The sequence below is a fragment of the Aeromonas sp. s9 genome, assembly GCF_040907765.1.
In the GTDB taxonomy this organism is placed as follows: Bacteria; Pseudomonadota; Gammaproteobacteria; order Enterobacterales; family Aeromonadaceae; genus Aeromonas; species Aeromonas caviae.
The window spans coordinates 1-52,151 of sequence record NZ_JBFOCK010000096.1; the positions used below are offsets into that span (position 1 = coordinate 1).

Genomic DNA, 52,151 nt, shown 5'->3' on the forward strand with positions numbered 1-52,151 from the left:
GTAATGCCAGTCAGTTAAGCCTGACTGGCATTGTTTTTACTAGGTTTTCTCGTCGCATACTTCTGTGGTTTGGCTTTGATGCACCTTGGGTAACTTCGTTCTCGGCGGGCGGGTAACTTGAACTGCTCTGCCTGTTTGTCCAACTCAGCGACACGCCCTGGAACCATGCCCGGTGACACAAACGGCAGGCAACTGAGTTCATGCAGCAGATACACCGATGCCATGTGAAAGCTCAACTGGCTGGCCGTATAGCCCTTTAAGCTCGCCGCCATCCTAACCATCTGATATCTCAGTAGGTTATAGGCCAATACCAAGCCCCATAGCTCCTGCCTTACTCCATCGGGTTTCTTGCTGCGCAGCGTCAGCCGGTGCTGTTGCAGGCTATGTTTCATCTCCCGATAGCCCAGCTCGATTTCCCAGCGATTCTGGTATAGCTCCATCAACTCGCTGGCCGGGAAGCGCAGCGGGTCGGTGAGCGAGGTCAGCACCTGCCGCTCCTTGCCGTTTACCGTCCGGGTCAGCAGCCGGGCTTCGAACTGCTCCGGCAACTCGCTCCACTTCTTCTTGGCCTGCGGACTGGCTCTGAGGCGTACCAGCACATCCTGCCGCCCCAGCTTGCGGATGACCTCGTATTGAGCCCCCTTTTTCAGCGGAATAAGCCAGTGACGCGCTACGCCCTGGCGTTGCCAGGCATGGAGTAACCCCAGTGAGTAGAAGCCCTTATCGAACAGGGTCAGGCTATTATCGGGTGTTTTTTCAATCAGTTGCTCTGCCAACACCATCTCGTTTACCGCACAGGAGTCCATCACTGTCTGGGTCAGCAGATGACTGGTCAGCTCCATCTGACACAACATGCGGACCTGGGGATATTGCGTCTCCCCCTGGACGGTTTTCGACTTGGCAAAGGCGCCGGCATTGTCCGGAGTATCGGGCGTGCGCCAGACCACCCCGTCCACGGCCAGCAGCTGCAAGCCGGCCCAGGTGGGGTGCTGACACAGCTGATGCCAGAGTGTGGCGGTCTGCTGGAACACCTGTCGAACGGCTTGGTCAGCCAGTTTTTGGCGCGCCTGGATGAAGGCGCTGGGGACGACAAACGGCCGGTCGCCGGGTAACAGGATATCGAGCTGGTTGGCCAGCTGGGCCATAGGGACATGACGAAACAAGGACATCCCGATAATGGCCCATAGCACCCGCTCCATGGGCATGCGCCGTCGGCGCAAGGAGACGGAGCCCGTCTCGGCCAAGCAAGCCTGCACCAGTTCAGGTGACAGCAGGTCAGACAGGGACTCAAACTTTCCGGGAGGACAGGCGTGAATGAAGTCGAGAGCTTGGTCGATACGCATAAAAAAATCCGAAACCCAACAAGGAGTTTCGGATTCTTACACAGCCTGAGGATCGGTCAATGGATCCTTAACTGATCGGCATTACGACCCAGGGTCGCGCTTTTTTATTGCCCCGCCAACGGGGCGCCTTGGGCTCAGAGGGCGTTGCGAGCGGCCACGGCGTCCGCCAGGTTGCGCAGCAGCACCTCGGTATCGGCCCAGCCGATGCAGGCGTCGGTGATGCTCTGGCCGAAGGTGAGCTCGCACCCGTCCACCAGATCCTGACGCCCTTCCACCAGGTGACTCTCCACCATGACGCCGAACACCGCCTTGCTGCCGGCACGCAGCTGACCGGCCACGTCCTCGGCCACCAGCATCTGGTTCTTGAACTGCTTGCTGCTGTTGGCGTGGCTGAAGTCGATCATCACTTTCTGGGGCAGACCCGCCTTGTCCAGACCACTCACCACCTCATCCACGTGACGGGCGCTGTAGTTGGGCTCGCGGCCACCGCGCAGGATGATGTGACAGTCCGGGTTGCCAGCGGTCGAGACGATGGCGGAGTGGCCGTACTTGGTCACCGACAGGAAGTGATGCGGGGCGCTGGCGGCGCCGATGGCGTCGATGGCCACCTTGATGGTGCCGTCGGTGCCGTTCTTGAAGCCCACCGGGCAGGAGAGACCGGAGGCCAGCTCGCGGTGTACCTGGGATTCGGTGGTACGGGCACCGATGGCACCCCAGCTCATCAGATCCGCCACGTATTGCGGGGTGATCATGTCGAGGAACTCGGAGGCGGTCGGCAGCCCCATGTCGTTGAGATCCAGCAAGAGCTTGCGACCCAGGCGCAGACCGTCATTGATCTGGCAGCTGTTGTCGAGGTAGGGATCGTTGATCAGCCCCTTCCAGCCCACTGTGGTACGGGGTTTTTCGAAGTAGACCCGCATCACGATCTCCAGCTGATCTTTCAGCTCGTCGCGCAGCACCTTGAGGCGTTTGCCGTATTCCAGGGCGGCGACCGGATCGTGGATGGAGCAGGGGCCGATCACCACCAGCAGGCGATCATCGTCGCCGGCCAGGATGTTGTGGATGGCCTGACGGGATTCAAACACGGTGGCCGAGGCGGTGTCGGTCGCCGGAAACTTCTCAAGCACCGCAACCGGGGGCAATAACTCTTTGATTTCACTGATACGAACGTCGTCGGTTTGATGCTGCATGACCAAGTTTCCTGCTAGATGACTGCGATAAAGAGATCTCAATCTAGCCCTGTGCCGGGTCGGTGTAAATAGAAAATTACATTCTTCGACAAGGAATTTTATTATCGCACCTTGCAAGTTTGCATAATGCTGCTAGGAGGCATGAAAAAAGCGGGGGCAGAGATGAAAAGGCCCGCACGAAGCGGGCCGAAAGGGCTCAGGCCTGACTGACGCTGGCCAGCTTGTCGAAGTAGTCCGGGAAGGTCTTGGAGGTGCAACCCGGATCATTGATGGTGACCGGCGTATCGGAGAGTGCCACCAGGGAGAAGCACATGGCGATGCGGTGATCGTTGTAGGTGTCGATGGCCGCGTGTTTGAGCTGTGCGGGCGGGATCACGGTGATGAAGTCGTGCCCCTCCTCCACTTCCACGCCCAGCTTGCGCAGCTCGGTCGCCATGGCGTGCAGGCGGTCGGTCTCCTTCACCCGCCAGTTGTAGATGTTGCGGATAGTGGTGGTGCCCTCAGCAAACAGCGCCGTGGTGGCGATGGTCATGGCCGCATCCGGGATGTGGTTCATGTCCATGTCGATGCCGTGCAACGGCCCCTGCTCGGCCTCGATGAAGTCATCGCCCCAGGTGATGCGGGCCCCCATCTTCTCCAGTACGTCGGCGAAGTGGATGTCCCCCTGGATGCTGTGCTTGCCGATGCCGGTAACCCGCACCTTGCCCTTGATGGCGCCCGCCGCGAGGAAGTAGGAGGCGCTGGAGGCATCCCCTTCCACCAGGAAGTCCCCCGGGCTGACATAGGTCTGGTTGCCCTTGATGTAGAACACCTTGTAGTCGTCGTGCTCGATGACCACCCCGAACTGCTTCATGATGTGCAGGGTGATGTCGATGTAGGGCTTGGAGACCAGCTCCCCCTTGATGTGGATGCGGGTGTCGCCGGCCGCCATGGGGGCCGCCATCAAAAACGCCGTCAGGAACTGGCTGGAGACGGAGCCGTCGATGTGGACATCGCCACCCCAGAGCCCCTTGGCATCCACCACCAGAGGCGGATAGCCATCTTTCTTCAGGTACTGGATGTGGGCACCCGCTTCGCGCAGGGAATCCACCAGGTGGCCGATGGGGCGCTCTTCCATGCGCGGCTCGCCGCCCAGGGTGTACTCGCCGGAGCCCAGGCACAGGGCGGCGCACAGGGGGCGCATGGCAGTACCGGCATTGCCGAGGAACAGGTTGACCGGTGCCGAGACCGCGAAGCTGCGACCCAGACCGTGCACGGTGCACTCGGTCTTGTCGGCGGAGAGCTTGTACTTGACGCCGAGCTGGGTCAGCGCCGCCAGCATGTGGCGGATGTCATCGCTGTCGAGCAGGTTGGTCAGCCGGGTGGTGCCCCGGGCCAGGGCCGCCAGCAGCAGGGCCCGGTTAGAGACACTCTTGGAGCCGGGCAGATTGACCACCCCGGCCACGCTAGAAATGGGTTCCAAACGCAACGAATTCATAGACTTCCTGTTCGATCTCAATTAAATCACCTGACCGGACGTTAACAGCCCGCGTCCCCCGCGGCAAGTTCGACAGTGGCACGACCGCGGGAGAGGGCGGCCTGGGTCAGGATGGGTCTGAAAAACAGACGCCGGGGAGTCCCCGGCGTCTGGCAATGGGGAGACACGCCTCAACCGTGGCGTTTGGCAAAGTCATCCATAAAGCTGACCAGGGCCTTGACCCCTTCCAGGGGCATGGCGTTGTAGAGGCTGGCGCGCATGCCACCGACGATGCGGTGTCCCTTGAGGGCCAGCAGACCGGCCGCTTCCGACTCCGCCAGGAACAGCTTGTCCAGGGCCTCGTTCTTCAGCTGGAAGGGCACGTTCATGCGGGAGCGGCAGGCCACATCCACCTTGTTGCCATAGAAGTTCGACTGATCGAGGTAGCCGTAGAGGAAGTCGGCCTTCTCCTTGTTGCGTGCTTCCATCGCCGCCAGGCCACCCTGCTCCTTGAGCCACTCGAACACCAGACCGGCCAGATACCAGGCGTAGGTGGGGGGCGTGTTGAACATGGAGTCGTTCTTGGCGGTGAGCTGGTAGTCGAAGATAGACGGCACATCGGCGCGGGCCTGGTTCAGCAGGTCGTCGCGCACGATGGCGATGGCCAGACCAGAGGGGCCGATGTTCTTCTGGGCACCGGCGTAGAGGATGCCGAAGCGGCTCACGTCGAGGGGACGGGAGAGGATGGTGGAGGAGAGATCCGCCACCAGGGGCACATCGCCGGTGGCCGGGATGTCGAACATCTCGATGCCATCGATGGTTTCGTTCGGGCAGTAGTGCACATAGGCGGCATCGGCGCGAAACGCCGGCGTCGGCAGCAGGTGGGAGACCCCCTGCTCGTTCTTGGCCACCCCCTGGAAGGTCTGGATGTCACCGTATTTCTGGGCTTCATCCACGGCGCTCTGGGCCCAGACGCCGGTCACCAGGTAATCCGCCTTCTTGTTGGCGCCACCCAGCAGGTTCATGGGCACGGCGGAGAACTGGCCGCGGCCACCGCCGTGCATGAAGAGCACCTTGTAGTTGTCCGGCACCGCCAGCAGGTCGCGCAGGTCCGCTTCGGCCTTCTCGGCGACCGCCATATAGGGCTTGCCGCGATGGGAAAGCTCCATGACCGAGGCTCCCAGCCCCTGGAAATTACAAAATTCGCGCTGGGCGCGCTCCATGACTTCAACCGGCAACATGGCAGGGCCGGCGCAGAAGTTGTAAATCTGTTTGCTCATGACGCTTTCCGTGAATGGATGTGTGTGATCGGTGACTCGAACGTTTTTACACGACAGCCCCCCGTGGGGGCAAAGGCTTTTTGGGATCCAGCGCAACCTTTTGCCCCGGCGCCACCGGGCACCCATCAGACAAAAGCCCTGAACGGGCCAGGGCTTGCAGAGAATATGCATGGAAACGGGGGCGAGACAGCACGGACGGCTTTGTTCGCCCCTTTGTGGCAAATTTACAGCTTGGCGGTGAGCTCCGGCAGCAGGGTGAAGAGATCCCCCACCAGACCGTAGTCCGCCACCTGGAAGATGGGGGCCTCCGCGTCCTTGTTGATGGCGACGATCACCTTGGACTCCTTCATCCCCGCCAGATGCTGGATGGCCCCCGAGATGCCCACCGCGATGTAGAGCTCGGGGGCCACCACCTTGCCGGTCTGCCCCACCTGCAGGTCGTTGGAGACATAACCCGCATCCACGGCGGCCCGCGATGCCCCGACGGCAGCCCCCAGCTTGTCCGCCAGGGCGTCGATGAGGGCAAAGTGCTCTTTCGAGCCGAGTGCCCGCCCGCCGGAGACCACCACCCGGGCCGCCCCGAGCTCGGGTCTGGCGGAGCGCACCGCACGCCGCTCGATGAGCCGGGTACGGCAGCGCACCTCGGCCACCGGCAGCGATTCCATCACGGCACGCTCCTCCCCGGACCCGGCCTTGGCGAACGCGGTAGGCCGCACGGTGAGCACCTTGACGGGGGCGCTGCTCGCCACCCGGGCGATGGCGTTGCCCGCATAGATGGGACGCAGGAAAGTGTCGGGCCCCTCGATGCCGGTCACCTCGGCGATCATCTCCACCCCGAGCCTGGCCGCCACTCGCGGCAGCAGATCCTTGCCCTGGCTGCTGGCCGCCATCAGGCAGTGCTGGTAGTCCCTGGCCACCTCGGCGAGCAGTCTGTCGACCCCGTCGTTGAGCCCCTCCGCCAGCATGGGATGTTCTGCCAGCAGCACCCGGTTTACCCCCGTGAGGGCGGCGGCCTGCTTCCCCGCCTCCGTCAGCCCCTGCCCCAGCAGCAAGAGGTGCACCTCGCCCCCCAGGCGCCCCGCCGCCGTGACCAGCTGGGCCAGGTTGTCGGCGATCCGCCCCTGATGATGTTCCGCAATCACAAGTACGCTCATGGCAGCACCTTCATGTCATCCATTGATCCCTTGCTCCCCGGGGCCGCTGCCCCATGCATGGCGCTCACGCCTGCGGGAGGCATCCCTCTCATGCCCCTGCCCATCAGAGCACCTGGGCTTCGTGCTTGAGCTTGTCCAGCAGCTCGTCCACCGAGCCCACCCTGATGCCGGCGCTGCGCACCGGCGGCGCCATCACCCCGAGCTGCCGTGTCTGGTCGGCCGGCACCACCCCGAGGGCGGCGAACGGCTGGCTCTCCAGCGGCTTGCGCTTGGCCTTCATGATGTTGGGGAGGGAGGCGAAGCGCGGCTCGTTGAGGCGCAAGTCCACGGTCACCACGGCGGGCAGCGCCATGCCGAGGGTCTCGAGGCCACCGTCTATCTCGCGGGTCACCTGCAATTCCCCCTCCACCAGCCTGATGGCGGAGGCGAAGGTGGCAAGCGGCCAGTCATTGAGGGCGGCGAGCATCTGCCCCACCTGGTTGTTGTCGGAATCGATGGACTGTTTGCCGAGCAGCACCAGATCGGGCTGCTCCTGCCCGCACACCGTTTGCAGGGCCCGGGCCACGGTGAGCGGAGTCAGGGTCTCGTCGGTAACATAGTGCAGCGCCCGATCCGCCCCCAGCGCCAGGGCATGGCGCAACTGCTCGGCCGCCGCCTCGGGGCCGAAGGTCACCACCACCAGCTCGGATGCCACGCCGGCTTCCCGCAGCCTGACCCCCTCCTCCACCGCGATTTCACAAAACGGGTTGATGCCCATCTTCACATTGGCGAGCTCCACATCGGAGCCATCCCCCTTGACCCGGATCCTGACGTTGTAATCAACGACCCGTTTGACTGCGACCAGCAGCTTCATGGCGGTCATCCCTCATACCTGTTGTGTGGGTCCACCTTGTCGTCACTCACTTTTCTGCTGACAAAGTGGTTTACGTTTACGTAAACTACCAGCACTACCCTAGGCCAAGTCGAGCACAGAGGCAAGATGGAACGCGAAGCAATGGAATTTGATGTCGTCATCGTGGGTGGCGGCCCGGCAGGCCTGAGCGCCGCCATCGCATTGAAGCAGCAGGCCCCGGCCCTCTCGGTCTGCCTGCTGGAGAAGGGGGCCGAGATCGGCGCCCACCTGATCTCCGGCGCCCTGCTCGATCCCGTCGCCCTCAGGGAGCTGCTGCCAGAGAGCTGGCAGGAGGCCCCCCTCGGCGTGCCGGTGACGGATGATCAGGTCCATCTGCTGCAAAACGACAGCCGCTCCCTGCAGCTGCCCCACTGGGCGGTGCCACCCCGCATGCACAACGACGGCAGCCACATCATCAGCCTCGGCACCCTCTGCCGCTGGCTCGGCAAGCAGGCCGAGGCCCTCGGTGTCGAGATCTACCCGGGCTTTGCTGCCAGCACCCTCATCGTGGAGGAGGGCCGGGTGCGCGGGGTGGTGACCGGTGATCTTGGTCTCGACAAGGAGGGCAACCCCAAGCCGGATCACGTGCCCGGCATGGCCCTGTATGGGCGCTATACCCTGTTTGCCGAAGGGGCGCGCGGCCACCTCGGCAAACAGCTGATCGCCCGATTCCATCTGGAAAATACCGCCCAGCCGCAGCATTACGCCATCGGCTTCAAGGAGGTGTGGCAGGTGCCAGCGGGACAATCCCATCCTGGGCGGGTGCTCCATGGCAGCGGCTGGCCCCTTGGGGAGGGAAAGGGCAACAAGAGTCAGGGGGGCTTCTATCTCTATCATCTGGCCCAGGATCAGGTGGCGGTCGGCCTTATCGTCGATCTCAACTACCAGAATCCCTGGCTCAGCCCCTTTGACGAATTCCAGCGTCTCAAGCACCACCCCCTCATCGCGGCAACGTTGCAGGGGGGCGAGCGCATCAGCTACGGCGCGCGGGCCATCACCAAGGGGGGCTGGCACTCATTGCCGCGCATGCACTTTCCCGGCGGTCTGCTCATCGGTTGTGACGCGGGCACCCTGGACTTCTCCCGCATCAAGGGGATCCACACTGCCATGAAGTCCGGCATGGTGGCGGCCGCGACGGTCGCCATGGCACTGCGAGGAGGGGATGAAGGGGGACGGGATCTGGCCGAGTTTCAGGACGCGCTGCTGCAAAGCTGGCTGACCCGGGAACTGAAGAGGGCCCGCAACGTCGGGGCCGCCCTGCACCGCTTCGGCCCCTGGCTCGGCGGCGCCTTCAACTGGCTGGAGCAGCGACTCTTTGCCTTGACCTCTCCTTTTACTCTGCTGGACAAGGAGCCGGATTACCGCCAGCTGCGCCTGGCCAGCCGTTGCCAGCCCATCGACTACCCCAAACCCGACGGCAAGCTCAGCTTCGACAAGCTCTCTTCCGTCTATCTGGCCAGCACCAGCCACGACGAGGATCAACCCTGTCACCTGACCCTTCAGGACGCGCGCATTCCGGTCGAGGTCAACCTGCCCACCTGGGCCGAACCCGCCCAGCGCTACTGCCCGGCGGGGGTGTTCGAGATCCTTGATGGGGATACCCGGCCAAGGCTGCAGATCAACGCCGCCAACTGCATTCACTGCAAAACCTGCGACATCAAGGATCCCAGCCAGAATATCGTCTGGACGCCGCCCCAGGGCGGCTCGGGCCCCAACTATCCCAATCTGTAACAGGCTTGCCCACGCACACCAGAGCAGATAACAAGGAGACGCAGCCCCGGAACACCGCCCGGAGACCGTTTCCTGCGCTTGGCCGGGGGCTGTCGCAGGGCGACCAGCAACCCGCCATTCCCGCCGGTGAGCCCGGGCCCTCCCCCACACCAGGGCGAACAAAGAAGGCGACGCCGGGATCGCCCGCATCGGGGTCGCCACGGCTGATCCGACCTCGCCGATTTTTTGAGCGAACAGGCTGAACCCCTGATGAATAGGCCCTGACAAGCGGGTCCCGCCCCTGTATAGTTCGCCGCATTCAGGTTGTCCATCGGCCTCGTTATGCTATTTCATGGGATCGCTTTCCGTGCGATCTAAGGCCGCATGAACCTGTGCAACCATCCCTGATTACCCATGACTTCTTAAGGGGGGACAGATGATCACCGCCTACATTCTCAACAACAAGGTGCTGGACATAGTCACGCTCGGGCCGGATGACATCGTTCCCGACAACACCGTCTGGCTGGATGCCTACAAGCCGGACACAGCGGAGCGAGAATGGTTGACGGGCCTGTTCCTGGAGGAGGTGCCGGACAAGGAGGAGCTCGATGACATCGAGGCATCCGCCCGCTTCTACTGGGACACCGACGGTCTGCACATCCACTCCCTGTTTCCCCAGCGCATCGGTCGCGACACCAAGGGTGTGCACGTCTCTTTTACCTTGCGCAACAACCTGCTGATCAGCATCCGCGAGGATGACATCGGCCTGGTGCGTTTGCTGCGCCACTACATGCGTCAGGACAGACTGGAGGTCGAAGATGCCCTCGACATCCTGCTGGAGGTGCAGAACCTCAAGGTGGAGTACCTCTCAGACCTGATCGAGGATGGGTACAAGACCCTGGAGAACACCGCCGATCAGATCTTCGAGCCGGACCAGATCAACCCCATGCTCAAGGAGCTGATGGCCCAGGAAGAGGCCAACGGCCAGATCCGTCTCTCCCTGCACGATACCCGCCGCGCCCTGCGCTTCCTCAAACGCAGTCTGCGCCAGCGCATGACGGGAGAGCAGAACAAGTGGATCGACGAGATGCTGCACGACGTGGAATCCCTGCTGCCCCATACCCAGTTTCTGTTCGACAAGATCAACTTCCAGCTGGAGGCCTCCATGGGGGTGACCAATCTGGAGCAGAACAAGGTGATCAAGATTTTCTCGGTAGCCGCGGTGATCTTCCTGCCGCCGACGCTTATCGCCAGCATCTACGGCATGAACTTCGGCCGCATGCCGGAGCTCGCTTGGGAATACGGCTACCCCCTCTCCCTGGTGCTGATGGTGATGTCATCGCTGGGCACCGGTCTCTTCTTCAAGCGAAAAGGCTGGCTGTGACGCCGGAACCCGGCAACTAAAGACTGCGGATTGGGGGGCCTGGCCCCCCGATTAATTCCCGGCCGTTGCCGGCCTTGCAATGGCCTGCCCTGTGCCCCATATCCCCTTCATCACTCGCACTGCATGAATGGATACCGGTCCACCATGACCCTCTACCCCGAACACCGTTACGACGATCACGGCCAATTGCGCCCCCCGCTCTGGTTCTGGCCCATCGCCCTCTTGCTGACCCGCTCGGTCTGGCTGTTTCTGATGGCGGGGGTCACCCGGGAGAGTGGCAGCGCCATCCTGACCCTCTTCTACCCGGACAAGCTCACCCTCTATATCAGCCTGCTGACGGACGTGCCCGCCATGCTGGCGCTGCTCGCCTGCGGCGGCACCCATCGCCAGACCCACAGTGCCAGAGCCTGGCTCAGACGCCACAGCCGCGCTCTGCTGCTTTGCTCCACCGCGAGCGGCCTAGTGATGCAACTGCACAGCCTCAATCTGCAGCAGTGGTCGTTCAACTGGCCCACCGCCCTGGTGCTCATCGCCAGCCTCTGGGCGCTCTGGTATCTGCTAAGAAGCCGCCAGTTGCGGGATTACGCTCTGGATCAGCCCCACTGACAGGCTGGTTCACTGGCGCGTGACCCGGATCTGCAGAGTCTGGCGTTCGCTGCCGCTGGCCCCGCCCATGCCTGATGGATTGGCGATCGCGGCCTCCCGGCTGCCTTGGGTTGTGGAAAGCTCCCCCACCGTCAGCCACTGGCCCGGGGCGCCGCTCACCTCGGTGGCACTCTGGCCGGTGTGTATGTTGCCTCGCTCCACTCTTGCCTGTTCACTGCTGAGGGCCACCTGCACCCTGTCCCCTATCAGGGTCGCGGTGGCGTAGAGACCGTTCATCAGCGGCATCATGCCCACCACCCTTCCCCCCTGCCACTGGTAAAAGGTCACCGGCTGATAGGACCCCATCTGCAACAACACGGGCCGTCCGGAGAGGCCACGCACCTGCCAGTTGTCACTCTGGCTGCGTTCATAGTGCCGGGCATCCCCCTCCAGCAGCCACTGCCGTTTGGCATCCAGGCCCAGCCCCACTCCGGCCTGCTGACTGCTGGAGGCGCCATCCACCCGCCACTCGATGAGCAGGCTTTGGGGCGGCTGGTTCACTTGCGCCAGGGTACGCTCGGCCTCCTGCAACTGGGCGGGGGTTCCGCTCAGTACCAGCTGGTTGCCCATGGCGCTCACCCCAAGATCCGGGTAGATCTCCTTGAGCGTCTGCACCGCGGCATCCGCTTCGAATACCGGTATGACCTTCACTTCGGCCCTCAGGGGCAATGCCAGCAACAGGCAGCACCCCAGCCCCCAATACCCTGATCCAGTGCGCATCTTCTCCTCCCGGCGTTCACCGCCACCCTCTCGCTTCCTGCCATCATGGTCCATGGCGCCCCGATTGCAACGGGCCTAGTATGCAACCCCACACAGAGGCACCTGATAAAGACTCGTTAAGATACCAATCAATACAAATAAAAATGGTTATCATTTGTTGTCACAACAAAAACCCTCGGATACAATTCGGACTCATTTTTTCGAGTCAGCCTCTGATGAAGCCAGAATCCGTCGCATCCACCCCTGCCGCCATCCACCTGGCGCTGCTCATCAACATGCTCTCCATGGGCTGCATGATGATGGTGATGCCCCTTGGCCCGGAACTGGTAACCCGTCTGGGGATGCTGCCGGAGCAGACAGGTTACTTCAGCGGCGGCGCCACCCTGGGAGCCGCCCTGCTGGGCCTCCTGGCCGCCCCCTGGCTCGATCGGGTCAACCGCAAACCCGCCCTGCTGGTACTGCTGGTCCTGCGCTTCCTGCTCTTGATGGCTTGCACCCTGGCCGAGGATAGCCAGACCCTGCTGCTGCTCTTTATCCTGTCCGGCTGCGTGGCCGGCCCCCTTGGGGCCATCCTGATGGCGGCGGTGCTGGATCTGGTACCGCCCGCCGAGCGGGGCCGCCGTCTCGCCTACGTGGGCATGGCGTTTTCCCTGGCCGCCATTCTGATCGTGCCCGCAGCCCTCGTGCTGGCCCAGTGGTCTGGCTGGCAGAGCCCCTTCCTCTTGTTTGGTGCTGGCGGCCTGCTGCTGGCCCTACTGTGTGCCATCTGGCTGCCGTCCCTGCCGGTCAACCGGGCCCCGGCAGGCCAGGGGATGCGCCAGTTGCTGGGGTCACCGCTCTGCCTGGGAGCCCTTTTCATCCTCTGCCTGCAGATGTTCGGCCACTTCCTGCTCATTCCGCACTTTGCCAACTACTTCCAGTTCAACCTGGGTTTCCCGCGCGAGCAGATCGCCAGCCTCTATCTGTGCGGCGGCCTTGCCAGCATGGCCACCATGCGCCTGTGCGGCGGCTGGATCGATCAGGGCCGCGCCCAGGGCGCCACCCTGCTCACCAGCCTGGCCCTGGCCCTGATCACCCTGGTGGGCTTTGCCTTGCCGGCAGGCCTGCCTCTCTATCTGCTGTTTACCCTCTTCATGGCCCTGAGCTCCGCCCGTGCCAGCACCACCCTCGCGGTCACGGCGGCCATTCCGGCCCCCCATCAGCGCGCCGCCTTCATGTCTTTCCAGGGCTCGGTCACCAATGTGGCGGCGGGCCTAGGCAGCCTGCTCTCTGCCAGATATCTGGTCTCCGACGAGGGGGGCGCCCTGCACGGTTTCCCCACCCTGGCCTGGATCAACATTGCGTGCACCCTGGTGGCCTGCGCCGGTGTCTGGTTCCTCATCCGGGGCCTGAAGCGCACAAGAGATAACAATAATCCTGCCTCTGGCACCGCCAGACAAGGAAGTCAGTGAGCACCGGATCAGAAGAATCCGGACCCCATAACCTCAGTTATATCCATGGAGTTTTTGACAATGCAGTTGCAGCACGGCCTCTTTAAACTGAACCCCATTCTGCTCTCCCTTGGTCTGCTGGCCGTACCGGGCCTGGCCCAGGCCGAGTCCGTCAAGGCCAACGAGACGGTGGTGGTCACCGCCACCCAGACCAAGCACACCGAGCTGACCGCCCCGGCCAGCGTCTCCGTGGTCACCCGCGCCGATCTGGACAAGATGAACGTCAACAACATCGGCGATGCCCTCAAGCACGTGCCCGGTGTCAACATCATCGGCACCAACCCCACGGGTCGCAACGAGATCAAGATCCGCGGCATGGGCGGTGACTACACCCTGCTGCTGGTCAACGGCAAGCGGGTCAACGCCCGCGAGACCCTGGGCAGCTCCTTTGGCAACGACTTCGACTTAAGCTCCATCCCCATGGCCGCCATCGAGCGCATCGAGGTGATCCGCGGTCCCGTCTCCTCCCTGTACGGGGCCGATGCCCTCGGCGGCGTGGTCAACGTGATCCTGCGCCAGGCCAAGGAGAACACCGAAGCGGCCGTCGGCTACACCCACACCATGCCCACCAAGGGGGATGGCGGGGATGCCAACCAGGGTAGCGCCTTCGTCTCCGGCGCCCTGATCGACAACAAGCTGCTGGGCAGCGTGGTGGTGGAAGGCTATCAGCGGGATCGCTGGAAGAGCGATCAGTCCAACAACCCGGATGCCGACGCCCTGGAGAAACGGGAAGTGGTCAACGTGCTCTCCAGCCTGAAGTGGCTGGTGGCCGACAACCAGGACATCGACTTCGATCTGGGTTACAACCAGAACGACATGGACAGCTACTTCAACAACGTGCCCCGTGCCCCGACCGCACCGGCCACTCCCCACAACGTGCAGAAACTCGATCGCCTGAGCCTGGGGCTGACCCACAACGGCCGTTGGGAACACTTCGACAGCCGCGCTCGTTACTACTTCGAGCAGACCGATCTGATGGATGACTCCCAGCTCAACGGTGGCGCCGCCGACATCACCCAGACCAACAACACGGTGGATGGCCAGTTGAGCGGCTACCTCGGGGATCACCTGCTGACCTCGGGTGCAGAGTTCCGCAAGACCGAGCTGGAGCACAGCCGCAGCATCCAGAACGGCAGCGTGGATGCGAGCCAGAGCGCTCTCTACCTGCAAGACGAGTTCGGCTTTGGGGATCTGGCCCTGACGCTCTCCGGCCGTCTGGATCACCACGAGACCTATGGCAACGAGTTCAGCCCCCGTGCCTACGCCCTCTACTCCCTGAGTGACGAGTGGGTGATCAAGGGGGGCGCCGGCAAGGCGTTCAAGGCCCCGACCCTGGCCCAGTCCAGCGAAGGGTTCGCCACCACCGCCTGCCGCGGCGCCTGCAAGGTGATAGGCAACCCGGATCTGAAGCCGGAAACCTCCGTCAGCTACGAGCTTGGCACCGCCTACAACGCCGATCGCTTCGGCGCAGGCGTGACCGGCTTCCACAACGAGATCGAGGATCTGATCCAGAGCGATCAGTGGGGCCCGGGCTACCGTCCGACCGTCATGACCTACCTCAACGTCAAGAAGGCCCGCATCAAGGGGCTGGAGCTGACCGGCTGGTTCGACGTGCTGGACAACGTGCAGCTGACCGGCAACCTGACCCTGCTGGACTCCGAAGACAAGAGCACGGGTGACGATCTGGCCAAGACCCCGGATCACACCGGCAACATCGGCCTGGACTGGAAGGCGAGCGACGTGGTCAGCGCCAACCTGGCCTGGCAGTATGTCGGCAGCCAGGTGATCAAGGTGCCGGCTCGCAACGCCCAGGCATTCACCTCCAAGCACTACCAGACCCTGGACGTGAACACCAAGTGGACCGTCACGCCGGCCCTGGACTTCAAACTCGGCATCACCAACCTCACCAACACCCAGCGTGACGAGGTGGCGACCGACGCCGACTTCATCCTGGAAGGTCGTACCGTCTACGCAGGGGTCGATTACAAGCTGTAATCCATCCTGTATGCGGGAGCCCCGGTCGCGGGGCTCCCTTTTTGCGTTTCTGCCTCCCCGAATTCAAGGAGTCATTGAGTGCTCAGATACCAAGCTCGGCTGTTCTGGCTCGGCGTGCTGCTCCTCTTCCTGCTGATTTGTCTGTCACTGGCCACTGGGGCCGGTGTCTATGGTGGCCGCGAGGTCGCCGGTTTCCTGATGGGCGATCCCGCCTTCGTGGCCGATGAAAAGCTCGCCATGATAGTCCATACCCTGCGCCTGCCACGCACCCTGGCAGCCCTGGTGGTGGGGGCGTCACTCTCCCTGGCGGCTTCCATGCTGCAAAGTGCCACCCGCAACCCTCTGGCCGAACCCGGCCTGCTCGGGGTCAATGCCGGCGCCGTCTTTGCTCTGGTGATCGGCCTCACCTGGTTTGGCGTCGAATCCGCCTACGGGTATCTGCTCTGGTCCGGCATGGGGGCCCTGCTCGGCAACCTCATCGTGCTGGGCCTCGGCCTCATGGTGGGGCGCTCCAACCCCCTCAAGCTCATCCTGGTAGGGGTCGCCCTCTCCGCCACCTTCGGCGGTCTTTCCAACTTCCTGCTGCTCTCCAACCGGGTGGTGCTGGAGCAGTTCCGCTTCTGGAACTTAGGGTCCCTTGCCGCCTCCAGTCTGGAAGCGGTACTCACCGTGGTCCCCTTTGCCCTGGCCGCCCTGCTGCTGACCCTGGCGCTCTGTCGCCCTCTCACCCTGATGCAGATGGGGGATCACCAGTCCAGGGCCCTCGGCATCCGCCCCACCCGGGTGCGGGTCGGCGTGCTCTTGGCCGCAACGCTCTTCACCGCCTGCGCCATCGCCATCGCCGGTCCCATCGGCTTTGTCGGCTTCCTCGCCGCCTACTGCGCCCGCCTGGTGGAGCCGGTTCGCCTCGCCATCCAGGTGCGCTTCTCCGCCCTGTTCGGGGTGCTCTTTCTGCTCGGTGCCGATGTGCTGGCCCGCTGGCTTATCCAGCCCTACGAGCTGCCCAACGGCGTCATTCTGGCGCTCATCGGGGCGCCCGTGCTCATCCTGGTGGTGCGCAGCGGCGGCTTCCGCTCCCTGCTGGCCGTCAAATAAGGTGCCACGCCCATGAAGAACTCTCTCTCACTCCCGAGCGGCACCCTCTGCCTTCGCCTTGGCAGCCACACCCTGTTGCTGCACCGCCGCGCCTGGCTCATCACCCTGGGGCTCCTGGTCGCCCTCACCCTGCTCTCCCTGCTGGCCCTCACCCTGGGGTCCGGCAAGATCACCATGATGGGGGTGATCCAGACCCTGCTCGGGGAGGGAAGCCGACTCGATCAGGTAACCGTCTTCAAGATCCGACTGCCGCGCCTGTTGGCGGTGCTGGTGGCCGGCGCCGCCATGGGACTCTCGGGCTGCCTGGTGCAGACCCTGGTGCGCAACCGCCTCGCCACCCCGGACATGATCGGGGTCAACGAGGGGGCATCCCTGGCCATCATCATCTTCTCTCTCTATCTGACCCTGGGCACCTGGCCCTGGTGGGCCGCCCCCTTCGGCGCCCTGTTTGCCGCCGCCGTGCTCTATGCCCTGTGCAACAAGCCGGGGGAGCAGGGCTACCTGTTCGTGGTGATCGGCATCGGGGTCTCGGAGCTGATGAACGCCCTCGGCCAGTTCGTCATGTCCACCCAGTCCCTGGTGCACCTCACCAGCCTCTATCTGTGGAACATGGGCAACTTCGTCGGTCAGGGCTATGGCACCCTGCTGCCGGTAAGCCTGCTGCTACTGCTCATCTGCCCCTGGACTGTCTGTCTCTCCCGCTCCCTCGGCGTGCTGCGCCTGGGACCGATCACCGCCCGTACTCTCGGGGTCAACGTGAACCGGGTCCAGCTCGGGGTGCTGGCCCAGGCCATCATAGTCGCAGCCCTTGGCACCGCCATCGGCGGCCCCGTGGTCTTCATCGCCATGGCGGCCCCCATCCTTGCCTCCTGGCTCAGCCGGGATCGCATCGTGCCGCTCTGGATTGCCGCCCTGTGCGGCGCCCTGATGCTGCTCGCCAGTGACACCCTGGTGCGGGTGCTGGCCAGCCCCCACGAAGTGGCTACCGGCATCATGACCCGCATTCTCGGCGGCCTGCTGCTGCTCTTCATCCTGCTCAAAGATCGCCAGAAGGCCGACTGACCATGGCATTCATCCATTTTCAATACAGACCGAGGGCCGCCCGATGACGCTCACCGTGAACCGACTCCAGTTCGGCTACCCGCAAAAGACCATCTTCAAGGAGATCTCCTTCTCCCTCCCCCGGGGCAAGCTGGTGGGGATCGTCGGCCCCAACGGCGGCGGCAAATCCACGCTGCTCAAGCTCCTTGCGGGACAGGAGCAACCCCGGTCCGGGGAGATCCTGCTCAAGGAGAAGCCACTCGGTGCCTATGGCGCCAAAGCCCTGGCTCGGGAACTCGCCTATCTGCCCCAACGTCCCCTGGTCCCCCCCGGTATCCTGGTGGAGCAGCTGGTGCAATATGGCCGCCATCCCCATCAGGGCTGGTTCAATCAGTGGAGCGAGGAAGATGCTCGCATGGTGGACTGGGCCCGGGAGCGGATGCAGCTCGATGCCATCTGGCACCAGAGCGCCAGTTCGCTGTCCGGCGGTCAGGCCCAGCGGGTGTGGCTCGCCATGGTGCTGGCACAGGATGCGGACATCATCTTGCTGGACGAGCCCACCAGCGCGCTGGACATCGGCCACCAGACCGAGGTGATGGAGGCCATCCATCGGGTCGCCGCCGAGGGCAAGACGGTGCTTATCGTCATCCACGATCTCGCCACCGCCGCCCGCTACTGCGACGAGCTGATTGCCCTGGGGGATGGCGCCATCCAGGCCATGGGCCCGGCCCGGGAGGTGGTGACCAAGCCCCTCATCGATCGCCTCTACCAAACCGATGTGGACATACTGCACGCCCCCGGCGACGGGGCCCCTGTCATCGTGCCCCGCCGACGCGCTGACGAAGCGCCTCGCCTGCGCGCCGACCATGGCGTGCCGGCCTGAGCCATACCCTGTCCCAGAGAAAGAAACCGCCTGATGGCGGTTTCTTTCTCTGGGCTTTGCGCTGGCGTTATCCGGGCGCTGGCATCGTGCTCACAGCAACAAGACGGTGAGCACGCCCCCCGGCAGGGCTTGCCAGTGCAGGGTGCAGCGCCAGCCAGCTGGCAGGGTCGGTGTCAGCGGGCATTTGAGCTCCAGGGTGAGAGTCTGCGCCGTCATGGCGAGCCAGCGGGCATCGAGAAAGTCAAAGTAGCGCCCCACCCGGGGATAGAGCCCCTTGAAGAGGCTCTCCTTGGCGGAAAACACCAGGGTCACGCCCTCTGCCAGGCTCAGCTGGGCGTCGTGAACCCCCGCCTCCAGCCGTCCCCACTCCTCCCCATCCATGATGCCGGGCCAGAGCTTCGCCCCTTGGTCGCCATCGAGCCAGGCCTCCAGATCCAGCCCGATTCCCTCCTGGCCCGGACGCACCGCACACAGGGCCACCCCCTCTCCCGCCAGCCGGCTGTGGCTGATGCTCCCCTCCACCCCTTCAGGCCAGAGTGGCTCCCGGGCCGCTCCGATGGCCACGCTGCATCCTGCAAGACCGAAGGGACGCAGGGCCTCACGGGCTGCGAGACGCCCTGCCAGAAACTCCCCGAGGCGCTTGGGGGCAGCCCCCTGCAATGAAGCAGGCAGGATGATGCCCTGGGCCCCAAAGCACTCCGGCGAGAAGGCGGCGGGATCAAAACTGACCCGATGAAGAGACAGCGTCTCCAGGCCCGGCAGGCACAAGGCATCGAATTGACGGACAAAGGATCCATCGAGTGAGGGACAACGAGGCAACATGCAAGGCTCCTGACAGGGGCCTGCGATGGTACCAAAGCAAGCCGAGGTCATGCCACAAATACAAATGACAACGCTTCTCACTTGCTTTGTGGTAGCATGTCCCCGCCCATTCGGGGCTGGCCGGGCGGCTCTCAGGCACTTTCCACAGACTCCGGCCCACCGATTTCACCCATAAGGATGTCACCATGAAGATCTTCTCCCCGCTGGCCACCTTGCTCATGCTGGCCAGCCTGACGGGCTTCCAGGCCCAGGCGGGCAGCCGCCAGGTCATCGATGCCAACGGCCAGCCCCAGAGCGTCCCCGATTCGCCCCGGCGGGTCGTCGTGTTGAGCGAACTCGATCTCGACAGCGCCCTGACTCTGGGGGTGCAGCCGGTGGGCACCGTCAATGGGCGCGGCCAGTCCACCCTGCCCCGCTATCTGCTGGACAAGGCGGGCAAGGAGATCGCCGTGGTCGGGGATCTGGACAACCCCAATCTGGAGACCCTCATCGATCTGGAGCCGGACCTCATCCTCACCGGCCAGACCAAGCCCGAGCTCCTGGCCCTGCTCAAGGAGATCGCCCCTACCGTCGTCACCGGCAACTGGGGCGAGCCCTGGAAAACCGTGTTCGGTCGCAGCGCCGACGCGATGAACCGGGGGGCCGAGGCCAAGGCGTTCCTCACCCGGTATGAGGCCCGCCTGGCAGAGGCCCGCAGCAAGCTTGCCCAGCATCAGGGGGAACAGATGAGCATAGTGCGCTGGAACCCCAAGGGGCCGAGCTACATGCACGGCGGCACCTTTGCCAGCAGCGTGGTCACCGAGATGGGGCTCACCCGCCCCTCCCACCAGATTGGCGACAAGAGCCCCCACTCCCCGGCCCTGAGCCTCGAATCCCTCAACCTGCTGGACGGTGACTGGCTGGTGATCGGCACCCTCAGCACCAGCGGGGATGCGGTGGATGCCATGAAGCAGGCCGAGCAGACCCCGGCCTTCCAGCAGCTCGGCGCCATCAAGGGCAAGCGCTTCGGCGCCGTCGACGGGTCGCTCTGGACCTCCACCGGCGGCCCCCAGGCGGCCCTCAAGGTGATCGACGACGTCGAGCGCCTGCTCACCAAACCGGATGCCGCCCCCATCGCTCACTAAGCCCCCTCGGTTTACAGCCAACAAGAAGCCCGCATGATGCAGGCTTCTTTTTTATCCATCGCTCTTACCGTCCGGCAAGGCCGCCTACTCGGGCAATGGCAGCGCCTTTCTGTCCAGTTTGCCGCTGCCAGTCTTGGGCAGGGCATCCAGCAAGAGGATCCGTGCCAGCACCCTGTTGTTGAGGCATCGAGCCTGCAAGCACTTTGTCACACCGGTAATGGCAGCGCCTTTCTGTCGAGCTTGCCACTGCCGGTCTTGGGCAGGGCATCCAGCAGGATGAGCCGCGCCGGCACCATGTAGTGAGGCAGCGTCGCCTGCAGCCCCTTGCGCAGGGCGAGGCGATTGAGAGTCACCCCGCTTTTCGCCTCCACGTAGCCCACCAGCATGGCCTCGTCCCCCTCACCCACCAGACGCACCGCCGCTTCCTGCACCCCGGCCTGGCGGCGCAGCCCCGCCTCCACCTCCCCGAGCTCGATGCGAAAGCCCCGCAGCTTGATCTGATCGTCGCGCCGTCCCAGATAGAGGAAGCGGTCCGCCCCAAGGAGGCGCACCCGATCGCCGGTGCGATAGAGGCGATGGGTGGCAAGGCGCAGGAAGGCGGCGCTGGTCAAGGCCGGCTTGCGCCAGTACCCCTCGCACAGGGCCGGGCTCTCGATGCAGAGCTCGCCACACTCTCCCTCTGCCACCGGCTGCCCCGCCTCGTCCAGCACCCAGTGCCGATAGCCGGGCAGGCTGTGGCTGATGGTGATCTGGCCATCAGTCGGTGGCCAGCGCACCTCGCTCACCAGGGACCAGACGGTGGCCTCGGTCGGCCCGTAGCAGTTCCACAGTCGCCGGGTGCGGGCACAGAGCTGCTCGGCCAACCCTGAGTCCAGCGCCTCGCCGCCGCACAGGGCGGTGAGGGTATTGCGCCCCTGCCAACCGGCCTTGAGCAGCATGCGCCAGCAGGCCGGGGTGGCCTGCAGCCAGTTGATGGAGGAGTCGGCCTCGAGCAGGGCCAGCATCCCCAGGGGATCCTTGTTGTGCTCACCGCCAGCCACCGTCAGCCGGCCACCGCCCCAGAGCGGCCCCAGCATCTCCAGCAGGGAGATGTCAAAGGCCGGAGTGGTGATGAAGAGCCAGTGGCAGCCATGTGAGAGCCCGAGCCGCTCGCGGATCCCATCGAGGAAGCAGAGCAGGGCCCGCCGGCTGATGACCACCCCCTTGGGCTCGCCGGTGGAGCCCGAGGTGAACATCATGTAGGCGGCCAGGGCGTCATCCACCTGGGGCCAGGAAACATGCCCTGCCGCTGCCGGCCCATCGAGGGTACGCAGCGGACAGCCGAAAGCGGGCACCGATCGATCTCCATCGCAGATCACCGCCGACAGGCGCGCCTGGCGGGCGATCCCCTGCAGCCGCTCCACCGGAAAATCCGGCTCAAGGGGCACGAAGGTGAGACCGAGCCGCAGGCAGGCCAGCAGGCTGGCCACCAGATCCGGGCTGCGGGGGAGATAGAGGCCGACCCGCTCCCCCACCGCCAGACCCTGCAATCGGGCGGCAATCTCGCCGACCCTGGCATTGAGCGCGCCGTAGCTGAGCCACTGCTCATCTGATCCGCCCTCACCGATACCCTCCCCGCCCATACGGATGGCGGGGGCCAGCGGGCTGGCGGCCAGACAGGCCGCCAGCCGCGCGCCCAGGTTGGCCGCCCCCTCACGGGGGGCGGGCCGGGTTTGCACGAGTTGAGCCTTATGCTTGATGGTCACCGTCATAGCGCGGCCTCCGTTTGGCACACCAGCCAGTGCCGATAGAGCCGGCTGGGGGATGGATGGGCCTTGAGGGTCTGCAGGGTGAGCGGCGCCCGCTCCTGGCCAAACGCCTCGTTGAGGGCCGCCAGCAGGGCGAGCTGCTGCACCGAATCCACCCCGAGTTCACACAGGGTCTGCTGCCAGATGCCGGGCACGCCGCACAGACGCTCCCACAGGGCCACCAGCACGCGGGCCTCGGCCGGCGGCTGAGCCAGGCTGGGCTCCGCCCTGGTGGCGACCACCAGCGGCATCACCGGGGACTGTACCGCCGCCACGCTGGCCGGCTGGCCCAGATCCGCCTGCGCCAGCCAGCCGAGCTCGGCCAGCCAGTCAGCCAGCACCGCTTCGGCCCGGGCCTCGGGGATCTGCTCGCCGTCGAACTCGAGGCGCAGCTGGAGCGTCTCACCCCGGCTGCTGACCACCAAGGAGAGAGGAAGCTCCACCTTCTCCACCACGGTGCCAAAGCGCGGCACCAGCTGGTGAGGTTCGGGAGCGACAGGGGCCGACGGCATGGGGTAGTTTTCAAACACGAACAGACTCTGGAACAGACGCGACCGGCCTTTGGTCAGTGCCGCCAGCGACTGGGTGCCGTGCTCATTGAGCGCCATCAGGTCGGTCTGCAACCGGGCGATATGCTCGGCCAGGGTCAGCTCGGTGTGCCACGCCAGGGCCAACGGCAGGCTGTTGATGTAGAGCCCGACGCTCGCAGTGATCCCCTCGATGGGGTAATCCCGGCCCGGGGTCACGTTGCCCACCAGGGTGACGGCATCGCCAGAGCGGCGTGCCAGCAGACGGTGCCAGGCATATTGGGCCAACAGGCCCGCGGTCACGCCAAGGTCGCGGGCACGATGGGCGAGCAAGGTCGCCACCTCGGTCGGCAGCACCGTGGCGCACACCGCCGGTCGCTGCTGGGTATGGCGCCCGCTTGCGCCAGCGTCCAGCGTCACCCCGAACAGGCAGGCGAGATCGTTAGGCTTTGTTAGCAGCTCCTCCCGCCCCTGCCAGTAGGTCTCGGCGCTGCGGGCTTGGCTGGCGATATGGCGGCCAAACTCGAGCCAGGCGGTATCCGGCTCGCCCTGCGGCAGCAGGCCGTTCATCAGCGCCTGATAGGCGCGATGCAAGGACCCCAGCAACACGGGGCCGCTCCAGCCATCCAGCACGCCGTGATGGGCGCTGAAGACAACCTTGTGGTGATCGGGGGCCAATTTGAAGCAGGCAAGCCGCAGCAGGGGCGCCTGCTCGAGCAGGATCGGGCGGGCCAGATCCTGCTCGCGATAGGCCTGGACCCGAGCCTCTGCATTTCCCACATCAGACAAGTCCTCATAGTGGAATGGCAACTCGGCGTGCTTGAGGATGCGCTGCAGCGCGACCCCGTCAGCCAGTACCAGCTCGCTGCGAAGGGCCGGCCAGCGAGCGATCTGTCCCTGCCAGGCCTGACGATAGACCGCCACGTCCAGCTGCTGGTGATAGTCCATCTCGGTCTGCAGGTGATAGGCGTGATCCCGGGGCAGCAGCGCCCTGTGATGGAACATGCTCTGCTGAAGCGAGGTCATGGGCAGCAGGGTCTCCACCTCGCGCCCGGCCAGCACCCGATCGAGCGCGGCTTGCGAGAGGCCAAGCCCCGGGAAGTCGCTCGGGGTATGGCGCGGAACCTTCAGGTTGCAGCAGTGCTCCACCAGCGCCGTCAGGTTGTCCGCCAGCCTTGCCATCAGGGCGTCGCTCGCCTGCTGGTTGAGGGCGCCCACCTGGCGCAGGGTGAGGCGGCCATCAAACACGCCACCGTGCAAGCTGACCAGCTCCCGCGGCAGATTGTCAGGGGACGTGGGGGCCCCCGGTGCCAGCGGCAGAGGCTGCCAAGGCTGAGCGGCCTCGCCCTGATGGCTGACCCCCAGGTAGTTGAAGACGATCAGGGCTTCGGGCAGTGCCCAGCCACGGGTGTGGTGCAGTCGCAGGGCGTTGAAGCCCACCCCCTTGTCCGGCACGGCGCGCAGCTGCTCCTTGGTGGCGCACACCAGCGCATCCCACGCTCCGGTATCCGCCAGCGCCAGCGGGTAGGTGCTGGTGAACCAGCCGAGGGTACGGCTCACGTCCAGTTCCGCATCGATGGCCTCACGGCCATGCCCTTCCAGCATCACGCAGTGACGGCTGCCGTAACCCTGCTCGCTCAGGGTACGGGCCAGGGCTGCCAGCAGCAGGTCGGGCACACGGGTGAAGTAGGCCTGGTTGGCGGTGTCGATGAGACGAGCCGTGGTCTCCTGACTCAGTTGCAGCAGGCTGGCTGCGGCGCGGCCATCGGCGGCGCGCGCTGCTTCCAGCAGGTGACCCTGGCTGCCTTCCCCCTGCGCCAGCCAGAAGCCAAGCTGATCCTCTTCCCGTTTGGCATAGGCCGCGAGCCCCTCGCCCCACTGGCGATAGCTGCTGCCCTTGGCGGGCAACGGCTCGCCCCTGCTCACCCGAGCCAGATCTTCGGCCAGAATGCGCCAGGAGACCGCATCGATCACCAGGTGATGGAAGGCAAGGAAGAGCCCCTCTACCGTCTCGCGCTCGCCCTCAAGCTCACCCTCCAGAGAGAGATTGCGCAGGCGGGCCCAGGCCAGGGTGTGGCCGCTGGCAGGGTCGAGCTCTCCCTGCAGCTCGGTCAGGCGGGCCTGCAGTTCGGCCTCGTCGAGATTGGCGGCATCCAGGGTCGGCAGCGGCGGTAATGGCAGTTCGGCCAGGTAGCGCTGGCCGGTCGGGGTCACCGCCAGACGCAGGGCATCGTGGTACTGGCGCAGGGCATTCAGCCAGCCGCGCAGGGCCTCATCGTCCACCCCGGCCGGCAGGCGCAGGATCACCCCCTGGTTCCAGTGACCGGGCCTGGCAAAGCCCTGCTCGAAGAACCAGTGCTGAATGGGGTGGAGCGGAAACTCGCCGGTCAGGCTGCCCTGCTCGCTCCTGTGGCTGACCGCCTGCTGCTGGCCGAGCTGGCGGCAGAGGCGGCGTACCGTCTTGGCTTCGAACACGTCCTTCACGCTGCAGTGCAATCCCGCATCCCGCAACCGGGTGGTGAGCTGAATGCTGAGGATGGAGTCACCGCCTAAGCGGAAGAAGTCATCCTCCACCCCGAGCGGCTGCTTGAGCACCCCTTGCCAGATGGCGAGCACGGTCTGCTCCAGTTCGTTTTGCGGCTCGCCCTTGCTCTGCTGCCAGACGATGGCGGGCAGGCGGCGTAAGTCCAGCTTGCCGTTGGGGGTGAGGGGCATCTCGGGCAGCCAGCAGAGGCGCGCCGGCACCATGTATTCGGGCAGGCACTCGCCGGCCCGCTGCAGCAAGGCATCGCCATCGGGCTCGCTCGAGCCGGCCTGCAGACAGGCATACGCCAGCAGGCGTCCCTCCTGCACCACCACCTTGATCTGACGAATGGCCGGGCACAATTCGGCAAGCCGGGTCTCTATCTCACCCGGTTCGATACGATAGCCGCGCAGCTTGATCTGCTCGTCTATCCGGCCCAGATACTGGATGTTGCCGTCGCGGCGCAGCAGGGCCCGATCGCCGGTGCGATAGAGGCGATGGGTACGTTCCGCCAGCGCCAGCTCGATAAAGGCCTCCTGGGTACGCTCCGGCAGATTGAGGTAGCCGCGGGCCAGCCCCAGCCCTGCCAGGCAGAGCTCGCCGGGCACTCCCACCGGGCAGGGGTTGCCCGCCTCGTCCAGGATCAGCGCCTTCAGGTGGTTGACCGGTCGACCGATTGTGATGGGCGCCCGCGGGGTGAGCCGCGCGCAGAGCGCGGTGACGGTGCACTCGGTCGGGCCGTACATGTTGTAAAGCGCCACCCGTTCCCCCCAGCGCTCCACCAGGCTGCTCGGGCACGCCTCGCCGCCAAAACCGATGGCCTTGAGGGAACCGAGATCCGTCGGTGGCAGCAGGTTCGCGAGCAAGGCGGTCGGCAAAATCATATGGCTGGCACCCCGAGCGATCGCGGCACTGATCACCCCCTCGCCCGGCTCGCCAAAGTGCAGGGCCGCGCCGCAGTAGAGCGGCAGTAAGCTGGTCATGTTACCGGCATCAAACGAGAGGGACATGCAGTTGAACATGGCGCCACCCTTCCCAAGGGCGATGCGCTCGCCGTGATCCGCCATCAGGTTGACCAGGCTGCCCTGCTCCACCATGACCCCCTTGGGCAGGCCGGTGCTGCCGGAGGTGTAGATGATCTGGGCCAGCATGGCGGCGTCCCGGGGTAGTGCGGGCGTGCTGGCTGGCATCTTGTCCAGCGCCAGCCCGTGCAGATCGTGATATTCGGCAGTCGTGCCCGCCAGCGCCTCGCCAAGCCGCGGGTCCGGCACGCCCCCCAATACCAGGCTGATGGCTGCATCGCCAAGGATATGGGCCAGCCGCTCGGCGGGATAGGCAGGATCGAGGGGCACGTAGGCCGCCCCCGCCTTCCAGCAGGCGAGCAGGGCGATGACGAAGGCGACATCGCGTCTGGCCTGGATGCCGATGGCGGCGCCCGGGGTAATGCCGCAGAATTGCAGCCAGTGGGCCAGCCGGTTGGCACGCACCTCCAGCTCGCCATAGGTCAACGATTGCTCGCCGTCGCTCACCGCCAACGCGTCCGACAACTGAATAGCGCGCCGCTCGATATGGCAGAGCAGGGTGTCGCGGCTCGGATAGTCTTGCGGCAGGTCGGCAAGCTCTGCGGCCATCGCGGCCTGGTCGGTGCCCGCCTCCAGCGGCAGTTGCCAGATGTCGGTCTCGGGGGCCGCCACCACGGCGCGCATCAGGTGCAGCAGGCGATCGGCGTAGGCATGGATGGTCTCTCGTTCGAACAGGGCGGTGGCAAACAGCCAGTCCACCCTGACGGAGTCCATCAGCTCGGTCACCTTGACCGAGATGTCGGTCTTGGCCGGCAGCACAGGTGAGGTCTCCTCCACCAGCTGGCAGCCGGGGATGAGATCGTTGAAGTCCACCTTGGCCTGATAGACCAGCATGATCTGGAAGATGGGGTTGATGGCGGTGGTGCGATCGGCGCCGATGGCCTCGGCCAGCGCCTCGAAACGGTAGAGCTGGTGATCGAAGGCCGCCAGATCCTCCTCCCGGCACTGCTGCAGATAGTCGACAAAACTGGGCTTGCCGCTGAGTTGAGTGCGCAGCACCAGGGTATTGACGAAAAAGCCCACCAGCGACTCGATCTCGTGACGCTCGCGATAGGCAAGCGGGGTGCCGATCACCACCTCCTTCTCGCCGCTCTGGCGCACCATCAGCAATGCAAACAGGGCGTGCAGACCGATGAAGTTGGAGGTGCTGTGGCGCTGACACAGGCGCTTGAAGCTCTCCCACAGCGCGTTGTCGATGGTGGAGAAGACCAGCTCGCCGCCGCTGTCCTGATGGGCCGGGCGCGGCTTGTCGAGCGGTAGACCGTGCACCTCGGGGCTGCCACCGAGCCGGTCGACCCAGAACGGCTTGAACTCGGCGTGATAATCGAGAAAACGCGGTGAGTTGAACCAGCGGGCATAGTCGATGTAGGTGAGCGGCAGCTCGCTCACCTGCAGGGGCTCGCGGTTCTGATGGGCAAGAAAGGCGCGCTTGAGATCCGCGAACATGTTCTTGACCGACCAGCCGTCGGAGATGATGTGATGCTGGGTGATCAGCAGCACGTGCTCGCGGCTGCCCAGCCGAATAAGGTGCACTCGGCTCAGATCCCCCCGGGTCAGGGAGAAGGGGCGGCCTATCTCTTCGCGCACCCTGCGAGCCACATAGGCTTCGCGCTCGGCAGCGGGCTCTGCGCTCACGTCCTCAATCTGCAGCTTGAAGGGCGTGTGGGGCAGGATCTCCTGCGCCCCCCTACCCGCCTCGTCCTTGATGAAGCAGGTGCGCATGCTGGGGTGGCGGGCAAACAGGTGGTCGAAGGCAAACTCCAGTGCCGCCGTGTCCAGCTCTCCCTTGACGCGAAAATAGACCGGCATGTTGTAGAGGTGGGAGGCCTCCTCGTACTGCTCGATAAACCAGAGTCCGCTCTGGGACGACGAGAGCGGCCCCTGCAAGGCCCCCTCTGAGGCGATAGGGGCCTCAAAGGCGGCGCGGGCCGCGAGGCAGCGCACCAGCTCATCCTTGTGGGCCTTGATGGTGGCGCCGATGGCCGGCGTCACCGCCTCCTTGCTCGACTGGGAGATAAGCTGGCCCTTGTCGTTCAGCGCCAGCTTCACCCCCTGCCGTTCCAGCTGTTTCAACAGCAAAATCATATTGTTCATCTGTTTCTCAAGCCTCAGGCACTCAGGGTGGCGCCGCCGTCGACGACCAGATCCTGCAGCGTGATGTGGCTGGCCAGATCCGAGGCCAGGAAGAGGACGGTATGGGCGATCTCCGCCGGGGTGGCGACCTTGCGCAGGGGAATGCCGAGCTTGAACTGCTCCGGCAGTCCGGCAATGGTGCGGGCCATGGCCTCCTCGCTTGGCAGCATGCCGCGCAGCATGGGGGTATCCGTCGAGCCCGGCGACACCAGGTTGGCGCGCACGCCGAAGGGGGCCAGCTCCAGCCCCACCGTCTGGGTCAGGCTGGTGACCGCCGCCTTGGAGGCGCAATAGGCTGCCATCTGCATGCGCGGCACATGGGCGGCGTTGGAGCCGATGGTGACGATGGCGCCGCGCCGCTGCCCCTTGAAGTGGGGCACCATGGCCCGCAGCAGATAGAAGACGCCGCTGGCGTTGACCGTCATGCAGTCATGCCAGTCGTCATCGCTTAAGGTTTCGGTGGAGCCGAGGCGCAGCACCCCGGCCCCGTTCACCAGCACATCCAGCCCGCCGTCCGCCAGCAGCGCTGCGCAGCAGGCGTTGACCGCCTGCGAGTCGCCAATATCGAGCAGCCGGGTGGCATAGGGGTAGTCGGCTTCGGGAAACGCCAGATCCAGCCCCACCACGGATGCGCCGGCCGCCACGAACTGCGTCGCCACCTCGCGGCCGATACCGCGTCCGGCGCCGGTCACCCAGACCCGCTTGCCAGTGAAATCAAACGCCATTTTTTGCAGATCCTTCGTTATCTTGCTCATCACCACACCATCTCCACGCTCTCTTCATCCTCGGCAAGCAGGCCGTCGAGGAAACGGCAGAAATCATCCAGGCGAGGGTGATCAAACACGTCGGAGACCTTGACCTGCACCCCGAACTCGGCGCCGAGCCGGTTGACGATCTGGATGGTCTGCAGGGACTGGCCCCCCAGTTCGAAAAAGTTGTCGGCAGGCGACATGGTGGCGAGCCCCAGGATCTGCTGCCAGATGGCGCCGACCCGGTTCTCGGTCTCGCTGCCCAGGGTCAGGGCTTCGCCGCCCGCTTGGTAGGCGGCCAGCAGGGCCTTGCGATCCAGCTTGTTGGAGCCGGTGCGGGGCAGCTGGTCATAGTGGCGATAGTCGGTGGGGATCATGGCGGCAGGCAGCACCCTGGCGAGCTGCGCCTTGATGACCCGGCTGTCGCGCTCCGACCCCGCCACGAAGGCCACCAGCCGGCGCACGCTGCCGATGCTCACCCCCTGCACGCACGCCTCATCCACCCCCGGCAAAGCCAGCAGCTGGGCCTCCACCTCGCCGGGCTGGATGCGATAGCCGCTTATCTTGAATTCGTTGTCGCGCCGACCGCGGTAGACCAGCCGGCCGGCCACCAGGCGTACCCGATCGCCGGTGCGATAGACGGGCAGATCCTCCTCACCGATCCGCAGGGTATCGAAGCTCCCTTGCACGCCCCCCACATAGCCGTTGGCCAGCTGCGGGCCGAGCAACACCAGCTCTCCTTCCTCGGCAGGTTGCTCCCCCGCCCCCAGAATGAGCGCCTGCATGCCGGGCAACGGCAGGCCGATGGGCAACTGGGCCTGGCTCGGATCTTCCTGTTGCAGCTCCTGGGTGGTCACCACCACGGTCGTTTCGGTGGGGCCATAGGTGTTGAAGAGGCGCACATCGGAGCGGCCCTGGCGCTGCCACTGGGCCAGCTGCTCGGGGTAGACCGCCTCGCCGCCGATGATGACGGTGGTAAGCCCGGCAGGAATGTGGGCCTGACCCGCCGTCAGCGCCACCACCCACTCGTTCCAGAACGCGGTGGGCAGATCGAGGTGGGTGATCCCCATCTGCTCCACCCCGGTCGCAAAGGCGGGCATGGATTCGAGCAGAGCGTCGGTGCGCAGCACCAGGGTGGCACCGGCGCTCAAGGTGGCGAACACCTCCTCGATGCTGGCGTCGAAGTTGAAGGGGGCGAATTGCAACATCCGCGCCTCTTCATCCAGGTGGTAGCGGCAGCGGGCGGCGGCGGCGAAGTGATCCAGCGCGCCGTGGCTCACCGCCACCCCCTTGGGCAGGCCGGTCGAGCCCGAGGTGAACATCAGGTAGGCGACGGCGCGGCCGGCGGCCGGCTGGTTCAAGCGGTTATCGCTCACCAGATCCCCCGCCAGGAGCGTGCGCCCCTCAAACAGGCTGGCCAGCTTGTGGCGGTACTCGGCCTGGGTGATCAGGGTCTTGACCTCCCCCAGCCGCAGAATATGGCCCTGGCGCTCCAGCGGCTGCTCAGGGTCGAGGGGCACATAGACGGCGCCCGCCAGCAGCACCGCCAGCTGGGCGAAGATGGCCTGGGGAGTGCGGGCCAGCATGACCCCCACCTTGTCGCCGGGGGCGACGCCTACGGCCTGCAGGGCGGCCGCCATCTGTTCGCAGCGGGCCAGCAGCGCCTCGTAGCTGAAGCGGGCCTCTCCCTGCTCCAGCGCTACCTTCTCCGGGGTCTGGGCGGCGAAGTGGCAGAGCGCCTCCAGCACCGGCCGCACCTGGAGAGCTTCATGGGCGGGGCCGGCGATCAGGGCGCTGGCCCGCTGCTCGGCCAGCCAGTCGGCCTTGAGCGTCCCCAGTGTCTGGGCGGGCTCGGCCAGCCAACGTCCCAGCAGGGCAAACAGGGTATCGGCGATGACCGCCAGATCGGCCTGCTGGTAGCAGCCGGGGTTGGCGTCCAGATCCAGGCGTGGCTGGCCATCGACGCCGACCTGCACCTCGATGGTGAGATCCTCCACCGGGCCGGCGCTGATGTTGAGAATATGGGCAGATAACGGCCCGAAGCGGCGAGCGTGATCGAACGGCATGATGTTGACCAGCGGGCCGAACAGCCGCTTGTCGCCCCCCACCAGGCCAAGGTCGCGGCGCAGCAGCTCGTAGCGGTAGTGCTGGTGCTTGCGCACCCCGCGCTTGGCCTTGGCCACGGCGCCGGCAGCCCCCGCCAGATCCAGTTCTTCACCCAGAGTCAGCGCCAGCGGGGTAATGTTCATCTGCATGCAGGGCACGGTCAGCGACGCCGAGCCGATGCGGTTCATCATCATCAGGCCGAACAGGGTCTTATTCTGGCCGCTCGACAGCGACAACTGAGCAGAGAGGCCGGCCAGCAGCAGATCGGGCCAGCCCAGCTTGTGCTCGTCGGCAAAGCCGGTCAGGGATTGCCAGAGCGCCGCCGGCAGCGGACGGCTCTCGCGGCTAAATTCGGCGGCAATCGGTGCGCGGGTCTCGCCAAAGGACTTCACCTCGGGCCAGCCTTGCAACTGCTCCTGCCAGAAGGCGCGGGCGGCGTCGTTCTTGCCGCTCTGCTCGCGGCTCGCCTCTTCTGCCAGCACTTCAGCCAACGAGCCGAAGGGAGATGGGGAGTTCATCTCACCGGCCAGCCCCTCTGCATACAGTTCGGCGATGCGCTGGAACAGCAAGGTGGTGCCAAAGCCGTCGAGGGCGATGTGGTGCACGCAGCTGTAGAGATAATCGCGGCCGGGGCCGCGCAGCAGGGCGAAACGGCAGGGTGCCTCTTGGGTCAGCTCGAACGGGCGGCGCAGATCGGCCCAGGCCCAGGCGCGGGCCAGCGTCTCGTCATCGTGCTCGAGGGAGATTTCTTCATAGGCCAGGGGCAGCTCATGCGAGACGAAGCAGACCGCCTCGCCGTCCTGCTCGAAGTGGCCCTTGAGCGCCTCGCACTCCCCTACCACCTTGGCAAGGGCCGCGGCCAGCACGGCCGCCTCCACCTTGCCGTCGAAGGCGATGCACTCGGCGGTGTTGAACATCGCCTTGTCGTCGTTGAGCAGATGTCCGGACCAGAGCCCCTGCTGAGGTATGGTCAAGGGGAAGCGGTTCATGGGGTCACCTCCAGCGCCTGGGCTGCCAGCCTGGCCTCGATCAGGCGCCACCAGCCGTTGAGGGTCGGCAACTTGGCGAGATCCACGAAGCCGAGCTCGACCCCGGCGGCGCGCCACTCGGTGAGCAGGGCCATGATCCGCACAGAATCCAGACCGTAGTCGATGAGGTTCTCATCGGGGTCAAACTCATCTTCGTCCTCGTCGATATGACTCAGCAGCCGCGCCTTGAGCCCCTCATACGTCAGCAACGGATTGCTCTGGACGGCAGAAGCGGCAACCGGCGCAAGGGCCAGCACCTCCTCGCAGCGGATCACCTTGCCGCAGCGGGTTGCCACATAGTCGAGCGCCATCTGGTGGTCGGCCAGGGAGAAGTCCGCCACCCCGTCCGCCAGGAAGAAGGGCTGGATGTCGCGCATGAAGGCGTCGCAGGCGGTCATCATGCAGCCAATATGGCCGTAGATGCCGCCGATGATCAGCTGATCCCGCCCCAGCGCTTTGAGCATCTGCTCCAGCTCGGAGCGCTGGAAGGCGCTGTAACGCCACTTGACCAGCACAGTATCGTCCCGCTCTGGGCGCAGGGCTGCCACCACCTGCTGCTGCTCGGGCCGCTTGTTGAGACCCGGGCCCCACATGTCGTTGAGCAGGGCGCGATCTTCAGGGGATTGATCCTTGGGCTGGGCGGTGTAGAAGACCGGGATGCCGAGGGCCTTGCACTGCTTGCGCACGGCGGCCAGCTGCTCGGTGAGCGCCGCGATCAGCGGGCTGTTTTCGCCATAGAAGGCGGTGAAGTACTCCTGCATGTCGTGGATCAGCAGGGCGGCGCGTTTGGGCTCCAGGGTCCAGTCGACCTTGTTGGCCTTCCATTGGCTGGGCATGGCGCAATTGTTCAGGGTTGGGATAGCCATAACGTCATGATTCCTTACTAGTTTTTATGCTGTAGAGGCTGGTTGGCGGCGATGGCGTGCGCAATGCGCGCCCGCAGCCCCTGCTTGTCAATCTTGCCCACCGCCGTCATGGGCAGGGCGTCCAGAGTTTCGAAACGGTCGGGCAGCTTGAAGTCCGCCACCCCGCGCTCGCGCAGAAACTTGCGCAAGGCCAGCGGCTTCAAGGCGGGATCCGTGCTGACGATAAAGGCGCAGCTCTTCTCCCCCATGGCGCTGTCAGGCATGGAGACCAGGGCCGCATGGGTAATGGCCGGATGGTGCAGCAGCTGGTTTTCCACCTCTTCCGCCGCGATCTTCTCGCCGCCCCGGTTGATCTGATCCTTCTGCCGCCCCACCACGGTGAGGTAACCATCGGCATCCTGTACCACCAGATCGCCGGAGCAGTAGAAACCCTCGGCATCGAACACCCGGGCGTTGTGGGCCGGGCTCTGGTAGTAGCCGCGGAAGGTATAGGGGCCGCGGGTGTGCAGGGCGCCAGGCTCGCCGGGGGCAACCGGATTGCCCGCCTCATCGAGGATGCGCACCTCGTCGTCCGGGCTCATGGGGCGGCCCTGGGTGTGAATGACCTTCTCGTCGGGATCAGAGAGCCGGGTGTAGTTGACCAGCCCTTCCGCCATACCGAACACCTGCTGCAGCCGGCAGCCGAGCAGCGGCCCAATCTTGCTGGCCATCGCCTCCCCCAGCTTGGCGCCGCCCACTTGCAGCAAGTCGAGGCTCTCGAGCTGAGTGCGCGCTGTGGGATCCGCTTCCGCTGCCTGCAGCCAGAGCGAGACCGCCGGCGGCACCAGCGAGGTGAGATTGACCCGGTGGCGGGCGATCAGCGGGAAGCAGCTGATGGGGCTGGGATCGGGTGCGAGCACCACGGTGCCACCCACCTCGAACACCCCGAGGGCGCCAGGGGAGCTCAGGGGGAAGTTGTGGGGCGCCGGCAGGGCGCACAGATAGCGGGTATGGGGGCCGAGGCCGCAAATTTCGTTGCTGCGGCGCACGCTGTACAGGTAGTCATCGTGGGTGCGGGGGATGAGCTTGGGGGTGCCGGTGCTGCCACCGGAGAGCTGGAAGAAGGCCACCTCGTTCGCCGGGGTCGGGGCAAAGGAGACGGACGGGGAGCCCCCCTCATCCCCCTCGCCGAACCAACGGGTCAGCCCCAGCGCCCCTGCGTCACCATCCAGCAGCACCAACTCGGCGCCGATGCTTGCCAGCAGCTCGCTCTCGCGCCCCTTGCTCGCAAACAGTGGATGGGTCAGCGAGCCGATAAAGAGGCTCGGTGTGATCTGCTCGGCATAAGAGAGGAGTTCCAGCCGGTTGTGGCTAAAGAGCGCGTTGACCGGCGCAATACCGGCCTTGAGCAGGGCGAAGAACACCAGATAAAACTCGGCCACATTGGGGAGCTGCACCAGTGCGGTGTCCCCCACCCCCAGGCCGTGGCGGGCCAGATTGGCGGCCAGCCGGCTCGAGGCGGCGTCCAGCTCACGATAACCGAAGCGCCGCTCGCCGCAGAGGATGGCCTCGGCGTCGGGGGCCAGCTCGCACTGACGCGCCAGCATGGCGGTCAGCGGCTCGCCGCGCCAATAGCCCTTGGCGCGGTACAGCTGGGCCAACTCTTCGGGCCAGCGGGTATAGGGCAGGAAGCGGTTGGTATCGCTCATTGCGCCACCTCCAAATCCAGGCCCAGGGCTTTGAGCATGGTACCCAGCTTGGTGCCGGTCTCGGCCCACTCCATGGCGGGATCCGAGCCCGCGACGATACCGGCGCCAGCAAACAGCTCCACCTGATGGCCATCGAGCACGCCGCAGCGGATCACCACGGCCCACTCGCCGTTGCCCTGGCTGTCGCACCAACCGACGATGCCGCTGAACAGGGCGCGCCGGAAGGGCTCCTGCTCGCGGATGAACTGGCGGGCCAGATCAGTGGGATAGCCGCACAGGGCCGGGGTGGGATGCAGCTGGCAGGCAAGTGACAGTACCGATGCCTCGCCGCCATTGAGCCGCCCGGCGATGGGGGTGCCCAGATGCCAGAGGGTATCCGTGCTCATCAGCGAGGGATGAGCGGGGATCGCCAGCTCGCGGCAGTGGGGGGTCAGCACCCGGCGGATCTCGTCGATCACCAACTTGTGTTCATGCTGATCCTTGCGAGAAGCCAGCAGATCCCGGGCCACCATTTCGTCTTGCGCCGGCTCGCTCACCCGTCTGGCGGAGCCCGCCAGCGGGTGGGTGAACACCTCTCCCCCGCTGACCCGCAGCAGCAGCTCGGGGCTTGCGCCCAGCAGGCGGCGACCCTGGCCGAGCGGTAGAGAGAAGTGGAAGGCGTGGGGATTCTGGGCCATCAAACGGGCCATCACCTGCTTAGGGTCGGCAGGCTGGTGCAGGGTAAGGGTGAGTTTGCGCGACAGCACCACCTTGGCGAGCCGACCTTGTGCAAACGCATCCAGCGCCGCGCTGACCGAGGCCTGGAATTCGCTGGCCGGCGGGGTGCTCTGCACCGAGATGACCCGGTTGGCCTCGGGGGCTTGCTCTACCATCGCCTCTGTCATCGGAGCCTGTTCCGCCAGCGTGGTTCGCTCGCCCCACTTATAGCGGCCGGGCACATAGAGGCAGGAAGCCTCTGCCGGGTCGAACGCAAAAGCACCTATCAGCAGAGGGTTGGTCTGGCCGGCAGCCCTGGCGGCATCGAGGGCCAGGGTTATCTGCTGTGCCAGCAGGGGCCACTCGCAGGCGGGGGTGGTGATGGGTTGCCCCAGGTCAGTGGCACTGATCGTGCCCTGACCCGAGGTAAACAAGAAATCAGGCGACATCTTCGCCTCGGCAGGTGTGCCATTGTCCATTACTCGAGTCTTCACGTAACACCCTCAAAGAAGATTCAAAATGATAATGATTATCAATTTGACTTTGTGCGGCGGTAAAATACTCGCTTTGAAATCGCGGGGTCAATGGGATTTTGCATCGTTAAAACAGGAGCTTGTCTGTGGGTACTTCAGAGATGACGCCAGGGCGGGCCTGCTGGCGGTGAAGGGAAACAGCTACTCGAATGAAAACGGATTGCCATCCCCATATGGGGGATGCGACAGAAACCGGTCATAGAGGCCCCACTGGCGGCCAACCCGCTTTGCCTCTAAGATGGCGCCACCTCTTGTGACAGCCCCGAAAATGGAACCCTCCCATGTTGAAACACCTGCTTCTGCTTCCCTTCGCCCTGCTGCTGGCGGCCTGCTCGCTGACCCAGTACAGTGTCAGCGAAGGGGAGATCAACCAGTACCTCAAGGAGCGAGTCGCCTTCGAGAAACAGCTGGGGATCCCCGGCATCATGTCGAGCAAGATCCGACTCGATGACATGCAAAGCCGCATCGGCCGCAGCCAGGCCGACAAGGTCGAGCTGGATGCCGCCGGCGAGCTGCAGGTGGCGAGCCCCCTTGGCAGCCAGCAGATGAAGATCCGCCTCTCCCTGCGGGCACGCCCGGACTATGTGGCCGAGCAGGGCGCCATCTATCTGCGGGATCTCGAGCTGCTCTCCGTCAAGACCGAGCCGGCGGACGTGGGCACCGCCCTCTCCCCGCTCTTGCCCACCTTCAACCAGTCCCTCTCCCTGTTCCTCTCCCAGACCCCCGTCTACCGGCTCGATGGCAGCCGCCAGAACGAGGCGCGGATCAAGGAGAAGGTCGAAGCCCTCAAGGTGGAGCCGGGCCGACTGGTCATCCCCTTCAAACTGATGTGACACCTGCCGCCGCGCCTCTCCTCTTCACCCCACCGGGGCGCGGTTTTTTTCTTCTCAAGCCCCGCCCTTTGCCCCATAATGCACACCATTCTCATTTAGATTCATGAGAAGCGTCATAATAAAATCAACAATATGGTGAGAAGGACATGAGAAAAACCGTACTGGTGCAGGCGATCGCCTGCGCACTCCTCAGCAGCGCCGCACAGGCTGCCGTCAAGGTGGAGGACAAGACGTTCAACACCGCCGCCAACATGCTGGCCTACACCGAATTTGAACTCTCCGGCGAGCCGCTGGCCGAAGCCCTGGGGCTGGATCTGGATGTGCTGGACGCCAACCGCGCCGACGAGCCGACCCCGTTCGACTTCGCCGCAGGCATCGAATCCTATGAATACTCCGAAGAGGCAATGTACGCCCTCAACTACCAGTCCGGCATGGGCCCCCATCTGGTCAACGGGCCGCAAAACCAGGCCCGTGGCGGCACCCTGGCCGACCTGGGCAAACGGGTACTGGCCATGGCCGAGGCCGTCGGCTTCCCCGCCGATGAAATTCCCCAGGGCATGTATCCCCTCTCCCTGCCCTACGCCTCCGCCAACCCAGAGTTCACCCAGGTCGTGAACGCCACCCCGGTCAACGGTGACCAGATCACCATCAAGACCGCCAAGGGCAACGAGAAGAGCGTCAAGACCCAGGTCCCCGCCTACTTCCGCGACTACGCCACCCTGCGCTGGAGCGGCAGTGACAACCTGCTGGTCCCGGCCGCCGTGGGCGGCATCCTGCTCAAGGAAGTGATGTGGTCCCAGGACTTCCTGGGCGGCATGCACGTAGCCGAGACCGATGAAGAGGTGGAAGCCGCGTCCGCCACCATGGATCAGGACGGCAAGCACAAGCTGGGGGTTTCTGCCGCCGACGGCTTCAACGGCATGATGCTGACCGAGCAGTCCATCGACAAGCTCGCCATCCTGCAGGGTCAGCTCGGCTTTGACGGCAAGACCCTGGGCGCCAAAATCACCCCGCAGTACGATCCGGCCAAGGGGGTTGTCTACTTCCCTCATCAGGTGAAGGTGACCGAGACCAGCAAGAACGACGCCGGTGCCATCGGCAAGCTGGAGGTCGTGGACGGCTCCGCCCAGTTGCGCGACGCCTGGATGCTGCTGTGGCCCCTCTCCGAGTTCTACGCCTTCAGCGATCAGCGCACGGCCAACACCAATCAGAACCCGGCCTTCCACGCCGTGTATGACGGTGCCCCGTTTGCCGCCGCTCCGGCTGCCAACCAGACCAACGATCTGGGCAAGGCGGTGGCGGGCAGTGATGCCTTCTCCCTGGCCCTGAACCTCTCCAACCTCACCTTCAAGAACCTGCTGGCCCTGCACTTCGAGCCCAAGGCCGGCACCCTGGTAGACAGCTGGCAGGCTGGCAAACAGGCCGGGCACGTCACCACCTTCGACGCCGCCTACGCCCTGGTCGCCCTGCAGATCTTCCAGCGCGCCCAGGATGCGCTGCCTGTGGGTTACGCCGCCGGTGACAATGGCGAGCTGAACCTCAAGACCCCACAGGGTGAGCAGGCGATCGCACTGGTCCGCAAGCAGGCCGATTTCATCCTCGCCAACCTCAAGGGCAAGAACGGCCTGGTTCATGACGGTCTGACCCTGGGCGGCAAGCTTGACGCCGGTCAGTCCATCGACGCCCAGTTCGCCGCCATCCGCGGCTTGACCGCCGCCTTCCTGGCCACCTCGGATGCCAAGTACCGCACCGCGGCGCGCGAGCTCTTCATCGCCGCCGACAAGGCCTACTTCAATGCCAAGGCCGGAACCTGGCTCGCCGGCAAGCAGGGTGAATACACCCCCTGGACCCAGGCCGCCATCTCCGGCGCCCTGCGCTCTGCCATGCTGAACCTGCGCAACGAAGGGGCCGAGAAGGCACCCGAGCTGGAGCTGGCCCAGCTGACCCAGCGCTACGTGAGCTGGTTCCGCGGCACCGTCAACGGCGGCATGCAGATGGCCGAGTGGATCGGCGACTCCGGCGAGAACGTCATCGAGGGTGCCGGCAGCGACACCGACGAAGATGGTGTCCCGCAAGTGATCGCCGCCGGTGGCAAGCATGGCACCGCCATGGTGATGGCCGGCAAGGCCCTGGTCAGCGAGAAATAAATCGACCACCAATAGAAAGGGAGCCCAGGGCTCCCTTTTTTTGTCTGTGTCGACGAAGTTAGCCGAGCTTGGCCAGCATCGGCTTGGTCACCAGCACGATGCCCTGCTCGGAGCGGTAGAAGCGGCGTGCATCCTCGTCCGCATTCTCCCCCACCACCAGGCCGTCTGGCAGCTTGCACCCCTTGTCCACCACCACCCGGCGCAAGCGGCAACCAGCCCCGATCTCGACCCCGGGGAAGATCACCGCCTGATCCAGGGTACAGAAGGAGTGCACCCGCACGTTGGTGAACAGCACCGAGTTGAGCACGAAGGAGCCGCTCACGATGGAGCCCCCCGCGAACATGGAGTTGATGGTCATGCCGTGCTGGCCGTTTCTGTCCTGCACGAACTTGGCCGGGGGCGACATGTTCTGGCTGGTCCAGATGGGCCAGTTCTCGTCATAGATGTCGAGCTCGGGCACCACGGAGGCAAGGTCCATGTTCGCCTCCCAGAACGAATCCAGGGTCCCCACGTCGCGCCAGTAGGGTTTTTGCCCCTCCTTGGCCCCGACACAGGACATGTTGAACGGGTGGGCAAAGGCCTTGCCCTCCCCCACGATGCGCGGGATCACGTCCATGCCGAAGTCGTGCTTGGACTCCTGGTTGTGGATGTCCTCTTCCAGCAACTGGTAGAGGTACTCCGCCTCGAAGATGTAGATGCCCATGGAGGCCAGCGAGCGATCCTCACAGCCCGGCATGGCGGGCGGATTGGCCGGTTTCTCCACGAAGGCGCGGATCTTGCGTTGCTCGTCGATGTCCATCACGCCGAAGGCCGATGCCTCGCAGCGCGGTACCTCGATACAGGCCACCGTCACCTTGGCGCCGAGGCGCACGTGATCGAGCAGCATGGCGGCGTAGTCCATCTTGTAGATGTGATCCCCCGCCAGCACCACGATGTACTTGGGACCGTAGTCACGGATGATGTCGACGTTCTGGTAGATGGCGTCTGCGGTGCCGCGATACCAGTGCACCTCGTCCACCCGCTGCTGGGCGGGCAGCAAGTCGATGAACTCGTTCATCTGGTAACGCAGGAAAGACCAGCCCGATTGCAGGTGGCGCAACAGGCTGTGGGACTTGTACTGGGTCACCACACCCACCCGGCGGATGCCGGAGTTGATGCAGTTGGAGAGCACGAAGTCGATGATACGGAATTTGCCGCCAAAGTGGACGGCGGGCTTGGCGCGGTTATCGGTCAACTGCTTCAGGCGGCTGCCCCGTCCCCCTGCGAGCACCAAGGCCATACTCTGATTCAATAGTTGCCGTGCTTTGGCGGTGTCTATGGGTTCTAGCAACATATCTACCTCTGCTCTGTTGGGGCTGTTTTCAACCCATCTTCGCTTTTTTTACAGACCATGAAAGTGTTTTCACTCACATTTAGTTGCATTCCGCCGGCGCTTTATCGTGGAGTTGCGTGAGTACTCATGTTTTGCGCCAGCGACTTGGTTAGAATTTCTACATCATGAACATCATCAAGGATGAAACGATGTTGAATAAACATGAGGGAAACCTGCTGCTGGTCAGCGCACTGGTCTGCATTCCCATGCTGCTGTTGCAGGGAGTGCTGCTCGCCCCCCCCGCCTCACCGCTCACCCTGCTGCTGGTCCTGATGACCACCCTGACGGGATTCGCCCTGCTGCTCTTTCTCACCCACAGCGTGCGCCGTGGGGAAAAGGCGAGGCAGGAGCAACGCTGGCTGCTGGCGCTGCAGCAGCGGGATCCCGCCATGCTCGACAGCGTACAGGCACAAACGGCTCTGCGCCAGCTCCTTGCGTCCTTCAATGAGGCCGAGATCGATGCCCACCGCCAGATCACCGAATTGCACAATCAGGCGACCCGGGACGAGATGACGGGCCTTGGCAACCGCCACGCCTTCCGGCGCGATCTGACTGAGCTGCTGCAACAGGAAAACACCCAGACCGCCATCCTGGTGCTCATCCGCGCCACCGAGCTCGGGACCCTCAACGCCCAGCGCGGCTTCCAGTCCGGGGATGCCTACATCCGGGACATCGCCGCCCTCATCAGCCACACCGTCAGTCGCTTCCCGGGCCACCGGGTCTATCGCATCTCGGGGGCCGATTTTGCCGTCCTGCTGCCCCCCCTGGCCCAGATCCCGCCCCATCTGCTGGGACGGGATCTGAAGCTCGCCTTCGATCGCTATCAGCACGATCACGAGCTCGAGAGTGCCGCCTACTCGGGCATGACCCGCTTGAGCAGCGAGCAGAAGATAGAGGCCATTCTGGCCCGGGCGGATCTCGCGCTGGCCCGTGCCCAGACAGAGGTGGTCAATGGCTGGGCCATCCAGCAGAACGACGAGGTGGTCGAGGTGCAGGGTCAGCGTCACTGGACCCAGGTGCTGACCGATCTGCTGGAGCAGGAGAGCATCAGCTTCACCTGCCAGCCCATCCAGCCCCTGCATCGCGGCATGCTCGCCTACCACGAGATCTATCCCCGTTTCAGCAGCAGCGACGGCACCGTGCTGCCAAGCGATACCCTGCTCGCCATGGCGCAGCGGCTGGACATGGTACTGCGCCTGACCCAGATGGTGATCCGCCATGTCATCCGCCAATACCGCGCCTTCGGAGGCCACAACAGCCGATGGGGTCTCAATCTGCCGGGCTCCCTGCTGCAAAACAGCGCCTTTCTCATCTGGCTGGATCACCAGTTGCAAAAAGACCCCGACATCGGGGCCAATCTGGTGTTCGAGCTCGACGAGGAGCACCTGGAGCGCAACCTGACCGGGTCCAGGCGGCTGTTCGAGCTGCTCAGGCGCCACGGCAGCCGCTCGGCCATCTGCAACTTCGGCAAGGGGATCGGCTCCTTCAGCCTGTTTCGCGAGCTCAAACCCGACTACATCAAGCTGGACCCCGGTCTCATCACCGAGCTGGAGCAGGATCTCACCAACCAGCAGTTCGTGCGGATGATCGTCGACGTCTCTCATCGCATGGGCTGCCTGGTGATCGCGGAAGGGGTGGAACAGATAGGCCAGAAGCAGATGCTGCAGAGCATGTATGTGGACGGCTTGCAGGGCTACCTCATCGCCCGGCCCCAGGAACTGGGACCGGAGATCGGTCAGATGGGGATCTTCACGGAGACGGTTTCAGCTTCAACAGGGTCAGAATGATGTCGTTGAGCTGGCGATAACGCTCCAGCTCCTTCTGATCGTAACGGGTCGCCAGCATGGTCGGGTTGTGGCGATGCTTGAGGTAGCGGTTGATCTGCAGGCGGTTGAACCCGGCCACCTTGTAGATCTGGCCGAGCAGGGCATTGAGCTCGTCGTCCGCCAGCCCGGCCCGGGTCAGGTAATCGGGTTGGGACGGGCTCTCCTGGCGGGCCGTGACCTTCTCCAGCTGGCCACGCTCCTGCAAATAGGTGAGCCACTGCTCCACGTAGAGCGGCTTGCAGCCCCCCAGCAGATTGAAGTACCCCACGGCATCGCAGCGGCACCCGCTCAGCAGCACCAGGGCCAGCTCGTCGCTGTCACACTGAAAGCTCACCGGGCCGCTCTGGCTCCAGTCCAGCGCCTGCACCTGGATCCTCCCCTGCGCCCCCGCCTTCGTGGTCACGTCAAAGACAAACATGGCACCTCCCGATCGGCAAAGGGTTGATGATGACCCATCCCCGGAACGGGTGCAAAGGCAAATCGCCTTTCATGGCCCATGGCGGCCATAAAAAAACCGGCCCCCCGAAGGGGGCCGGTTCATCACAATCCGGCAGGACGGCAGACTCAGGCGTCCAGTTCCACCAGCGCCTTGGCCAGCTCGATGGGCTCGAGCTCCTGACCTTCCAGATCGGCGTTCCAGTTCGGGCCGACCAGCACATCGTCCTCGTCCAGATCGTTGATCCAGATGTCCAGGAACTCTTCGAGCTCGATCACTTCCGGCTCGTAATCCGCCCACTCGTCCACGCAGTGCAGGCGGGCATCCCCTTCGGCGGACCAGAGCGGCATCACGTCCGCATCTTCGAACTCGGCGGAGCGGCACACCACCCAGTCTTCACCGTAGCGCAGACCCCACACCTGACCCGACTCGCGGACTTCTTCGATGAACAGCTGGAAATTGGCGTCAAGATTGTCAGTTAGTTTGCTCATGGGGTCTCTCTCTTGCAAAGCAATGGCAGGCTGTCGGCCAGGGCTGGCCGAGAATGGGGCAGATGGTGTCCCAAAAGCCCCCCAGACTCAAGCCTTATCCCGAAAAAGCGGGGATAAAGGCCGTCAGATGCGATATTTCGCCACCAGGGCCCCCAGCTCGTCGCAGGCCAGCGCCAGTTGCCCGGATGCCTGCTCGGTCAGCCGGTTCTGGGCCAGGGCATCCGCCGCCAGCTGGGTGATGGCCACCAGCCGCTGGTTGATCTCCTCCGCCGCCCGGCTCTGCTCCGCCGCCGCCGTGGCAATCTGCCCATTCATGGCAGTAATGGTGTGGACGGATCCATCGATGGCATTGATGGCGACATCCGCATCGCCGGCCCTGTCCGCCGTCGCGCGAGAGAGCTGCTGCAACTGGCTGATGCCGCTGACCACCTTGCCGGCCCCCTCCTGCAGCCGCTGGATCATCTGCCGGATCTCGTCGGTGGAGCTGTGGGTGCGGGTCGCCAGGGTACGCACCTCGTCGGCGACCACCGCAAAGCCGCGCCCCTGCTCCCCGGCCCGTGCCGCTTCAATGGCGGCGTTGAGGGCCAGCAGGTTGGTCTGCTCCGCCACCCCGCGAATGACGTCGAGCACGGAGCCAATCTGCTGAGTCTCTTGCTCGAGGCGGCTCACCGCCTGTACCGTCTCCACCATCTCGTCCGCCAGCTGGCTGATGGACTCCCGGGTCTGGACCACCACCTCGCGGCCATGCTGGGCCAGATTGAGGGCCGAGTCCGCCGCGTCGGCGGCCTGGGCCGCGTGCTGGCCCACTTCGCGGCTGCTCACCGTCATCTGCTCCATGGCGCTGGCCACCCGCAGGGTATCCTGCTCCTGGCCGGTGACGATGGCGCCGGTACGCTCCACCACCTCGGCAAGCTGGTGGGCATGCACCCGGTTCTGATCCGCTATCTGCTGGCTGCGGGCCACCAGCTGCGCCATCTGGCTGGCGAAGAGGTTGAAGTTGATGCTGAGCTGGCTCAGCTCGTCACGCCCCGATTCCGGCAGACGTACCCGCAGATCCCCCTCCCCCCTGGCGATGTTGCCAAGGGCCGAGACCGAGCGGGAGAGGGGCACGACGATGCTGCGCACAATGAGGCCAACCACGGCAAACAGCAGGAGGGCCAGCACCAGCCCGATCCCCAGCAGGGTGTGCAGCACCTCCCGGTACTGGGCCTCGACGTCGTCCACATAGACGCCGGTGCCGATGATCCAGTCCCAGGGGGCGAAGCGCTTGATGTAGGAGATCTTGCGTACCGGTTCGTCCACCCCCGGCTTGGGCCAGTAGTAGGCCACCTCCCCCGCGCCCTGGGCCCGGGCCAGATCGGCGAAGGCGACGAACAGCCTGAGCCCCTGCTTGTCCTCCACCCCGGAGAGATCCTTGCCGTCCAGCTCGGGTTTCATGGGGTGCATCACCATGGTGGGGTGGCTGTCGTTGATCCAGAAGTAGTCATCGTTGCCGTAACGCAACCCCTTGATCAGCGCCAGCGCCTCGGCCTTGGCGCTCGCCTCGTCCAGCTCCCCCTTGCGCACCCTGGCTTCCAGCCCCGCCACCAGGCTGTAGGCGGTCTCCACCTGGGCCTGGGTCTGGCGGCTCTTCTCTCCCATCAGCCCCTGCTGATAGATCTGCAGGCAGAAGAACAGCAGCAGTCCCAGCAGCGCCAGCACCATCAGGGTCACCAGCGACAGACGCCGACCGATACTCCATTGTCTCAACATACCCTCGCCCCGCAGCAGCTACATATCCTTAACACAAGGTATGCCGCCGCGACGCGGGCTGTCCACGATGTCAGCAAAAGCGATGCCAAAAACATGATCCAGCCCCAAAAACAAGAAAGGGTGCCCAGTGGCACCCTTTCTTGTGGTCGACAGGAAGAGGTATCACCGCTCCCAGTACACCTCTTCCAGGCTGTCTTCCTTCTCCGGCAACCCGCGGGAGAGGCGCGGGCTGCTCTGGGCCAGCACCTCGTAGCTCACCCGGTTGGCGTACTTGCACACCTGGGCCAGAGAGGAGTAGGTCAGGAATTCCGAGAGATGCTTGGCGGAGTTCGGCACGTTCATGCGGTGGTAGGCGTTCGCCACCATGTCGTGCAGCACGGCGGACAGCGCCCCGTCCCCTGCCCCGTTGGTGTTCTTGATCTTCTCCGGGCCGCCCATGTAGGGGGAGATGTGGGAGTAGATACGCGCAGGCTTGCGGCACTTGTCCCGGGCCATGGGGCGGCTGAACTCGTACATGTTGAATTCGGGGATGACGCCGGGCAGCAGGGTGTGGGTGGTCTCGCGCTTGTAGTCCTCGTCGGTGTAGCTCGCCATGTAGAGGCCGATGGGGCCGGCGGTGCAGAGCACCATGTCCGCCCAGTCCAGCGCCTTGTCGGCCGCGCCGAGGGGATCCTTTATCCCGGTCAGGGCCTCCGCCTCGTCCTCGTTCATGGCGAGCACGGTCACGTTCTCGCTGATGAAATCGCGCCACCACTGGGGATTCTCGTCGATGACGAAGCGGGTGCCCAGGGTCAGCACCACGGGCACCCCGGCCTCGCGAGCATAGCGCACCGCGGCCATGGCGGCCTCCTTCATGGGGGTGCCGTCGGCGCCGCGCACCAGGTAAGCGGTGATCACCAGGGCCGAGGCCTCCTTGATGATGGTCTCGGGGATGTGGTCCACATCCAGGTGATCCATCTTGCCGGCGTTGATGCCAAAGCTGCGCTCTCCCCCTTCGGTGATGAAGGTGAAGCAGCGTCCGACCGGGCCGTCCACCGGCTGCAGGTAGTCGAGGTTGACCCGGGAGGAGGTGTTGCACAGATAGCGGTAGGCATAGCTGCCGATGCGGATGTCCTGGCTCATGACGCCAAGCAGGATGGAGTGGGAGTCCGCCAGCACGGAATAGTTGTGCATGGTGTTGCCGATGGTGCCGCCGGCAAATTCGCTCACCACCATGTTGTTGGCCTTGAGCTCGTCGTAGACCAGCTCCGCCACCTCGTCGGAGATGAGCATGGAGTGGCCCTTGCTCAGGCCGTACCGGTTCAGGAAGTCTTCGTCCACATGGGCTTCGATATCCACCAGAGTCTGATCGATGCCCACTACATAGGCCTTGCCCAGTTCGGTGAGCTGGGAATTCTGCGGGATCAGGGGATCACGTCTGTCGACCGGGAAGTAGTGTTTGGACTTGCGCTGACCGGGAAATTTCATGGCAATCTTCTGTGCTCTGGGGAAAAGAGGGGCGGGATTTTAACACAATCCACCACGCCGAAAAGTCGCACGATTGAATTTTGAGGTCAGTATAGACAAGGGTTTGCGAGGAAAACGTTTGACTTGGCTACCACAAAAAACCACCCCGTGGCGGGGTGGTGTTGCGGGATGACATTCAGCTTGCCGAGAGCCCCTGCACCAGGGCCAGCACCGAGAAAATTCCCAGCGACAGCCAGAAGAAGAGGGTGCCGAAGAGGCGCGGCATGTTGGGAGCCCTGGGGATCTGGATGCCGATGGCATGCAGGATGCGCCCCACCAGCAGCAGCACACCGCCCAGGTGCAGCCAGAGCGCCCCGACCCCCGCCAGTTCGCACAGTGCCATCAGCAGCAGGGTGAGGGGCACGTACTCGGCAAAGTTGCCGTGGGCGCGGATCGCGGCCAGCATCTCGGGGGCTTCCCCCTCCCCTATCATCACCCTGAACTGGGCGCGGCGCTTGACCACCCAGAAGGAGAGCAGCAGGAACAAGAGCCCGAGCAGGCCGGCGTAAATCAGCGTGATATGCATCATCAGGACACTCCTTTATCGTTGAATCCGAACGTCCGCCACGTCGGGCACCGGATGAGAACGGCCATCATGCCAGCTCGCGACAGATGAGGGAAACCATCATGCGGATATGGGCCTGATCGCTGTTGAGGGCCGGGATGTATTCAAACTGCTCGCCACCGGCGGCCATGAAGATCTCCCGGTTCTGCACCTGGATCTCCTCCAGGGTCTCGAGGCAATCCGCCGAAAAGGCCGGGCAGATGACATCCAGCCGCTTGACGCCGCGAGAGGGCAATTCGCCCACGGTCAGGTCCGTGTAGGGCTTGAGCCACTCCTCCTTGCCAAAGCGGGACTGGAAGCTCGCGGTCCACTGCTCCGGGGCCAGCCCCAGCGCCTCCGCCAGCAGGGCGGCGGTGCGCCTGCACTGATGACCATAGGGATCCCCTTCCCGCTCGTAGCGCTCGGGAATGCCGTGGAAGGACATCAGCAGATGCTCCCCCTGGCCGTGCTGCTCCCAGTGGCGACGCACGCTCATGGCCAGCGCCTGGATGTACTCCGGGTGGGCATGGTAATCGCGGATGAGCCGCACCACCGGCAGATTGCGCTCGGTTTTCATCGCCCTGGCCCAGGCGTCGAACACCGAGGCGGTGGTGCTGACCGAATACTGGGGATAGAGCGGCAGCAGGATCACCCGGTTGACCCCCTGGGCCTTGAGGGCCTGCCAGCCATCGGCCAGCGACGGGGCGCCATAGGTCATGGCGAGCGCCACCGGCACCTCGACCCCTTCCCGCTTGAGCTCGTGCTCCAGGGCCGCGCGCTGCTGCTGGCTGATGACCATCAGGGGGGAGCCCTGCTCGGTCCACACCTGCTGATAGAGCTTGGCCACCTTGGGGGAGCGGGTCGGCAGGATGATGAAATGAAGCAGGGGGCACCAGAGGTAGCGCGGCAGGTCGACGACCCGCTGATCGTGCAGAAACTGGCTGAGAAACGCCTTGACCGCCGCCGTGGTCGGCGCGGCCGGGGTACCCAGATTGACCAGCAAGATCCCGGTTTTCGTGGTCACGTTAGCATCCTGTCGTTCTGTGTCGTGGGAATGGAATGCAAGAAAGGGCCCGGTATGGACCCTTTTCTCACTCTCGTAGCCAGCCGGCGAACGGCTGCGTCCTGCCGGCCCTGAATGGCTTAACCGAGAATGGCGGCCAGTTGCTGGCTGACCAGATCCACCGGCTGGGTGCCGTCGATCTTGACGTAACGGGTGTTACCCGCTTCCGCTTCTTTGCCGTAGAAACCGATGAGCGGCGCGGTCTGCTGATGGTAGACATCCAGACGCTTGCGCACTGTGGTCTCTTCGTCGTCGGCACGGATCACCAGATCCTCGCCGGTCACGTCATCCTTGCCTTCCACTTTCGGCGGGTTGAACACCACGTGGTAGGTACGGCCGGAGCCGGAGTGCACGCGGCGGCCGCTCATGCGCTTGACGATCTCTTCGTCCGGCACGTCGAACTCCAGCACGAAGTCCACGGTCACACCGGCATCCTTCATGGCTTGCGCCTGGGGAATGGTGCGGGGGAAGCCGTCCAGCAGGAAGCCGTTGGCGCAATCCGGTTGCGCGATGCGTTCTTTGACCAGGCCGATGATGATGTCGTCGGAGACGAGCTGACCTGCGTCCATCACGGCTTTGGCCTTGAGGCCCAGCTCGGTACCCGCCTTGATCGCCGCACGCAGCATGTCGCCGGTGGAGATCTGCGGAATACCGTGTTTTTCCATGATGAACTGAGCCTGGGTACCCTTGCCGGCGCCCGGAGCTCCCAACAGAACAATGCGCATACACGCTCCTAGTTGATTGGTTATTCAATTCTTGAGAAGGCAAAAAACTACACGTTTTCGCCCGTATTAACAAGCTCGCCCCGTGTGAGTGGCCAGATTATCACCACACTCCCGCCAAGTCTCTGCGACCAAAGACGCAGACGACGACCACGAAAAATGATTGAAAATGCAGCAGCGCACCAGAGGGGAACGGCCAAAAAAAAGCCCACTGTCATGCAGTGGGCCAATCACAATCACATCACGCCTGGAGTAGCAGACGATTGATACGGGAGACGAAGCTCGCCGGATCATTGAGGCCGCCCTGCTCCGCCAGCTGGGCCTGCTCGTGCAGGAGGGAGACCCACTCGCCAAACAGGCTCTCATCCTCGATGGTGCCGAGCTTCTTCACCAGGGCATGGTCGGGGTTGAGCTCCAGGATGTACTTCTGCTCCGGCACCGGCTGACCGGCGGCGCGCATCAGCTTGATCATCTGGGTGCTCATGCCGTGGGCGTCGGTGACGATGCAGGACGGCGAGTTGGTCAGACGGTGGGTGACGCGCACCTCTTTCACCGCTTCACCGAGGCTCTTCTTGACCCGCTCAACCAGACCGGCGTTGGCTTTTTCGGCCTCTTCCTGCGCCTGCTTGGAGGCGTCGTCTTCCAGATCCCCGAGATCCAGTTCGCCACGGGTGACGGAGACCAGCTGCTTGCCGTCGAACTCGGTCAGGTGGCTCATCAGCCACTCGTCCACCCGCTCCCACATCAGCAGCACTTCGACGCCCTTCTTGCGGAAGATCTCGAGGTGCGGGCTGTTCTTGGCAGCGGCATAAGAGTCGGCGGTGATGTAGTAAATCTTCTGCTGACCTTCCTTCATGCGGCCAACGTAATCCTCGAGAGAGACGGTCTGGGCTTCGCCCTCGCCGGCGGTGCTGGCAAAGCGCAAGAGCTTCGCGATCTCTTCCCGGTTGGCGTAATCCTCGGCCGGGCCCTCTTTGAGCACATTGCCGAACTCGCTCCAGAACTTGGCGTACTTCTCGCCATCCTCTTTCGCCAGCTTGTTGAGCATGGTGAGCACGCGCTTGGAGCAGGCCTTGCGCAGGGAGGCGGTCACCTTGTTGTCCTGCAGGATTTCACGGCTGACGTTGAGCGGCAGATCGTTGGAGTCCAGCACCCCTTTCACGAAGCGCAGATAGGTCGGCATGAACTGCTCGGCGTCGTCCATGATGAAGACGCGCTGCACGTAGAGCTTCAGACCGTGCTTCTGTTCGCGGTTGTAGAGATCGAACGGCGCGCGAGCCGGGATGTAGAGCAGGCTGGTGTACTCCTGCGCCCCTTCCACCCGGTTGTGACCCCACAGCAGCGGATCTTCGAAGTCGTGGGCGACGTGCTTGTAGAACTCCTGATACTCCTCGTCCTTGATGTCCTTCGGGTTGCGGGTCCAGAGCGCAGTGGCGCGGTTGACCTGCTCCCACTCCCCCGGGGTACCGACGATGGTTTCACCGTCTTCTTCCCGATCCGGAGTGCCCTCCTTGAACATCTCTACCGGCACGCTGATGTGGTCGGAATATTTGCTGACCACGGAGCGCAGGCGCCAGTCGTCCAGGAACTCCTCTTCATCGCTGCGCAGGTGCAGGATGACGTCGGTGCCGCGACCGGCTTTGGTCACGTCAGCCACGGTGAAGGAGCCTTCCCCCTCGGATTCCCACTGCACGCCCTGGCTCGGCTCAGTGCCGGCGGCGCGGGAGATCACGGTCACCTTGTCGGCCACGATGAAGGCGGAGTAGAAGCCCACCCCGAACTGGCCGATCAGCTGGGAATCCTTGCCCTGATCACCGGAGAGGTGCTTGAAGAACTCGGCTGTGCCGGACTTGGCGATGGTGCCCAGGTGCTCGATCACCTGGTCACGGGTCATGCCGATGCCGTTGTCCGAAATGGTCAACGTCTTGTTCTCTTTGTCCACCACCAGGCGCACGCGCAGCTGGCCGTCGTTTTCGAACAAAGAGGCATCGGAAAGCGCCTTGAAGCGCAGCTTGTCCGCCGCATCGGAGGCGTTGGAGATCAGCTCGCGCAGGAATACTTCTTTGTTGGAGTAGAGGCTGTGAGCCATCAGGCTCAGCAATTGTTTGACTTCAGTCTGAAAGCCGTGGGTTTCGGCGTGAACACTTTGGGTCATCGACCAATCCTCAAAACGTCGGGTTGAACAGATTCCCAAGCTAGATGGGGTTGGCCTTTCAAATATCAAGGGGCGAAGATGCAAACTTGCATGCCCACCCCTTGTTTGTACGAAATATGTTCGCCGAACAGCGGTTTAGAGACGCTGGCGCCCCATCAGGGAGTGGGAAAGCGTGGTGCCATCCACCAGCTCCAGCTCCCCGCCCACCGGCACCCCGTGGGCGATACGGCTCACCTCGACCCCGGCGACGCGGGCCATGTCGGCGATGTACCAGGCGGTAGCATCCCCCTCTATGGTGGGGTTGGTGGCGAGGATCAGCTCCTTGATGTGCTCATCCTTGAGGCGCCGCTCCAGGATCTCCAGCCCCAGCTCCTCCGGGCCTATGCCGTCGAGTGGCGACAGGTGACCCATCAGCACGAAGTAGCGGCCGGAGAACTGGCCGGTCTGCTCGATGGCCGCCACGTCCGCCGGGCTCTCCACCACGCAGAGCAGGCCGTTCTCCTCGCGCTTGGGATTGGCGCAGATCTCGCAGCGATCGTTCTCGGTAAAGGTGCGGCAGTGGCTGCAGTGACCGATTTCGGTCAGCGCCCGATTGAGCAGGGAGGCGAGACGCAGGCCGCCGCTGCGCTCGCGCTCGAGCAGGGTGAACGCCATGCGCTGGGCCGATTTCGGGCCCACGCCCGGTAAGACCTGCAGCGCCTTCATCATCTCATCGAGCAGGGGACTGAATTTCATGGGGATATCCTTTAAAACCGCGCCGAAGGAGTGATTCGGCCCGCTTGCCTGACGCGGCACCGACTCCTCCATCCGAACCTATCTTGTTGGCGCAGGACTATACCCGAGCCGGCCCCGAGCGCCAATGGCCGATCCCGCCACAGTGCCTGACGGCCCAACATCACCCCGGTCGGGGCACTGCACTGAGCGGCAACCTCCCCTATCCCCACAACCCAGATCACACCATGATTGCCAAACCAATTCCCGGCAAATCGGGGAAACCGGGAAGCCCCCCCATATTGCCCCAACTCACTCCCCACCAGCCTCCAGACAAGCCAGCACGGCCAGAAACCATGCCCATATTGTTTGGTTTTTCTATTCGATGACTAGTTATCGTTTAACAAAACCAAACAATAAATGCCCTCTTGAGGTCCCGATTTATGACGTTGCGCCGGTTTTCAACGGCTCCCCCTTCTGTTTTTTCACCCGCCGATTAGTATGACTCACGCGACAACCAGCTCCGTTGAGGCCGTTACCAGGGCACCGTGAGAGCTAGGGAAGGTGCGAATAAGCGGGGAAATTCTTCTCGGCTGACTCAGTCATTTCATTTTTTCAGTTTGAGCCGATCTTTTCTCCCGTAAATGCCT

General features: G+C 64.3%; 37 protein-coding genes. 12 read left to right on the forward strand and 25 right to left on the reverse strand.

Going from position 1 to position 52,151, the window contains the following annotated elements:
- Positions 1–14: 14 nt before the first annotated feature.
- From AB5Y54_RS18525 to AB5Y54_RS18550, 6 genes are all read right to left on the reverse strand, one after another.
- Entirely contained in the window at positions 15–1,343 is a 1,329-nt protein-coding gene (locus AB5Y54_RS18525; protein WP_010676218.1) for an IS4 family transposase, read from the reverse strand.
- A 134-nt stretch (positions 1,344–1,477) separates the two neighbouring features.
- Positions 1,478–2,533: a 3-deoxy-7-phosphoheptulonate synthase AroG gene (gene aroG / locus AB5Y54_RS18530; protein ID WP_041212942.1), complete on the reverse strand. Its 1,056-nt coding sequence runs from the start codon at positions 2,531–2,533 to the stop codon at positions 1,478–1,480.
- Between the two features lie 196 nt (positions 2,534–2,729).
- Positions 2,730–4,010 (reverse strand): 3-phosphoshikimate 1-carboxyvinyltransferase, encoded by a 1,281-nt coding sequence (gene aroA, locus AB5Y54_RS18535; protein ID WP_119197720.1) that lies wholly within the window; start codon positions 4,008–4,010, stop codon positions 2,730–2,732.
- 170 nt (positions 4,011–4,180) lie between these two features.
- The gene (gene serC / locus AB5Y54_RS18540) at positions 4,181–5,269 is read right to left on the reverse strand and encodes a 3-phosphoserine/phosphohydroxythreonine transaminase (RefSeq protein ID WP_113724858.1); all 1,089 of its coding nucleotides are present in this window, start codon (positions 5,267–5,269) and stop codon (positions 4,181–4,183) included.
- A gap of 224 nt (positions 5,270–5,493) precedes the next feature.
- Positions 5,494–6,423, reverse strand: coding sequence for an electron transfer flavoprotein subunit alpha/FixB family protein (locus AB5Y54_RS18545; RefSeq protein ID WP_119197721.1), 930 nt, complete (start codon positions 6,421–6,423; stop codon positions 5,494–5,496).
- A 103-nt stretch (positions 6,424–6,526) separates the two neighbouring features.
- The gene (locus AB5Y54_RS18550) at positions 6,527–7,276 is read right to left on the reverse strand and encodes an electron transfer flavoprotein subunit beta/FixA family protein (protein ID WP_160836922.1); all 750 of its coding nucleotides are present in this window, start codon (positions 7,274–7,276) and stop codon (positions 6,527–6,529) included.
- Between the two features lie 126 nt (positions 7,277–7,402).
- On the opposite strand from AB5Y54_RS18550, the gene AB5Y54_RS18555 reads away from it, so the two are divergent.
- From AB5Y54_RS18555 to AB5Y54_RS18565, 3 genes are all read left to right on the forward strand, one after another.
- A complete protein-coding gene (locus AB5Y54_RS18555) occupies positions 7,403–9,046 on the forward strand; it encodes an electron transfer flavoprotein-ubiquinone oxidoreductase (RefSeq protein ID WP_201972606.1) in 1,644 nt (547 codons plus the stop codon).
- Positions 9,047–9,461: 415 nt separating this feature from the next.
- On the forward strand, positions 9,462–10,409 hold the full coding sequence (gene corA / locus AB5Y54_RS18560; protein WP_005301617.1) for a magnesium/cobalt transporter CorA: 948 nt from the start codon (positions 9,462–9,464) through the stop codon (positions 10,407–10,409).
- Positions 10,410–10,553: 144 nt separating this feature from the next.
- Positions 10,554–11,015, forward strand: coding sequence for a DUF2919 domain-containing protein (locus tag AB5Y54_RS18565; RefSeq protein WP_043155869.1), 462 nt, complete (start codon positions 10,554–10,556; stop codon positions 11,013–11,015).
- 9 nt (positions 11,016–11,024) lie between these two features.
- Here the strand turns inward: AB5Y54_RS18565 and AB5Y54_RS18570 are convergent, their stop codons facing one another.
- Positions 11,025–11,774: a hypothetical protein gene (locus tag AB5Y54_RS18570; RefSeq protein WP_124814501.1), complete on the reverse strand. Its 750-nt coding sequence runs from the start codon at positions 11,772–11,774 to the stop codon at positions 11,025–11,027.
- 215 nt (positions 11,775–11,989) lie between these two features.
- Here AB5Y54_RS18570 and AB5Y54_RS18575 point away from each other — a divergent pair, with 215 nt between their 5' ends.
- The 5 genes from AB5Y54_RS18575 (at position 11,990) to AB5Y54_RS18595 (ending at position 18,278) form a co-directional block, all read left to right on the forward strand.
- Positions 11,990–13,225, forward strand: a complete 1,236-nt coding sequence (locus AB5Y54_RS18575) for an MFS transporter (RefSeq protein WP_124814502.1) — start codon at positions 11,990–11,992, stop codon at positions 13,223–13,225.
- A 60-nt stretch (positions 13,226–13,285) separates the two neighbouring features.
- On the forward strand, positions 13,286–15,259 hold the full coding sequence (locus AB5Y54_RS18580) for a siderophore amonabactin TonB-dependent receptor (protein WP_042017256.1): 1,974 nt from the start codon (positions 13,286–13,288) through the stop codon (positions 15,257–15,259).
- Between the two features lie 78 nt (positions 15,260–15,337).
- Complete coding sequence (locus AB5Y54_RS18585) at positions 15,338–16,354, forward strand: amonabactin ABC transporter permease subunit 2 (protein WP_119197724.1); 1,017 nt, start codon at positions 15,338–15,340, stop codon at positions 16,352–16,354.
- A gap of 12 nt (positions 16,355–16,366) precedes the next feature.
- On the forward strand, positions 16,367–17,416 hold the full coding sequence (locus AB5Y54_RS18590; RefSeq protein WP_042017258.1) for an amonabactin ABC transporter permease subunit 1: 1,050 nt from the start codon (positions 16,367–16,369) through the stop codon (positions 17,414–17,416).
- Positions 17,417–17,459: 43 nt separating this feature from the next.
- Positions 17,460–18,278 (forward strand): amonabactin ABC transporter ATP-binding protein, encoded by an 819-nt coding sequence (locus AB5Y54_RS18595; protein WP_119197725.1) that lies wholly within the window; start codon positions 17,460–17,462, stop codon positions 18,276–18,278.
- A gap of 90 nt (positions 18,279–18,368) precedes the next feature.
- Here AB5Y54_RS18595 and AB5Y54_RS18600 read toward each other — a convergent pair whose 3' ends face one another.
- A complete protein-coding gene (locus AB5Y54_RS18600) occupies positions 18,369–19,100 on the reverse strand; it encodes a 4'-phosphopantetheinyl transferase (protein WP_119197726.1) in 732 nt (243 codons plus the stop codon).
- 185 nt (positions 19,101–19,285) lie between these two features.
- On the opposite strand from AB5Y54_RS18600, the gene AB5Y54_RS18605 reads away from it, so the two are divergent.
- A complete protein-coding gene (locus tag AB5Y54_RS18605) occupies positions 19,286–20,224 on the forward strand; it encodes an iron-siderophore ABC transporter substrate-binding protein (protein ID WP_119197727.1) in 939 nt (312 codons plus the stop codon).
- A gap of 206 nt (positions 20,225–20,430) precedes the next feature.
- Here the strand turns inward: AB5Y54_RS18605 and amoH are convergent, their stop codons facing one another.
- Genes amoH through AB5Y54_RS18640 form a run of 7 tightly spaced genes read right to left on the reverse strand, consistent with a single transcriptional unit; the run spans position 20,431 to position 35,904 of the window.
- Positions 20,431–21,975, reverse strand: a complete 1,545-nt coding sequence (gene amoH, locus AB5Y54_RS18610) for an amonabactin biosynthesis glycine adenylation protein AmoH (RefSeq protein WP_119197728.1) — start codon at positions 21,973–21,975, stop codon at positions 20,431–20,433.
- Positions 21,972–28,238 (reverse strand): amonabactin biosynthesis non-ribosomal peptide synthetase AmoG, encoded by a 6,267-nt coding sequence (gene amoG / locus AB5Y54_RS18615; protein WP_148091065.1) that lies wholly within the window; start codon positions 28,236–28,238, stop codon positions 21,972–21,974. The genes amoH and amoG overlap by 4 nt, the downstream gene beginning before the upstream one ends.
- A gap of 14 nt (positions 28,239–28,252) precedes the next feature.
- Positions 28,253–29,002, reverse strand: a complete 750-nt coding sequence (gene amoA / locus AB5Y54_RS18620) for an amonabactin biosynthesis protein AmoA (protein WP_119197835.1) — start codon at positions 29,000–29,002, stop codon at positions 28,253–28,255.
- A gap of 29 nt (positions 29,003–29,031) precedes the next feature.
- Entirely contained in the window at positions 29,032–32,121 is a 3,090-nt protein-coding gene (gene amoF / locus AB5Y54_RS18625) for an amonabactin biosynthesis non-ribosomal peptide synthetase AmoF (protein ID WP_368154167.1), read from the reverse strand.
- A complete protein-coding gene (gene amoB, locus AB5Y54_RS18630) occupies positions 32,118–33,026 on the reverse strand; it encodes an amonabactin biosynthesis bifunctional protein AmoB (RefSeq protein WP_368154168.1) in 909 nt (302 codons plus the stop codon). The genes amoF and amoB overlap by 4 nt, the downstream gene beginning before the upstream one ends.
- A 17-nt stretch (positions 33,027–33,043) precedes the next feature.
- A complete protein-coding gene (locus AB5Y54_RS18635) occupies positions 33,044–34,714 on the reverse strand; it encodes a (2,3-dihydroxybenzoyl)adenylate synthase (protein ID WP_201972604.1) in 1,671 nt (556 codons plus the stop codon).
- Positions 34,711–35,904: an isochorismate synthase MenF gene (locus AB5Y54_RS18640; RefSeq protein WP_119197730.1), complete on the reverse strand. Its 1,194-nt coding sequence runs from the start codon at positions 35,902–35,904 to the stop codon at positions 34,711–34,713. Before AB5Y54_RS18640 ends, AB5Y54_RS18635 begins: the two co-directional genes overlap by 4 nt.
- Before the next feature lie 320 nt (positions 35,905–36,224).
- Here AB5Y54_RS18640 and AB5Y54_RS18645 point away from each other — a divergent pair, with 320 nt between their 5' ends.
- Positions 36,225–36,776, forward strand: coding sequence for a lipoprotein (locus AB5Y54_RS18645; RefSeq protein WP_039038906.1), 552 nt, complete (start codon positions 36,225–36,227; stop codon positions 36,774–36,776).
- A 146-nt stretch (positions 36,777–36,922) separates the two neighbouring features.
- Positions 36,923–38,923: a hypothetical protein gene (locus AB5Y54_RS18650; protein WP_119197731.1), complete on the forward strand. Its 2,001-nt coding sequence runs from the start codon at positions 36,923–36,925 to the stop codon at positions 38,921–38,923.
- A 58-nt stretch (positions 38,924–38,981) separates the two neighbouring features.
- On the opposite strand, the gene glgC is transcribed toward AB5Y54_RS18650, so the two are convergent.
- A complete protein-coding gene (gene glgC, locus AB5Y54_RS18655) occupies positions 38,982–40,256 on the reverse strand; it encodes a glucose-1-phosphate adenylyltransferase (protein ID WP_119197732.1) in 1,275 nt (424 codons plus the stop codon).
- Positions 40,257–40,444: 188 nt separating this feature from the next.
- Between glgC and AB5Y54_RS18660 the strand changes: the two genes are divergently transcribed.
- Positions 40,445–42,082 (forward strand): EAL domain-containing protein, encoded by a 1,638-nt coding sequence (locus AB5Y54_RS18660; protein ID WP_103254841.1) that lies wholly within the window; start codon positions 40,445–40,447, stop codon positions 42,080–42,082.
- Here AB5Y54_RS18660 and AB5Y54_RS18665 read toward each other — a convergent pair.
- The 9 genes from AB5Y54_RS18665 to recR form a co-directional block, all read right to left on the reverse strand.
- Positions 42,045–42,539, reverse strand: coding sequence for a hypothetical protein (locus AB5Y54_RS18665; RefSeq protein WP_010674428.1), 495 nt, complete (start codon positions 42,537–42,539; stop codon positions 42,045–42,047). The genes AB5Y54_RS18660 and AB5Y54_RS18665 overlap by 38 nt on opposite strands.
- A 146-nt stretch (positions 42,540–42,685) precedes the next feature.
- A complete protein-coding gene (locus AB5Y54_RS18670) occupies positions 42,686–43,048 on the reverse strand; it encodes a DUF2750 domain-containing protein (protein ID WP_010674427.1) in 363 nt (120 codons plus the stop codon).
- A gap of 123 nt (positions 43,049–43,171) precedes the next feature.
- The gene (locus tag AB5Y54_RS18675; RefSeq protein ID WP_039038910.1) at positions 43,172–44,800 is read right to left on the reverse strand and encodes a methyl-accepting chemotaxis protein; all 1,629 of its coding nucleotides are present in this window, start codon (positions 44,798–44,800) and stop codon (positions 43,172–43,174) included.
- A gap of 162 nt (positions 44,801–44,962) precedes the next feature.
- Positions 44,963–46,267, reverse strand: a complete 1,305-nt coding sequence (locus AB5Y54_RS18680) for an inosine/guanosine kinase (RefSeq protein WP_010674425.1) — start codon at positions 46,265–46,267, stop codon at positions 44,963–44,965.
- Between the two features lie 175 nt (positions 46,268–46,442).
- Complete coding sequence (locus tag AB5Y54_RS18685; protein ID WP_010674424.1) at positions 46,443–46,835, reverse strand: MAPEG family protein; 393 nt, start codon at positions 46,833–46,835, stop codon at positions 46,443–46,445.
- A gap of 64 nt (positions 46,836–46,899) precedes the next feature.
- Positions 46,900–47,874, reverse strand: a complete 975-nt coding sequence (gene hemH / locus AB5Y54_RS18690) for a ferrochelatase (protein ID WP_042017278.1) — start codon at positions 47,872–47,874, stop codon at positions 46,900–46,902.
- A gap of 119 nt (positions 47,875–47,993) precedes the next feature.
- A complete protein-coding gene (gene adk, locus AB5Y54_RS18695) occupies positions 47,994–48,638 on the reverse strand; it encodes an adenylate kinase (RefSeq protein ID WP_010674422.1) in 645 nt (214 codons plus the stop codon).
- 238 nt (positions 48,639–48,876) lie between these two features.
- The gene (gene htpG, locus AB5Y54_RS18700; protein ID WP_368154170.1) at positions 48,877–50,790 is read right to left on the reverse strand and encodes a molecular chaperone HtpG; all 1,914 of its coding nucleotides are present in this window, start codon (positions 50,788–50,790) and stop codon (positions 48,877–48,879) included.
- 135 nt (positions 50,791–50,925) lie between these two features.
- Complete coding sequence (gene recR, locus AB5Y54_RS18705) at positions 50,926–51,525, reverse strand: recombination mediator RecR (protein ID WP_111896504.1); 600 nt, start codon at positions 51,523–51,525, stop codon at positions 50,926–50,928.
- Between the last annotated feature and the right edge of the window lie 626 nt (positions 51,526–52,151).

Coding starts and splice junctions, on each gene's coding strand:
- corA (WP_005301617.1), top strand. CDS start 9,462: ATGATCACCGCCTACATTCTCAACAACAAGGTGCTGGACATAGTCACG.
- amoH (WP_119197728.1), bottom strand. CDS start 21,975: ATGACGGTGACCATCAAGCATAAGGCTCAACTCGTGCAAACCCGGCCC.
- amoF (WP_368154167.1), bottom strand. CDS start 32,121: ATGAACCGCTTCCCCTTGACCATACCTCAGCAGGGGCTCTGGTCCGGA.
- AB5Y54_RS18605 (WP_119197727.1), top strand. CDS start 19,286: ATGAAGATCTTCTCCCCGCTGGCCACCTTGCTCATGCTGGCCAGCCTG.
- AB5Y54_RS18580 (WP_042017256.1), top strand. CDS start 13,286: ATGCAGTTGCAGCACGGCCTCTTTAAACTGAACCCCATTCTGCTCTCC.
- recR (WP_111896504.1), bottom strand. CDS start 51,525: ATGAAATTCAGTCCCCTGCTCGATGAGATGATGAAGGCGCTGCAGGTC.
- adk (WP_010674422.1), bottom strand. CDS start 48,638: ATGCGCATTGTTCTGTTGGGAGCTCCGGGCGCCGGCAAGGGTACCCAG.
- AB5Y54_RS18665 (WP_010674428.1), bottom strand. CDS start 42,539: ATGTTTGTCTTTGACGTGACCACGAAGGCGGGGGCGCAGGGGAGGATC.
- amoB (WP_368154168.1), bottom strand. CDS start 33,026: ATGGCTATCCCAACCCTGAACAATTGCGCCATGCCCAGCCAATGGAAG.
- amoG (WP_148091065.1), bottom strand. CDS start 28,238: ATGAACAATATGATTTTGCTGTTGAAACAGCTGGAACGGCAGGGGGTG.
- AB5Y54_RS18565 (WP_043155869.1), top strand. CDS start 10,554: ATGACCCTCTACCCCGAACACCGTTACGACGATCACGGCCAATTGCGC.
- AB5Y54_RS18660 (WP_103254841.1), top strand. CDS start 40,445: ATGTTGAATAAACATGAGGGAAACCTGCTGCTGGTCAGCGCACTGGTC.
- AB5Y54_RS18680 (WP_010674425.1), bottom strand. CDS start 46,267: ATGAAATTTCCCGGTCAGCGCAAGTCCAAACACTACTTCCCGGTCGAC.
- AB5Y54_RS18555 (WP_201972606.1), top strand. CDS start 7,403: ATGGAACGCGAAGCAATGGAATTTGATGTCGTCATCGTGGGTGGCGGC.
- AB5Y54_RS18670 (WP_010674427.1), bottom strand. CDS start 43,048: ATGAGCAAACTAACTGACAATCTTGACGCCAATTTCCAGCTGTTCATC.
- aroG (WP_041212942.1), bottom strand. CDS start 2,533: ATGCAGCATCAAACCGACGACGTTCGTATCAGTGAAATCAAAGAGTTA.
- AB5Y54_RS18600 (WP_119197726.1), bottom strand. CDS start 19,100: ATGTTGCCTCGTTGTCCCTCACTCGATGGATCCTTTGTCCGTCAATTC.
- amoA (WP_119197835.1), bottom strand. CDS start 29,002: ATGGCGTTTGATTTCACTGGCAAGCGGGTCTGGGTGACCGGCGCCGGA.
- AB5Y54_RS18575 (WP_124814502.1), top strand. CDS start 11,990: ATGAAGCCAGAATCCGTCGCATCCACCCCTGCCGCCATCCACCTGGCG.
- serC (WP_113724858.1), bottom strand. CDS start 5,269: ATGAGCAAACAGATTTACAACTTCTGCGCCGGCCCTGCCATGTTGCCG.
- htpG (WP_368154170.1), bottom strand. CDS start 50,790: ATGACCCAAAGTGTTCACGCCGAAACCCACGGCTTTCAGACTGAAGTC.
- AB5Y54_RS18545 (WP_119197721.1), bottom strand. CDS start 6,423: ATGAGCGTACTTGTGATTGCGGAACATCATCAGGGGCGGATCGCCGAC.
- AB5Y54_RS18550 (WP_160836922.1), bottom strand. CDS start 7,276: ATGAAGCTGCTGGTCGCAGTCAAACGGGTCGTTGATTACAACGTCAGG.
- glgC (WP_119197732.1), bottom strand. CDS start 40,256: ATGTTGCTAGAACCCATAGACACCGCCAAAGCACGGCAACTATTGAAT.
- AB5Y54_RS18650 (WP_119197731.1), top strand. CDS start 36,923: ATGAGAAAAACCGTACTGGTGCAGGCGATCGCCTGCGCACTCCTCAGC.
- aroA (WP_119197720.1), bottom strand. CDS start 4,010: ATGAATTCGTTGCGTTTGGAACCCATTTCTAGCGTGGCCGGGGTGGTC.
- AB5Y54_RS18645 (WP_039038906.1), top strand. CDS start 36,225: ATGTTGAAACACCTGCTTCTGCTTCCCTTCGCCCTGCTGCTGGCGGCC.
- AB5Y54_RS18635 (WP_201972604.1), bottom strand. CDS start 34,714: ATGAGCGATACCAACCGCTTCCTGCCCTATACCCGCTGGCCCGAAGAG.
- AB5Y54_RS18570 (WP_124814501.1), bottom strand. CDS start 11,774: ATGCGCACTGGATCAGGGTATTGGGGGCTGGGGTGCTGCCTGTTGCTG.
- AB5Y54_RS18595 (WP_119197725.1), top strand. CDS start 17,460: ATGACGCTCACCGTGAACCGACTCCAGTTCGGCTACCCGCAAAAGACC.
- AB5Y54_RS18675 (WP_039038910.1), bottom strand. CDS start 44,800: ATGTTGAGACAATGGAGTATCGGTCGGCGTCTGTCGCTGGTGACCCTG.
- AB5Y54_RS18525 (WP_010676218.1), bottom strand. CDS start 1,343: ATGCGTATCGACCAAGCTCTCGACTTCATTCACGCCTGTCCTCCCGGA.
- AB5Y54_RS18590 (WP_042017258.1), top strand. CDS start 16,367: ATGAAGAACTCTCTCTCACTCCCGAGCGGCACCCTCTGCCTTCGCCTT.
- AB5Y54_RS18685 (WP_010674424.1), bottom strand. CDS start 46,835: ATGATGCATATCACGCTGATTTACGCCGGCCTGCTCGGGCTCTTGTTC.